Source organism: Aquabacterium sp., from assembly GCF_048860245.1.
Classification (GTDB): domain Bacteria; phylum Pseudomonadota; class Gammaproteobacteria; order Burkholderiales; family Burkholderiaceae_C; genus Aquabacterium.
Genome location: NZ_JBLIZW010000037.1, coordinates 1 through 56,231, shown reverse-complemented (window position 1 = coordinate 56,231; position 56,231 = coordinate 1). Strand labels below are relative to the sequence as shown.

Annotated in this window: 47 protein-coding genes; 24 read left to right on the top strand and 23 right to left on the bottom strand. The window is 62.2% G+C overall.

Going from position 1 to position 56,231, the window contains the following annotated elements:
- The 4 genes from ACMV18_RS04400 to ACMV18_RS04385 all read left to right on the top strand — a co-directional run.
- Positions 1-1,670: putative bifunctional diguanylate cyclase/phosphodiesterase (locus tag ACMV18_RS04400; RefSeq protein ID WP_420816837.1), on the top strand; the 1,670-nt coding region annotated here is incomplete at its 5' end.
- Positions 1,667-2,548, top strand: coding sequence for a phosphate/phosphite/phosphonate ABC transporter substrate-binding protein (locus ACMV18_RS04395; protein ID WP_420816836.1), 882 nt, complete (start codon positions 1,667-1,669; stop codon positions 2,546-2,548). The genes ACMV18_RS04400 and ACMV18_RS04395, both read left to right, overlap by 4 nt.
- A 207-nt stretch (positions 2,549-2,755) precedes the next feature.
- Positions 2,756-3,220, top strand: coding sequence for a hypothetical protein (locus ACMV18_RS04390; RefSeq protein WP_420816835.1), 465 nt, complete (start codon positions 2,756-2,758; stop codon positions 3,218-3,220).
- Between the two features lie 94 nt (positions 3,221-3,314).
- Positions 3,315-5,006 carry an isovaleryl-CoA dehydrogenase gene (locus ACMV18_RS04385; protein ID WP_420816834.1) on the top strand — a complete coding sequence of 564 codons (1,692 nt, stop codon included), beginning with the start codon at positions 3,315-3,317 and terminating at the stop codon, positions 5,004-5,006.
- A 22-nt stretch (positions 5,007-5,028) separates the two neighbouring features.
- On the opposite strand, the gene ACMV18_RS04380 is transcribed toward ACMV18_RS04385, so the two are convergent.
- Both ACMV18_RS04380 and ACMV18_RS04375 read right to left on the bottom strand, forming a co-directional pair.
- Positions 5,029-6,003 (bottom strand): sodium-dependent bicarbonate transport family permease, encoded by a 975-nt coding sequence (locus ACMV18_RS04380; protein ID WP_374255449.1) that lies wholly within the window; start codon positions 6,001-6,003, stop codon positions 5,029-5,031.
- A 166-nt stretch (positions 6,004-6,169) separates the two neighbouring features.
- A complete protein-coding gene (locus ACMV18_RS04375; RefSeq protein ID WP_420816833.1) occupies positions 6,170-7,057 on the bottom strand; it encodes an SDR family oxidoreductase in 888 nt (295 codons plus the stop codon).
- Positions 7,058-7,247: 190 nt separating this feature from the next.
- On the opposite strand from ACMV18_RS04375, the gene ACMV18_RS04370 reads away from it, so the two are divergent.
- Positions 7,248-8,402, top strand: coding sequence for an acyl-CoA dehydrogenase family protein (locus ACMV18_RS04370; RefSeq protein ID WP_420816832.1), 1,155 nt, complete (start codon positions 7,248-7,250; stop codon positions 8,400-8,402).
- 15 nt (positions 8,403-8,417) lie between these two features.
- Here the strand turns inward: ACMV18_RS04370 and ACMV18_RS04365 are convergent, their stop codons facing one another.
- Positions 8,418-9,311: a DMT family transporter gene (locus ACMV18_RS04365; protein WP_420816831.1), complete on the bottom strand. Its 894-nt coding sequence runs from the start codon at positions 9,309-9,311 to the stop codon at positions 8,418-8,420.
- 47 nt (positions 9,312-9,358) lie between these two features.
- A complete protein-coding gene (locus ACMV18_RS04360; RefSeq protein WP_420816830.1) occupies positions 9,359-11,653 on the bottom strand; it encodes an NADP-dependent malic enzyme in 2,295 nt (764 codons plus the stop codon).
- Between the two features lie 199 nt (positions 11,654-11,852).
- Here ACMV18_RS04360 and ACMV18_RS04355 point away from each other — a divergent pair, with 199 nt between their 5' ends.
- Both ACMV18_RS04355 and epsE read left to right on the top strand, forming a co-directional pair.
- Positions 11,853-14,231, top strand: coding sequence for a putative bifunctional diguanylate cyclase/phosphodiesterase (locus ACMV18_RS04355; RefSeq protein WP_420816829.1), 2,379 nt, complete (start codon positions 11,853-11,855; stop codon positions 14,229-14,231).
- A gap of 167 nt (positions 14,232-14,398) precedes the next feature.
- Positions 14,399-15,214 (top strand): polysaccharide export protein EpsE, encoded by an 816-nt coding sequence (gene epsE / locus ACMV18_RS04350; RefSeq protein WP_420816828.1) that lies wholly within the window; start codon positions 14,399-14,401, stop codon positions 15,212-15,214.
- 30 nt (positions 15,215-15,244) lie between these two features.
- Here epsE and ACMV18_RS04345 read toward each other — a convergent pair whose 3' ends face one another.
- On the bottom strand, positions 15,245-16,510 hold the full coding sequence (locus ACMV18_RS04345) for an RsmB/NOP family class I SAM-dependent RNA methyltransferase (RefSeq protein ID WP_374255441.1): 1,266 nt from the start codon (positions 16,508-16,510) through the stop codon (positions 15,245-15,247).
- On the bottom strand, positions 16,464-17,429 hold the full coding sequence (locus ACMV18_RS04340) for a sterol desaturase family protein (protein ID WP_374255440.1): 966 nt from the start codon (positions 17,427-17,429) through the stop codon (positions 16,464-16,466). Before ACMV18_RS04340 ends, ACMV18_RS04345 begins: the two co-directional genes overlap by 47 nt.
- A gap of 159 nt (positions 17,430-17,588) precedes the next feature.
- Here ACMV18_RS04340 and ACMV18_RS04335 point away from each other — a divergent pair, with 159 nt between their 5' ends.
- From ACMV18_RS04335 to gshA, 3 genes are all read left to right on the top strand, one after another.
- Positions 17,589-18,593: an AraC family transcriptional regulator gene (locus ACMV18_RS04335; protein WP_420816827.1), complete on the top strand. Its 1,005-nt coding sequence runs from the start codon at positions 17,589-17,591 to the stop codon at positions 18,591-18,593.
- Positions 18,584-19,606, top strand: coding sequence for a DUF2804 domain-containing protein (locus ACMV18_RS04330; RefSeq protein WP_420816826.1), 1,023 nt, complete (start codon positions 18,584-18,586; stop codon positions 19,604-19,606). The genes ACMV18_RS04335 and ACMV18_RS04330 overlap by 10 nt, the downstream gene beginning before the upstream one ends.
- Positions 19,607-19,766: 160 nt before the next feature.
- Positions 19,767-21,305 (top strand): glutamate--cysteine ligase, encoded by a 1,539-nt coding sequence (gene gshA / locus ACMV18_RS04325; protein WP_420816838.1) that lies wholly within the window; start codon positions 19,767-19,769, stop codon positions 21,303-21,305.
- On the opposite strand, the gene ACMV18_RS04320 is transcribed toward gshA, so the two are convergent.
- Entirely contained in the window at positions 21,263-24,925 is a 3,663-nt protein-coding gene (locus ACMV18_RS04320) for a response regulator (RefSeq protein ID WP_420816825.1), read from the bottom strand. The two genes, gshA and ACMV18_RS04320, sit on opposite strands and share 43 nt — an antisense overlap.
- 11 nt (positions 24,926-24,936) lie before the next feature.
- Entirely contained in the window at positions 24,937-26,055 is a 1,119-nt protein-coding gene (locus ACMV18_RS04315; protein WP_420816824.1) for a response regulator, read from the bottom strand.
- A 260-nt stretch (positions 26,056-26,315) separates the two neighbouring features.
- Here ACMV18_RS04315 and ACMV18_RS04310 point away from each other — a divergent pair, with 260 nt between their 5' ends.
- Positions 26,316-26,936: a PEP-CTERM sorting domain-containing protein gene (locus tag ACMV18_RS04310; protein WP_420816823.1), complete on the top strand. Its 621-nt coding sequence runs from the start codon at positions 26,316-26,318 to the stop codon at positions 26,934-26,936.
- Between the two features lie 75 nt (positions 26,937-27,011).
- Positions 27,012-28,217 carry an RCC1 domain-containing protein gene (locus ACMV18_RS04305; protein WP_420816822.1) on the top strand — a complete coding sequence of 402 codons (1,206 nt, stop codon included), beginning with the start codon at positions 27,012-27,014 and terminating at the stop codon, positions 28,215-28,217.
- A 22-nt stretch (positions 28,218-28,239) separates the two neighbouring features.
- Here the strand turns inward: ACMV18_RS04305 and ACMV18_RS04300 are convergent, their stop codons facing one another.
- Positions 28,240-29,580, bottom strand: coding sequence for a leucine-rich repeat-containing protein kinase family protein (locus ACMV18_RS04300; RefSeq protein ID WP_420816821.1), 1,341 nt, complete (start codon positions 29,578-29,580; stop codon positions 28,240-28,242).
- Positions 29,581-29,615: 35 nt separating this feature from the next.
- On the bottom strand, positions 29,616-30,248 hold the full coding sequence (gene purN, locus ACMV18_RS04295) for a phosphoribosylglycinamide formyltransferase (RefSeq protein ID WP_374255427.1): 633 nt from the start codon (positions 30,246-30,248) through the stop codon (positions 29,616-29,618).
- A 69-nt stretch (positions 30,249-30,317) separates the two neighbouring features.
- Here purN and ACMV18_RS04290 point away from each other — a divergent pair, with 69 nt between their 5' ends.
- Both ACMV18_RS04290 and ACMV18_RS04285 read left to right on the top strand, forming a co-directional pair.
- Positions 30,318-31,655, top strand: coding sequence for a tryptophan--tRNA ligase (locus tag ACMV18_RS04290; RefSeq protein WP_420816820.1), 1,338 nt, complete (start codon positions 30,318-30,320; stop codon positions 31,653-31,655).
- Positions 31,656-31,665: 10 nt separating this feature from the next.
- Entirely contained in the window at positions 31,666-32,088 is a 423-nt protein-coding gene (locus tag ACMV18_RS04285; RefSeq protein WP_420816819.1) for a DUF1289 domain-containing protein, read from the top strand.
- Here ACMV18_RS04285 and ppk2 read toward each other — a convergent pair.
- Positions 32,078-32,905 (bottom strand): polyphosphate kinase 2, encoded by an 828-nt coding sequence (gene ppk2 / locus ACMV18_RS04280; protein ID WP_420816818.1) that lies wholly within the window; start codon positions 32,903-32,905, stop codon positions 32,078-32,080. The two genes, ACMV18_RS04285 and ppk2, sit on opposite strands and share 11 nt — an antisense overlap.
- 80 nt (positions 32,906-32,985) lie before the next feature.
- Here ppk2 and ACMV18_RS04275 point away from each other — a divergent pair, with 80 nt between their 5' ends.
- From ACMV18_RS04275 to ACMV18_RS04255, 5 genes are all read left to right on the top strand, one after another.
- Positions 32,986-34,797: a glutamine--tRNA ligase/YqeY domain fusion protein gene (locus ACMV18_RS04275; protein ID WP_420816817.1), complete on the top strand. Its 1,812-nt coding sequence runs from the start codon at positions 32,986-32,988 to the stop codon at positions 34,795-34,797.
- A gap of 163 nt (positions 34,798-34,960) precedes the next feature.
- A complete protein-coding gene (locus ACMV18_RS04270) occupies positions 34,961-35,737 on the top strand; it encodes an alpha/beta fold hydrolase (protein ID WP_420816816.1) in 777 nt (258 codons plus the stop codon).
- Between the two features lie 12 nt (positions 35,738-35,749).
- Complete coding sequence (locus tag ACMV18_RS04265) at positions 35,750-36,166, top strand: YbaN family protein (RefSeq protein ID WP_420816815.1); 417 nt, start codon at positions 35,750-35,752, stop codon at positions 36,164-36,166.
- Positions 36,167-36,235: 69 nt separating this feature from the next.
- Positions 36,236-36,853 (top strand): flavin reductase family protein, encoded by a 618-nt coding sequence (locus ACMV18_RS04260; RefSeq protein ID WP_420816814.1) that lies wholly within the window; start codon positions 36,236-36,238, stop codon positions 36,851-36,853.
- Between the two features lie 89 nt (positions 36,854-36,942).
- Positions 36,943-38,307, top strand: a complete 1,365-nt coding sequence (locus tag ACMV18_RS04255; RefSeq protein ID WP_420816813.1) for a sensor histidine kinase — start codon at positions 36,943-36,945, stop codon at positions 38,305-38,307.
- Between the two features lie 13 nt (positions 38,308-38,320).
- Here the strand turns inward: ACMV18_RS04255 and ACMV18_RS04250 are convergent, their stop codons facing one another.
- The 6 genes from ACMV18_RS04250 to ACMV18_RS04225 form a co-directional block, all read right to left on the bottom strand.
- Positions 38,321-38,611, bottom strand: coding sequence for a putative quinol monooxygenase (locus ACMV18_RS04250; protein WP_420816812.1), 291 nt, complete (start codon positions 38,609-38,611; stop codon positions 38,321-38,323).
- A gap of 48 nt (positions 38,612-38,659) precedes the next feature.
- Entirely contained in the window at positions 38,660-39,037 is a 378-nt protein-coding gene (locus ACMV18_RS04245) for a DUF6160 family protein (protein ID WP_420816811.1), read from the bottom strand.
- Positions 39,038-39,165: 128 nt separating this feature from the next.
- A complete protein-coding gene (locus tag ACMV18_RS04240) occupies positions 39,166-40,536 on the bottom strand; it encodes an NYN domain-containing protein (protein WP_420816810.1) in 1,371 nt (456 codons plus the stop codon).
- Between the two features lie 35 nt (positions 40,537-40,571).
- Positions 40,572-42,536 carry a UvrD-helicase domain-containing protein gene (locus ACMV18_RS04235; RefSeq protein WP_420816809.1) on the bottom strand — a complete coding sequence of 655 codons (1,965 nt, stop codon included), beginning with the start codon at positions 42,534-42,536 and terminating at the stop codon, positions 40,572-40,574.
- 11 nt (positions 42,537-42,547) lie between these two features.
- Positions 42,548-43,480 (bottom strand): ribosome biogenesis GTPase YlqF, encoded by a 933-nt coding sequence (gene ylqF, locus ACMV18_RS04230; RefSeq protein ID WP_420816808.1) that lies wholly within the window; start codon positions 43,478-43,480, stop codon positions 42,548-42,550.
- Positions 43,481-43,513: 33 nt separating this feature from the next.
- Positions 43,514-44,506, bottom strand: coding sequence for a tRNA-dihydrouridine synthase (locus tag ACMV18_RS04225; protein ID WP_420816807.1), 993 nt, complete (start codon positions 44,504-44,506; stop codon positions 43,514-43,516).
- Positions 44,507-44,657: 151 nt separating this feature from the next.
- Here ACMV18_RS04225 and ACMV18_RS04220 point away from each other — a divergent pair, with 151 nt between their 5' ends.
- Together ACMV18_RS04220 and ACMV18_RS04215 are read left to right on the top strand one after the other, a co-directional pair.
- Complete coding sequence (locus tag ACMV18_RS04220) at positions 44,658-45,539, top strand: HDOD domain-containing protein (protein ID WP_420816806.1); 882 nt, start codon at positions 44,658-44,660, stop codon at positions 45,537-45,539.
- Between the two features lie 110 nt (positions 45,540-45,649).
- Positions 45,650-46,588, top strand: a complete 939-nt coding sequence (locus ACMV18_RS04215; protein WP_420816805.1) for a DUF808 domain-containing protein — start codon at positions 45,650-45,652, stop codon at positions 46,586-46,588.
- Between the two features lies 1 nt (position 46,589).
- On the opposite strand, the gene ACMV18_RS04210 is transcribed toward ACMV18_RS04215, so the two are convergent.
- Positions 46,590-47,360: a ParA family protein gene (locus tag ACMV18_RS04210; protein ID WP_374255401.1), complete on the bottom strand. Its 771-nt coding sequence runs from the start codon at positions 47,358-47,360 to the stop codon at positions 46,590-46,592.
- 150 nt (positions 47,361-47,510) lie between these two features.
- On the opposite strand from ACMV18_RS04210, the gene ACMV18_RS04205 reads away from it, so the two are divergent.
- Positions 47,511-47,747 carry a hypothetical protein gene (locus ACMV18_RS04205; protein WP_420816804.1) on the top strand — a complete coding sequence of 79 codons (237 nt, stop codon included), beginning with the start codon at positions 47,511-47,513 and terminating at the stop codon, positions 47,745-47,747.
- A gap of 48 nt (positions 47,748-47,795) precedes the next feature.
- Here ACMV18_RS04205 and minE read toward each other — a convergent pair whose 3' ends face one another.
- The 3 genes from minE to minC are packed head-to-tail and all read right to left on the bottom strand — an operon-like array spanning position 47,796 to position 49,669.
- Positions 47,796-48,056: a cell division topological specificity factor MinE gene (gene minE / locus ACMV18_RS04200; RefSeq protein ID WP_374255398.1), complete on the bottom strand. Its 261-nt coding sequence runs from the start codon at positions 48,054-48,056 to the stop codon at positions 47,796-47,798.
- 3 nt (positions 48,057-48,059) lie between these two features.
- The gene (gene minD / locus ACMV18_RS04195; protein ID WP_374255396.1) at positions 48,060-48,875 is read right to left on the bottom strand and encodes a septum site-determining protein MinD; all 816 of its coding nucleotides are present in this window, start codon (positions 48,873-48,875) and stop codon (positions 48,060-48,062) included.
- Positions 48,876-48,904: 29 nt separating this feature from the next.
- Positions 48,905-49,669 carry a septum site-determining protein MinC gene (gene minC, locus ACMV18_RS04190; RefSeq protein ID WP_420816803.1) on the bottom strand — a complete coding sequence of 255 codons (765 nt, stop codon included), beginning with the start codon at positions 49,667-49,669 and terminating at the stop codon, positions 48,905-48,907.
- A 106-nt stretch (positions 49,670-49,775) separates the two neighbouring features.
- Between minC and ACMV18_RS04185 the strand changes: the two genes are divergently transcribed.
- On the top strand, positions 49,776-51,017 hold the full coding sequence (locus tag ACMV18_RS04185; RefSeq protein ID WP_374255394.1) for an MgtC/SapB family protein: 1,242 nt from the start codon (positions 49,776-49,778) through the stop codon (positions 51,015-51,017).
- Here the strand turns inward: ACMV18_RS04185 and ACMV18_RS04180 are convergent, their stop codons facing one another.
- Positions 51,018-52,559 carry a methyl-accepting chemotaxis protein gene (locus ACMV18_RS04180; RefSeq protein WP_420816802.1) on the bottom strand — a complete coding sequence of 514 codons (1,542 nt, stop codon included), beginning with the start codon at positions 52,557-52,559 and terminating at the stop codon, positions 51,018-51,020.
- A gap of 231 nt (positions 52,560-52,790) precedes the next feature.
- On the opposite strand from ACMV18_RS04180, the gene ACMV18_RS04175 reads away from it, so the two are divergent.
- Positions 52,791-54,050: a hypothetical protein gene (locus ACMV18_RS04175; protein ID WP_420816801.1), complete on the top strand. Its 1,260-nt coding sequence runs from the start codon at positions 52,791-52,793 to the stop codon at positions 54,048-54,050.
- 16 nt (positions 54,051-54,066) lie between these two features.
- Here ACMV18_RS04175 and ACMV18_RS04170 read toward each other — a convergent pair.
- Positions 54,067-56,231, bottom strand: a 2,165-nt coding sequence (locus ACMV18_RS04170) for a YgiQ family radical SAM protein (protein WP_420816800.1), incomplete at its 5' end; no start/stop codon positions are given.

The window sequence follows — 56,231 nt, the reverse complement described above, 5'->3', positions numbered from 1 at the left end:
TGGTGCAGGATGGTGTGTTCCGCGATGTATCGAGTTTTGATCGCACGGGGCAAGTGCAAGGCTCGGTCAATGGTGACTTCATGTCCACAGGCCGGGACACGCTGTCGAGCTTCTATCACGCGCCCGATGCCCCGTTTTACGTGGTGACGAGCCGCGAAACACAAGACATTTTGGCGGACTACCACGCGACGCGTCGCCGTTTCCTGATCACCATGACCGTCTTGAGCGCGTTCATTGTGTTGGCAACGTGGTGGGTGGCTTATGGCATCCGTCGGCAAGGGCGCTACGCGCTGGCGCTGGTGTCATCCAACCAGCAGAACCAGGCGCTGATCACGCAATTGGAAGAAGAGAAGCGTCGTGCATTTGTGCTGGCCTCTCATGATCATCTGACGGGCTTGGCCAATCGACGCATGTTCAATGAGCTGCTCAATACACACTTGCAGCAGGCGCGGCGCAATCGCAAGCACTACGCGTTGATGTATCTTGACCTGGATCGCTTCAAGGCCATCAACGATACGCTGGGCCACCATGTGGGGGACTTGCTGTTGCAGGCGGTGTCGCAGCGGTTGCGGGCAGCGTTGCGCGAGTCGGATGTGATCGCGCGGCTGGGTGGCGATGAGTTTGCCGTGTTGGTGACGGCGCTGGACCATGCGGAGGATGCCATCAAGGTGGCGGAGAAGTTGCTGGAGGTCCTCAGCGCACCTTACTTGAATCTGGATGGGCATGATCTGCAGGTCACGCCCAGCATGGGGGTCGCGCTGTATCCGCGGGATGGTCAGGATGTCGAGGCGCTGTGCCGGGCTGCAGACCTGGCCATGTATCAGTCGAAGCGAGCGGGCCGAGGTCGCTACACCTTCTTTGATGCCGCATTGACGCCGGTGGACACGCGGCACAGCAGTCTGGAGCGCAGGTTGCCCAAGGCGATCGAGCGTGGTGAGCTGGTGCTGCACTTCCAGCCCAAGGTGCGTCTGTCAGATTTCCAGATTGTTGGGTTTGAGGCGCTGGTGCGCTGGAAACACCCTGAGTTCGGGCTGATTTATCCCGGTGACTTCATTCCTTATGCCGAACGCACCGGCCTGATCGTTGAGTTGGGCGATTGGGTGGCCGAGGCGTGTTGTCAGCAATTGGCGAAGTGGCGGGATGCGGGGGTGCGTTTGGTACCGGTGGCTTTCAATGTGTCGGCCATGCAGTTGCACGACGAGGCCTTGGCGGCCCGAATCGGGCAGTGGTTGAAGGCCTACGATTTGCCCGCCTCCTTGCTGCAAGTTGAAATCACCGAAACCAGCTTGGTGGAGTCCATGGATGTGGCCTCTCGGGTCCTCAACGAGTTGGAGGCGTTGGGCGTTCAGATCGCGCTGGATGATTTCGGCAGTGGCTTCTCCAGCCTGGGCTACATCCGGACGCTGCCGATTCATTGTTTGAAGATCGATCGCGGCTTCATCAATGACATTCGAAACAGCCATGACGACGCCATCATCGTGAATTCGATCATCACGCTGGCACACAACCTGAAGATGAAGGTGGTGGCCGAGGGCGTGGAGATGCAGGATCAGTTGGTCTACTTGAAGACAGCGGGCTGCGATGAAGTGCAGGGCTATTTCTTCAGCCGACCGGTTGAAGCGGCCGCCGCAGAAGCCTTGCTGCTGCGGCCCAGCATGATGCCGTCATGATGCGTGGCTGGGCTTGTTGTCTCGTCTGGTTCTGGTGTTCGTGGGCGCTGGCCGCACCGGTGCAGGCTCAAGCCTGCGAGAATCCGCGCGCCTTGCATGTGGCACTGATTCCGCAGCGCGACATGGCCACCTTGCTCATGCAATATCGTCCACTGATGCAAGCCTTGTCTGTGGCACTGGGGCGTCCGGTGGACGCTGTGCCGGCATCGTCTTACGGTGCCGTGATCGAAGGATTGCTCAGCGGAGCGGTGGACTTGGCCGAGTTGGGGCCGGCGTCTTATGCGATCGCCATGTCACGTGGGGCTGATATTGAGCCGATTGCGACCTTCCGCCTCCGTACAGGCTTTCTGACGCGGCAGCCGAATGGCTATCGATCGGTCTTGATCTCGTTGCATGGTGATCGCCCCAAAACCCTGGCCAGTTTGCGCGGTGCGACGTTGAGTTTGACCGACCCGGCCAGCACGTCTGGCGCTGTTCTGCCCCGGCAGGCCATGCGGCAGCAGTTGGGCATGTCGATAGAGTCCTATTTCAGCAGAGTGACGTATGCGGGGTCACACGCCAGAGCGCTGGAAGCGTTGCGCGCCGGGGCGGTGGATGCGGCTTTTGTCGCCAGTACCGTGGTGGATGACGAGATCCGTCGCGGGCGGTGGCGAGCAGATGACATCGACGTCTTGTGGCAGTCCTCACCGATTCCCTACGACCCCTTTGTGATTCGCCGCACCTTGTGCCCGGATGTGCAGCGCAAGATCCTGCAGGTCTTCTCGGGCAATACGGCGTCTTTGCAAAAGATGTTCAGTGAGTTGGGGATGGAGGGCTTTGCATCGGTGTCTGCGTCGGACTATCAGGCGATCCGTGTGTTGTACCCCGACCGCCCTTGATGGGTCGCTGAAATGTGCAGCTTTGACGGTTCACCGTACGGATTTCACGGCCTGATCGAGACATGAAAAAGCCGGGCTTGAGCCGGTTTTTGGGAGGCGCATATCTAACGAGGGTAAACGCGAGATATTCCACAGAACTGCCGTGTAGTTGACTCACTTTTCCGGCGATCAAACCGATCTCTAAGCATGTACGCAAGGAGATCGACCATGTTCACCACTCGCCTGATTCGCCCCCTGTTGGTTGCCCTGATCGCATGTGCAAGCACCCTGGCTCAGGCCGAGATGCGGCCGATTGCTGAAGCTGAATTGCGTGCCATTCATGGCGGTGATGCTTCGGTCTCTAACCCGTCAGCAGGGGCGCCCGACACCTCGTCGCTCTCTCGCATGATCACGGATCTGCTGGGCGCAGACGAAAAGGACACCAAGGATCTGGATGCCGCAGCCTTCATGGCCGTGCTGGCTGAAGCAGGCATCAAGGGCTTGCCCGAGGCTGTGTACCAAGGCCAGGCCGTCAAGCAAATGACATTGAACGGCCCGGCCATCAGCCGTCAGTTCAATGCCTCCCAGTTGGTTCAGGCGCTGGGTGTGCGCTATGACGCCCCCTCTCTGGGCATGATCAATGTCAACAACTTGAGCGCAGCAGGGACCCGCCTGTGGGTTTGGAACCACTGAGCTTCGGTTGCGCAGATGGGTTGTTACCTTTATTGATTGAAAGTTAAATTGGATGTAATGTGGTGAAGTCAATCCATTGAGATGTCTTCGCCACATGACCACACACGCTCCAGCCGCATCCGCCGTTCAGCCAGACACTTGGCTGGCTCAGACTCACGAAGTCGTCAACGTCTCTCGTGAACTGGTGGACTACAACATGTACCTGCAGGATGTGGCCTTGCAGGAAGCCGTTCTGCGAGAAGGCGCAGGCTGGGCCCAAGCGTCCCTGACGCAATTTGGCGCTTTGACGGGTTCCGCCGATTATCTGGAATTGGGTGCCGTGGCCAACCGGGTGCCCCCAGAGTTGGACACCCACGACCGGTTTGGCAACCGCGTCGACTACGTGCGCTTCCATCCCGCGTATCACACGCTGATGCGCACGGCCATCGAGCATGGCTTGCATGCTTCGCCGTGGACCCAGCCCCAAACGGGCGCCCACGTGGCACGCGCGGCAGGCTTTTATCTGCAGTCTCAGGTGGAAGCGGGGCATGGCTGCCCCATCACCATGACCTTTGCGGCGGTGCCGTCACTGATGACCACGCCGGCATTGGCGCAGTATTGGGTGCCCAAGATCACGGCACCTCACTACGACCCACGCAATGTGCCGGATGCTGCCAAAGCCGGTGTGACCATCGGCATGGCGATGACCGAGAAGCAGGGCGGTTCGGATGTGCGGGCCAACACCACCAAGGCGTATCCGTTGGGGGTAGGCGGTCCGGGCGAGGCTTACGAACTCGTGGGGCACAAGTTCTTTGTGTCCGCCCCCATGTGCGATGCCTTCCTGGTGCTGGCACAGGCCCCAGGCGGCTTGTCGTGTTTCTTGTTGCCGCGCTGGCGTCCTGACGGAAGCAAGAACCCGATGCAGGTACAGCGCCTCAAGCGCAAGATGGGCAATGTCTCCAACGCGTCCAGCGAGACCGAGCTGCGCGGCGCTTTGGCATGGATGGTGGGCGAGGAGGGGCGTGGCGTGCGCACCATCATCGAGATGGTGGCCATGACGCGCTTTGACTGCATGATCGGCTCCTCATCCGGTCAGCGTGCGGCGGTGGCGCAGGCGTTGCACCACTGTGCCATCCGCTCAGCCTTCGGCAAGGTGCTGAACCAGCAGCCCTTGATGCAAAACGTGCTGGCGGATCTGGTGATCGAGAGCGAGGCCTCACTGGCCTTGACGATGCGCATGGCCCGGGCAATGGACCAGCGCGGCACCGACGAACAAGAAGACCTTTTGGCTCGCCTGGTCACGGCCGTGGGCAAATACTGGATCTGCAAGCGCACGCCCCACCATGCCTACGAGTCCATGGAGTGCATTGGTGGCAGCGGCGTGATGGAAGACAGTCCCTTCCCGCGCTTGTTCCGCGAGTCGCCGGTCAATGCGATCTGGGAAGGCAGCGGCAACGTGCAGTGTCTGGATGTGCTGCGCGCCATGCAGAAAACGCCCGCCGTGGTCGAGGCCTACTTCCGCGAAGTGGCCAAAGCGCGCGGGGGCAACGCCACACTGGATCGATACGTGGTCGCACTGCAAAAAGAGTTCAGCGATCTGGCTGACCTCGAATACCGCGCCCGTGACGTGGTGGACCGCATGGCGCTGGCCATCGAGGCCGCCTTGCTGGTGCAACATGCGCCTCATGCTGTGGCGGACGCGTTCTGTGCGTCGCGCCTCGCTTCGGTGGGGCATCACCAATATGGCACGCTGCCGCGTGGTGTGGACTGCGCCAGCATCATTGCCCGCGCCACCCCTCAAGCCTGAGGCGTGGCGCCGTGCTGGGGGATCAGCCCAGCACGCGGTGGGCCACGTTCACATACAAGGGGATGCCGAGCAGGATGTTGAACGGGAAGGTCAAACCCAGCGACATGCCGATGTACAGCGAGGGATTGGCCTCAGGGATGGCATGTCGCACCACGGCGGGCACCGCAATGTAGGATGCGCTGGCCGCCAGCACCATTAGCAGTGCAGCATCGCCTTCCGACACCCCGAGCACCCAGCACAGTGCCAGGGCCAAGCAGGCATGGGCCAGTGGGCCCACCAGGCCATATGCCAGCAGCCAGGGCGATTTGCCTCGCAACTCACCCATGTTGCGAGCGGCCTGCAGGCCCATGTCCAGCAGGAAGAATGACAGCATGCCTTTGAACAAATCCCCGGCAAAGGGCTGCATGGCGTGGTGACCAGACTCACCGGTGACGATGCCGATCACCATGGCGCCGAGCAGCAGCAGTTGTGCGCCGTCGGTCATGGATTCGTGCAGGATGTGGCTCAGCGGTGTATTGCGTGTGGCTGCTTGCCCTGCGGCTTTTTGCTCTTTTTGCCGAACCAGATTGGCCAGCAACACCGCCATGATGATGGCGGGTGATTCCATCAAAGCCATGGCCGCAGCCATGTGTCCGCCGTAAGGCAGGTGGCGGCTGTCCAGGTATTGCACCGAGGTGATGAAGGTCACCGCACTGACCGAGCCATAGGTTGCCGCGATGGCTGCGGCATCGTAACCATTGAGTCGGCGACTCAGCAGCTTGTAGCCCAGCCAGGGCACCAGCACGGCCAGTGCCACGGCGCATCCCAGGCTCACGCTGACCGCAGAGGTCAGACCGGATTGGTGCAGCGCAAAGCCACCTTTGAGGCCCAAGGCCATCAGCAGGTAGAGGGACAGGAAGCGCGCGATCTGCGGTGGGATCTCCAGATTGGAGCGCAGAGCGCCGGCCAGCAGGCCGAACACGAAGAACAGGATGGCGGGGTCGAGGATGCTTTGCATGAATGGGTGCGATGGTCACACCACGGCGCAAAGGGAAACCCTCGGTGGCGACCGGGACCTAACTTTAGCCAATTTGCCGATCGCGCAGTGTTCGCTCCGGAAATGAGCTGACTCCTGCCATGGACTTCATCCGGGCTTCACAGTGCCCATCAGTGGGTGCAGGCAATCAACTGCCTTGAAGCACCTTGGGGGTCTGGGCCCGGTGAAAGCCGTTGTAGCTGGGGGCAGGTTCGTGTGGGGCCTTGGGCCAGACCGGGTTGTTCACACCTGCACCGCCGTCAATGGCGACCGTCACGCCGGTCACGAAAGCTGAACCGGGGCTGAGCAGGAAGCAGATGACCGAGCTGATCTCCGCTTCCAGGCCCAGGCGCTTCATGGGCAGGTTGTCCTTGAGGCTCAGAATCATCGGGGCCATGGCCGGACCGTACGAATCCATGCCGCTGGATGCTACCCAGCCTGGCGCCACGGCATTCACCCGCACGTGTGCGCGGGCCCATTCAAACGCCGCCGTTTTGGTCAGGTTCACCATGCCCGCGCGTGCCGCGCCCGAGTGCGCCATGCCCGCCATGCCATTCCACATGTCGGCAGCCATGTTCACGATGGCGCCGCCGCCATGTTTGCTCATCGACTGATTGAACACCTCGCGTGCCATCAAGAAGCCGCCCGTCAGGTTGTTGGCCACCACCGCTTCAAAACCCCGCTTGGAAATCATCTCCATGGGCGAAGGGAACTGCCCGCCCGCGTTGTTGACGAGTCCATGGATGCGGCCATGATCAGCCACGATGCGCGACACCGCGGCCTTGACCTGCTCGTCGTCGCGGATGTCAAACGCAGCGGTATCCACCAAACCGCCGTCCTCGCGGATCTCGGCAGCGACCTTGTCGAGCTTCTCTTGCGTGCGACCTGTGATGACCACGGTCGCGCCCAAAGCTGCCAACTCATGCGCCGTACAGCGGCCGATGCCACTGCCACCACCGGTCACGACATGGACCTGTCCTTTGAAGAGGCCTGGGCGGAAGATGCTGTCGTAGTGCGAGGGGGCGGCAGTGCTCATGGTGCTGTCGATGGGCTAGCGGGTTGACGCGACATGTTTGCAGTCGTCGCAATGAAGGCGACTCTAACGTCTGGTGACGTATGCGTCAACGCGCGATCATTAAGGTTAACTACTGATGTGCGCGTGGTGTGGGCGCACTACGCTGAAGCCAGTCACTTTGAATCATGGCCTGCTCGCCATCTTGCGCACGATGACCAACACGATTTACACCCCGTATTTCAACGAAACCCATCAGATGGCCCGCGAGACGGCGCGTCGTTTCGTCGAGCAGGAGATCAAGCCCCACATTGCTGAGTGGGAAGAGTCGGGCACCTTCCCGCGCGAGCTGTACCAGAAAGCGGGCGCCTTGGGTCTGCTGGGCATTGGCCATCCTCAACGGCTGGGCGGCGCGGGCGAGGAAGACGTCTTTCTGAAAGTGGCCGTCAGCGAGGAGTTGATGCGCAGTACCTCGGGCGGCTTGGTGGCCAGTCTGGGATCGCTGGACATTGGGCTGCCCCCGGTCTGGTGGGGCGGCACGCCAGCCTTGCAAGAGAAAGTTGCGCCCGCGGTCATTGCCGGGGACAAGATCATCTCGCTGGCCATCACCGAACCCAGCGGGGGCTCGGATGTCGCCAGTTTGCGCACGCGTGCCGTGCGCGATGGAGATCACTATGTGGTCAACGGTGCCAAGACTTTCATCACCTCGGGCACCCGCGCCGACTACTACACCGTGGCGGTGCGCACCGGGGCAGAAGGCTATGCTGGTGTGTCCATGCTGCTGATCGAGCGAGGCACGCCGGGCTTTAGCATCGGGCGCAACCTCAAAAAGATGGGCTGGTGGGCCTCTGACACGGCCGAGTTGTTCTTCGAGGATTGCCGCGTGCCGGCCAGCCACCTGATCGGTCCTGAAAACGCCGGCTTCATGCTCATCATGGCCAACTTTCAGGCCGAGCGCTTGTCGTTGGCCATCATGGCTTACATGACGGCGCAAATGGCGCTGGAAGCTTGCCTGGACTACGTCAAAGACCGCGTCACCTTTGGCAAACCCTTGGCCAAGCACCAGGTCATTCGCCACAAACTGGCCGAGATGGCCACCCGGGTGGAGGTGGCGCGCGAGTACACCTACCGCGTGGCGGCCCGCATGCAGGCGGGCATTCCGTCCATCAGTGAGGTCAGCATGGCCAAAAACTTTGCCACCGATGTCGCCGACCACGTCACGCACGAGGCCGTGCAAATCTTCGGCGGCATGGGCTACATGCGTGAGTCGGTGGTTGAACGTCTGTACCGTGACAACCGCATCCTGTCGATCGGTGGCGGAACGCACGAAATCATGAACGAGATCATCAGCAAGCAGATGGGCTTGTGACGCCCCTCGGGGTGTTCAGCGGGGCACGGCCGGCCGGGACGCCAGCCATGCGCCAGTCGTGGCCAAGGCCAAGCCGGCCACCAGCCAGCCGGTGAGAGGCTCGCCCAGCAGCACGACCGCACCGATGCCCACCAGTGCTGGCACCACGGCAACAATCGCCCCCGTGCGTTGCGGCCCCAGCAGGGTTACCGCACGCAGGAACAGGATCATGGCGGCAATGGTGGGCCCCAGTCCTTGAAACAGGCCTTGGAACACCAGCATCGAGGTGGAGGCCGCGCCCAGATTCTTGGGCAGGCACAGCGCATAGATGGGCAGGTAAATCGCCGCCGACCCCAGTGCCACCACGCGCGTCAGCAACCAAGGCTCAAACACCCACTTGCGCACCAGCACGCTGTAGAGCGCCCACGCCGTGGACGCACTCAGCAACAGCGCATCGCCCAGCACGGTGGATGGGCCCTCGTGCAAACCGCTGAACTGAGGAAAGGCGACACAGGCCACGCCCAGTGCGATGGCAATCAGGCCACCCAAGCGTTCTTTGTCAGGCTTGGCACCCAGAATCAGCCAGGCGAGGGCCGTAACCAGAAACGGCTGGCAGCCGGACAGCAAGATGCCCCCATGCGCAGCGGGCGCACGCGTCAGCCCGGCATAGACCAGCGTGAGAAACAGCAGACCGCCCGTCAGCATCAGGGTCCACAAACGGCGGTCCAGCCACACGCTGCGAGGAATGCTGAGCGAAAACGGCAGCAGAAACAGGCTGGCTGTGCCCAAGCGCAGCGCGACGATGTCCCACCCAGTCAGCGCACTTTGGCCACCCAGGCGAGAGACCAGGACGAAACCCGCCCACAGCACAACCGTGCCAAGGGCGGCCAGATAGCCTTGAAGGGCAGAAGAGCGGGGAGTGGACTGCATGGATGCCACGAGTCTAGCCCGTGGCGCGCCATGCTGCCGGCATCAGGTTATTTCTTGCCGTGAGCCACTGCCACCGCCGTCATGTTCACGATGCGACGCACCGTGGCCGACGGATTGAGGATGTGTGCGGGTGCCGCCGCGCCCAGCAGGATCGGGCCCACGGTGATGCCGTTGCCACCCGTCATCTTCAGCACGTTGAACAGGATGTTGGCGGCATCCAGGTTCGGGCAGATCAGGATGTTGGCGGTGCCGTCCAGCGTGGTTTCGGGCAGCAGCTTCGTGCGGACCGACTCGCTCAGCGCCGCATCCCCCTGCATTTCGCCATCAGCCGGGACGTGGGGCATGCGCGCCACGAACAGGTCACGCGCCTTGCGCATCTTCTTGGCCGAGGGGCGGTTGCTGGAACCGAACATCGAGTGCGACAGGAAGGCCACGCGAGGGGGCAGACCAAATCGCTGGACTTCTTCCACCGCCAGCACGGCGATGTCAGCCAACTGCTCGGCCGTCGGGTCTTCGTTGACGAAGGTGTCGGCAATGAACAGGTTGTGGTTGTCCAGGATCAGCGCGTTCAAGGCAGCCAGGCCGTGGGCGTCCGGATGCACGCCGATCACATCACGGATGTGGTCCAGGTGCAGGTCATAGCGACCGATCACGCCGCAAATCATGCCGTCGGCGTCGCCCATCTTCACCAGCATCGTGGCGATGAGGGAGTTGGAGCGGCGCACGGCCACCTTGGCCAGCTCGGGCGAGATGCCGTCGCGGGCCTTGATCTTGCGATATGCCTCGTAGTACTGCTTGAAGCGGTCGTCTTGGGCCGGATTGACGACTTCGCAGTTCACGCCGGGTTGCAGGCGCAGACCTGCACGTTCGATGCGGGTGGCGATCACGTCCGGGCGACCGATCAGGATGGGCTTGGCAATGCCTTCGTCCACGGCCACCTGAGCGGCGCGCAGCACGCGCTCGTCTTCACCTTCGGCGTAGGCAATGCGCTTGGCGTCGGCCTTGGCGCGCATGAACAGCGGACGCATGAACAGACCCGTGTTGGTCACGAACTGCATCAGCGAATCACGGTAGGCGTCCAGATTGGCGATGGGGCGCGTGGCCACGCCCGATGCAGCGGCCGCTTCGGCCACAGCCGGCGCAATGCGCAAAATCAGGCGGGAATCAAACGGCGTGGGGATCAGGTAATCCGGGCCAAAGCGCAGTTCGCGGCCAGGGTAGGCTGCGGCCACTTCGTCCGAGATTTCGGCCTTGGCCAGATCGGCGATCTGGCGCACGCAGGCCAGCTTCATGGCTTCGGTGATCTTGGTGGCGCCGCAATCGAGTGCGCCACGGAAGATGTAGGGGAAGCACAGAACGTTGTTGACCTGGTTCGGATAGTCCGAACGGCCGGTGGCGATGATGCAGTCCGGGCGGGCCGCTTTGGCGATTTCCGGGCGGATCTCGGGCTCGGGGTTGGCCAGTGCCAGGATCAGCGGCTTGTCGGCCATGGTCTTGACCATGTCGGCGGTCAGCACGCCTGCGGCCGAGCAGCCCAGGAACACGTCGGCACCATTGACCGCATCAGCCAGTGTGCGTGCGGACGTGGTTTGCTGGTAGCGCTGCTTGGACGCATCCAGCTTGTCGGTGCGCTCGTGGTGAATCACGCCCTTCGAGTCACACACATAGATGTTCTCGCGCTTGACGCCCAGGTCCACCATCAGGTCCAGACAGGCGATGGCCGCGGCACCCGCGCCCGACACGGCCAGCTTGACCTCGTCAATCTTCTTGCCCACCAGTTCCAGACCGTTCAGCAGTGCGGCGCTCGAGATGATGGCCGTGCCGTGCTGATCGTCGTGGAAGACGGGGATGTTCATGCGGGCCGACAGTTGCTTCTCGATGTAGAAGCACTCGGGGGCCTTGATGTCTTCAAGGTTCACACCGCCGAGCGTGGGCTCCAGCGCAGCAATGATCTCCACCAGCTTGTCTGGATCGCGTTCGGCCAGTTCGATGTCGAACACGTCCACGCCGGCAAACTTCTTGAACAGGCAACCCTTGCCTTCCATCACGGGCTTGGACGCCAGTGGGCCGATGTCGCCCAAACCCAGCACGGCTGTGCCGTTGGTGACCACGGCGACCAAGTTGCCGCGCGAGGTGTATTCGGCCGCCATGGCCGGATCTTGCTCGATGGCCAGACAGGGATAGGCTACGCCCGGCGAGTAGGCCAGAGACAGATCGCGCTGATTGGACAGCGGCTTGGTCGGGGTGACCGAGATCTTGCCGCGCGATGGCAGACGGTGATATTCGTTAGCGGCCTCGCGCAGCGCCTTTTCGGCGTCGGACATGTGCTTGTCGGAACTCATAGTGTGTTTTTCACTCGACGGGGGTGCGATGGTAAGCGATCTGCGTCCCACATCTCGGGGGATGACGTGTCAAGTTGCCGCAACTTGGTGCCAGAAACGCCAAATAGAGGGGGGCTGGCGTGGTGAAATGAGAGGTAGACGAGAAAGTCGTCGCAGAATGTGTAACGTTTCCTTGTCTGACTTAACCTGAACAGTCGGGATGCCTCTCCCACAAGATTCCGTCAAGGGCGGGTGGCCGTCGCGCTTCGCGCAATGGGGCCATGACGTCATCCCGAGCGAAGCGGTGGATGGTCCGCTGGCCGGGTTCTTCCGTGCCCGTCAGATTCAAGCCTTGGTCAGTTTGCTGCCCTTGCTCATGCTGGGCAATGCCGTCAACACGATCGGGGTGTGTTGGGTTTTCTGGGGCAAGCAACCCCCTGTGATCCTGGCAGCGTGGTGTTTTGCTGTCGTGTTGTCTCTGCCTGTTGCGGCCGTGTGGTGGCGCAGATTGGTATCGGGCGCCCCGCGCCCCATCGCCACGCGACGCGCTACGCAACTCATCGTGGCGCAGGTCACCTTGTTTGCCTGTTTGTGGGCGTTTCTGCCCGCCGCGGTCTTTCCTCAGAGTGATCACGCAGGGGCTCTGCTGATTTCGACCGTGGTGGTCGGCACCATTTGCGGGGGCGCCTTCATGCTCAGCCCCATGGTCCCGGCGGCCTGGGCGTATGTGTTCACCCTGTGCGTTGCCAGTGTCATCGGGCTCAGCCGATCCGACTATGCCGACAGTCGGACCTTGTTGATCCTGATGCTGGTGTATGCGCCCATCATGTTCGGCGTCAGCTATGCCAACGGCCGTGTTTTCATGAGCCGGCTGCGTGTGGAGGCGGAAACGGATCGTCAGCGCCAGTTGATTGACTTGTTGCTGCGAGATTTTGAGGAGCATGCCTCTGATTGGTTGTGGGAAATCTCGTCCACCGGTCACTTGCGCCATGTGTCCAATCGCCTGGCCGAGTCGTTTGGCCTGCCTGCGAAGCAGTTGCTGCAGCACACCTTCATCGATTTGCTCAATTTGATGGTGCCGCCTGATGACGCCGAGGGCGCTGCTGCTTTGGCCAAGCTGACGTCCTGCATGCGCTTGGGGCAGCCCTTCCGGGATCTGGAGTTACCGGTGGAGGTGGCTCACGAGATTCACTGGTGGTCCCTCTCGGCCAAGCCCCTGTTTGACGAAAAGGGGCGTGCCGCCGGTTGGCGGGGAGTGGGGTCGGACATCACCCACACACGTCAGGCGCGTGATGAACTGGCCAGACTGGCCAACTTTGATGCGCTGACTGGACTCGCGAACCGGCATCGCTTCAGCACAGAGCTGGAGCGGTTGCGGCAAGAGGTCACCAGCACCGCAGAGCCGCGCCCCTGCGCACTGCTGTTTCTGGATCTGGATAACTTCAAGCACATCAACGATTCGCTGGGGCATGGCGTGGGCGATCAGTTGTTGCGTCGTGTGGGGGGGCGCCTGAAGACCTGCCTGGCAGAAGGGGACTTGTTGGCACGTCTTGGCGGTGATGAGTTCGCCCTGCTGACTTGGCGCTATGTCACGCCCAAGAAGGCTGCCGCGATGGCGGAGCGTCTTTTGGCGGTGGTCAGCGAGCCTTGTCAGCTTGACGATGTTCTGGTCGAGGTGCACGCCAGTGTCGGGGTGGCTTTGGCGCCGCGTGATGGGCGAGATCCGCAGTCGCTGCTTCAGTGTGCGGATCTGGCCTTGTATGCCGCCAAGGCGGCAGGCCGCAATACAGCTCGGTTCTTTGACATCAGTCTGGCGGACAATGCCAAAGCACGTGCGCGACTGCAATCCGAGTTGGGGCAGGCCCTGGCTGCGGAGCAGTTCAAGCTGTTCTTCCAGCCTCAAATGAACCTGGAAACCGGTGAGGTGACCGGCTTCGAAGCGCTTGTGCGGTGGCAGCATGGTCAACGTGGCTTGATCGGTCCCAGTGAGTTCATCGCTGTCGCCGAAGAGACGGGGCAGATCGTGCCACTAGGCAGTTGGGTCTTGCGAGAAGCTTGTCGTGCTGCAGCGGTTTGGCCTGCTCCCCTGAGGGTCGCAGTCAATCTGTCTGCGATTCAGTTCCGGAGTTCGGTCGTTCTGGATTTGGTGGACGAGGCTTTGGCGGCATCGGGATTGCAACCCGAACGCTTGGAGTTGGAAATCACGGAGTCGGCCTTGATCGAGGACCATTTGGGGGCTCAAGCTACCCTGATGGCCTTGCGCAGTCGTGGTGTTCGTGTCGCCATGGACGACTTTGGAACGGGGTATTCGTCATTGGCGTATTTGCGTCGGTTTTCAATGGATAAATTGAAGATCGACGGTATGTTCGTGCGCTCGCTGGACAGTGATCAGGACGCACAGGCTGTGGTGACGGCAATCGTCAGTCTGGCTCAAGCCCTGCGTTTGCGTACGACCGCGGAAGGCGTTGAGACCGTTGAGCAACTGGTCATGTTGAAGGCCCTGGGCTGCGACGATGTCCAAGGGTTCCTGATTTCTCGCCCTATGCCGGCCGAGGAGGTCCATGCTTACTTGGGCCGTACGCATCTGTCCGCTGCCTAGGCGGTCTGATCGTCCCGTTCGCTAAGGGAAACCGCGGCCACCGAGTCGTGGTGGGTGTGCTGGCAGCTCACTCATCAGGCTGGTTTACGCTGATACATTGAGCCCCGCAGAGAAGGCGCCCGCATTGCGGCCCGGTGCAGTATTTTTCTTACAGAGGATGTTGAACCATGAATTGGATGCGTGATGCGGTCCGCTGGTTGATGGCGACCGCGCTGATGGTGATGGCCATGGGTAGCCAGGCACAGGCCGTGAGTGGCGAGTACGTGCTGGGGGCAGGTGACCAGATTCGGATCTCGGTGTATCAGAATCCCGATCTGTTGCTGGAAACGCGCATCACCGAAGGGGGCAGCATCTCGTATCCCTTGCTGGGCAATGTGAAGATCGGCGGTTTGTCAGTGACCGATGCCGAAAAGAAAATTGCCAACGGTTTGCGTGACGGCAATTTCTTGAAGCAGCCTCAGGTGTCCATCCTGGTGCTGGCCGTCAAGGCCAATCAGGTGTCGGTGCTGGGGCAGGTGAATCGCCCAGGCCGCTATCCGCTCGAAGCCGGGAACTCCAAGCTGAGCGAAATCCTGGCGCAAGCGGGTGGCATCGTGCAGAGCAGTGGCTCGGACATCGTGGTGGTGTCGGGACTGCGTGACGGCAAACCCTTCCGCAAGGAAATCGACTTCCCCAAGGTGTTCGCTTCCAGCGGTACGGTGGCCGACCTGCCACTTCAAAATGGCGACAGCATCTGGGTAGACCGTGCGCCGCAGATCTACATCTACGGTGAAGTGCAACGTCCCGGTGCACAGATCCTGTTGCGTGACACCACCTTGCTGCAAGCCTTGGCGACGGCCGGTGGCCTGACCCTGCGCGGGACCGAGCGCGGCATCCGTGTGCACCGCCGGGACGAGGCTGGCGAGGTCAAGATCGTGCAGCCGGGCATGAATGACAAGCTGCAGCCCGGCGATGTGGTGTATGTGAAGGAAAGCCTGTTCTGATCAGGCTCTCCTTGAAGAAGGCCTGATGCCTCAGGCCTTCTTTTCCCACGCGACGGCGTAGAAACCGTCGGTCGCGTGACGGTGCGGCCACAAGCGCAGGTGGCCAGCCGGGGTGACCAGCGATTCGGCCTGGCTCACGCCCATCTTGTCCAGTTGCTCCGCCGCGTTCAGCAGCACAAAGTCTTTGTGCTCTTCGGTGAAGGCGTTGGCCACCACCTCGTTTTCGGCAGGCATGACGCTGCAGGTCGCATAGACCAGGCGTCCACCCGGCTTGAGCAGGCGGGCCGCGCTGTTGAGAATGGCCTTCTGCTTGACTTGCAACTCTTCAATCGCCTTGGGGCTTTGACGCCACTTCAGATCGGGGTTGCGGCGCAGAGTGCCCAGGCCCGAACAGGGCGCGTCCACCAGTACACGGTCAATCTTGCCGCGCAGGCGCTTGATGCGGTCGTCGTTTTCGTGGGCGATTTGGGTCGCGTACACGTTGGACAAGCCACTGCGTGCCAGGCGGGGCTTGAGGTTCTCCAGGCGATGCCCCGACACGTCAAACGCGTACAGGCGGCCGGTGTTGCGCATCATGGCGCCCAAGGCCAGGGTCTTGCCACCGGCACCGGCGCAGAAGTCCACGACCATTTCACCGCGCTTGGCACCCGTCAGCAGGGACAGCAGTTGGCTGCCTTCGTCTTGCACTTCCACTTCACCGCCGGTGTAAAGCGGCAGCTTTTGCAAAGCTGGCTTGCCCTGGATGCGGATGCCCAGCGGAGAGTAGGGCGTCGGTTCGGCCTGGATGTTGGCGGCTGCCAGGGCTTCGATCACGGCCTCACGCTTGTTCTTCAGCGCGTTGACGCGCAGGTCCAGCGGGGCGCCTGCCGAGAAGGTGTCCACCAAAGCCCAAAAGTCGTCAGCCCCCAGTTGATCACGCAGGCTGTTGGACAGCCAGTCGGGCAGGTTGTGGCGCAACTTGTCGGGCAGGGCGCTGCGATCGATGGCGCTGGCACGTTCAAGCCAGGCGGCCTCGTCGGCCGTCATGCCCTTTTTCAGGACGTGCGGTTCGCCTTGCCAGGCCAGCAGAACCAGGCGCCGTTCCATCGGGCCGTGGCCGGATTGGGCCAGGTTGGCCCACAGCAGGCGCTGACGCAGCACGGCGTAGGAGGTCTCAGCCAGTGCGTGGCGTTCGCGTTGCCCCAGCTCGCGGTGGGTGCGGAAAAAATAGGAAACGATGCTGTCGGCCGGGGCGTCAAGCTTGAGCACCTCACGGACGAGCTGTGTGGTGAGGTCGAGTAGGGCGTTCGGATGCATAACCGGGATTATCCTGTGTTCGGTCCCACTCTGGGGGCGCCCAGAGATGCTTGAGGCGCAAGGCGAGGGGGCCGGGGCGCAGGATGTCACGGATCATGTCCACCCATTCATGGAGTGTCAGCCACAACAGGTTGTAGCTTTTGACCTGTCGCACGATGCCGTAGTCCGGGCGTTCCACCTCTTCAACGAAGGTGCCAAACAGCCGGTCGAAGACGATCAGGGTGCCACCGTAATTGCGGTCGATGTACTGCGGGTTGCGGCCATGATGCGCGCGGTGGTGCGAAGGTGTGTTGAACAGGTATTCAATGGGCCGGGGCAGCTTGGTCACCCACTGGGTGTGGATGAAGAACTGATAGCCCAGGTTGAGCGACAGCACCACCATCACCCAGACCGGGTCGTAACCGATGAGCACCATGGGCAGGTAAAACAGCCAGTTGCCCGCAAAGCTGTAGAGCCAGCTTTGGCGCATGGCTGTGGTGAAGTTCATGTGCTCTGAGCCGTGGTGCACCACATGGGCACACCAGAACCAGCGGACGCGGTGGCTCGCTCGGTGAAACCAGTAGTAGCAGAACTCCACGCCCAGCCACAGGGCCAACAGGCTCCAGGGCGTGATGGCGATGGTGGTCAGGCGCCAGGTGTAGAGCGCTTGCATGGCGGGCAGCACCAGGCCTGCCACGATGAACACATCCAGCACCAGGTAGACGCCGCCCAGACCAATGCTGGCCCAGGCGTCAGCCCAGGCATAGATGGGGTGTGTGGCTTGGCGATCCTGACGGCGGTAGTGCCACCATTCCAGCCCGACTGCCAACAAAAACAAAGGGGACAGCATCACGATGACCCAGTCATGCCATTCGGTGTGGGGCAGCCAGTCAGGTAAAGCCTGAATCAGGGGCGTGATCAGCGTGTCGGGTGTCAGCATGGCGTGAAGGGCAGATGGGCGCTGGCCGATGCTCCCTCACTCGTCGTCGAATTTCTTGACAAATCACGCCAGCATCGTGCCGACGACCTAGCGGCTACCCCGAATGGTGAGGGGCCGGGTGTCGCGGCATGATCCCGACTCCATTGCGAATGCGCTGACATGGCCGAATCCCGCGTTGCTGCGTCCTACGTTCTGCTCTTGTATGAGTACCTGGAACGCCAGGGGCTGGATCCTGCGCGCGTCTTGGATGCTCGCCCCGAACCAGAGCAGCACTTTGTGCCCATGCCGCAATGGCAGGATTGGTTGCGCCGCGTGGATGTCCTGGAAAAGAAGCGGCCTGGACTGGGCTTGCGCATTGCTGAGTGCGTCAGCGCACGTCACTTTGGGGTGGTGGGGTATGCCGCGTTGGCATGCGGGCATTTGCTGGAGGCGCTGCAGCGTCTGGAGCGTTATCACGCCTCGGTGTACGACGCCAACCTGGCCACGGTCTCCATGGACCCGAATGGCGTCTCGGTGGAATGGGGTGTAGACCGCGGGCGACCCGGCGCGCTGGTGGATGAGACGGCCATTGCGTCACTGGTGCAATTGGCACGCGACATGACCGGACGCTACTGGCCGCTGAAGGCGGTCAGCTTCGTGAACAGCCGTCCCCAGGATGTTCAGCCCTACGAAGATTTCTTTGGTTGTGAGGTGCGCTTTGATGCGGACCTTACCAGCCTGGTCTTTGGCTATGAGTACTTGGCCTTGCCGCTGCGCAAGTCTGATCCGGCGCTGTTGGCCTTGCTCGACAAGCAGGCAGAGGCTTTGCTGGATGAAGTCTCTCGGGTGCCGGCGGCGGTCGATGCGTGGCGCCGAACCTTGGTCCCCCTGATCCGCGAGGGCAGAACTTCGTTGGCGGCCTTGGCCGAGGTCCACCACACCAGTGTGCGCAGCCTGCAGCGGCGGCTGGCAGAACAAGGCACCACCTTTCAGCGTTTGCTGGATGACACCCGCCGCCACCTGGCAGAAGGCCATCTGAAAGACGCCCATCTGGATGTGGCGGAAATCGCCTTGCTGATGGGGTATTCAGAGCAAAGTGCCTTCACCCGTGCATTTCGGTCGTGGACCGGTGCGACCCCAGCGCAGTGGCGACGTTTGCATCAGAAAGTGCCTTCATGTCGGTAGCCTCGTCCGAGCCTTGGTCTGTCAGTCTGTTGTCACCCCCGTCATCCGTGGTGATGGACGGTGAGCCGGCCATGGGCCGTTATGCCGGATGCATCGACACCATTGACTGGCGCGCATTGCGTGGGCCTTGGCAGCGGTCGGCGCTGTGGACGCGTCTGCATCACAAGCGCTGGCAGTACGTGGGCGTGGGGCATGCGCATTGGTTCATCGGGGTGGCGATCGTCGATGTGGGCTGGTGCATGTCGTCGTTCGTGTACGTGTTTGATCGCCGCAGCCAGAAGGTCGTGCTGGATTGGACGCAGGATGGTTTGCCCGGCTGGTCTGGCGGCATCACGGATCAGCCTGTGATGGGCGGGGAGGCTCGTTTCAAAGGCCTGGGAGCGGCCCTGTCCATCGTGACCGAGGGGGATGTGATCGCGGTGCGTGTGAAGACGCGTCGGCTTCAGTTGCGATGTGATCTGTCATGGCGTCAGGCGCCGCCGTTTTTGCTGGCGGTTGGGCCGGTGGACCAGGGGCTGGTGCACGCCACACAAAAGTCACCCGGTTTGCCGGTGGTGGGCGAATTTGAACTGGATGGCGAGCGACATGCGCTGCATAGCGCGCTGGGTAGCCTGGACAGTTCGAATGGCTTGTTGGCCAGAGACACGGCCTGGCGATGGGCGTGTGCGCACGACCGACGCGTGGGCTTTAACCTGCAAGAAGGCTATTTCGGCAATCAGGAAAATGTCTTGTGGCTGGACGGGGCCTTGATTCCGCTGGGGGCCGCCAAGTTTGATTTTGATCCGCAGCGCCCGTTGTCGCCATGGCGTGTGCACACCGATGACGGCTTATTGGATCTGCATTTCAGACCGGAGGGGGCACGACAAGCCGATCGCAACCTCGTGGTGGCCGCGAGTTATTACATACAGCCCGTAGGGACATTTCATGGCATCGTGCGGGCGCGTCCCGGTGGGCCTGCTGTGTCGGTGGATGGCCTGTTGGGCGTGACGGAAGATCACCGTTCACGCTGGTGAGTCAGGCGGGCGGCATCGTCCTTTCAGTCTTCTTTGATCCAGGTCCAAAGGTCATCTTTGGGCTGTCATGCAAGCGTCGGCGGGTTGGCGCACAATCGGCGCCCGTGCAGCACCTTGTTTGTGCATGCACCTGAGTCGATAGGAGAGGGTTTTGCCCGTTGTGACCTTGCATCAACGTTTGCGCGAGCTGGATGCTGCACGCCTGCGCGGCATGCAGCGCGGCATCGAAAAGGAAGGCTTGCGAGTCCAGCCCGACGGCAGTCTGGCGCGTACACCGCATCCCGCTGTGCTGGGTTCTGCCCTCACGCATCCTCATATCACCACCGATTTCAGCGAGTCTCAGTTGGAGCTCGTGACCGGGGTGCATGCGCGTGTCGAAGACTGTCTGCACGAGCTGGAGACCATCCACCGTGTGGTGCTGCAATCTCTGGGCGACGAATGCATGTGGGCGGCGAGCATGCCCGGGCAGTTGCCACCCGATGCGGACATTCCCATCGGGTATTACGGCAGCTCGAATGTGGGGCAGGCCAAGCGGGTCTATCGATTGGGTTTGTCGCACCGTTATGGCTCGCGCATGCAGACCATTTCGGGCATTCATTACAACTGGTCCTTCCCCGGCGCAACAAGCGAAGACTATTTCGCGTTGATCCGGAATTTCCGGCGCCACTCCTTTTTGCTGTTGCGCTTGTTCGGCGCATCGCCGGCCGTGACATCGGCGTTTGCGGCCGGGCAACCTCATGGTCTGGACGCCATGAGTGCGCATACGCTGTACCTGCCGTATGCAACGTCTTTGCGCATGGGGCGATTGGGCTACCAAAGCGATGCGCAGTCTGCGCTGTGTGTGAGCTACAACGATCTGGAAGGGTACGCCGATTCCCTGCATGAGGCGCTGACCGTTCCGTATCCGCCTTACGAAGCCATTGGCATTCACGACCCTGCAGGCGGCTATCGTCAGTTGGCCACCAGCTTGCTGCAGATTGAAAACGAGTTCTACAGCACCATTCGTCCCAAGCGCGTGATTCGTTCGGGCGAGCGTCCCTTGCATGCTCTGCGTGAGCGCGGTGTGGAGTACGTGGAAGTGCGCTGCATGGACGTCAATCCATTCTTGGACGTGGGCATTGATGCGCACACGGCAAGGGTGCTGGATGTGTTCCTGTTGCAGGCCATGCTGTCCAGTAGCCCGCCAGATAGCCCGGATGAGGTGCGCGCGCTGCAATCGAACCTGCTGCTCGCCGCCTCGCGCGGGCGCGAGCCCGGTTTGCAATTGATCCGAGAGGGTCAGCCGATCAGTCTGGCGGACTGGGGACTGGCACTGCTGGACGAGGGCGTGGCGGTGGCCGAGGCCATGGATGCGGCGTGTGGTGGGCACGCTTACGCAACGTCGTGGGCACGTGCGCGTGAGGATTTCCTGGCGGTCGAACAGTTGCCTTCTGCCCGGGTGCTGGCCGCCATTCAGGATCAGTATGCGGGGCGCTTTGATGCGTTTGCGCTGGACCGCTCTGGTCTGGTCAAACAATCACTGTGCGGTGTGTCATTGACCGATGATCAACAGGCCGTCTGGCGGCAGATGGCCGATGTGTCGGTTGCGGAGCAGGCGCGCATCGAGTCCGAGGATGTGCTGCCTTTCGAGTTGTTCCGTCAGGCCTACATTGATCCTCAAGGGCTGACGGTGGCCGCATCCAGTTCGACCACGGCCTGATCAAAGTCGTAATCGCTGACGGCTTTGTGCGTCGCACGCAGTCGGTCTGCCCACGGATGTCCTGCGATGGACTGCATGAGACCGTTGAGCACGTCGACCGCCTCGCTGTCGCTGTTGACCAGCAATTCTCGCAATTGCTGCAGTGACGCTTTCAGGTGAGCTTCGTCCACCTGATCGGTTGCGGCTTGGGGGGAAGGTGTGTCGTGCGCACTGCAAAACGCGGTCAGCCCATCCAGCACTTGGGCGAGCACGGTGCTGGTCACTTGCAGCAGTGAGGCGATTTGCTCGCCTGGCGCACGGCTCGCGCAAGCTTGCTCCAGTGCATGGGCCGTGGTGGCCAGATCGTTGGCGCTGATGGTGCCAGCACTGCCACGCAGTGTGTGAGCCAGGCGCGTGGCCGTTGCAAAGTCATGTGCCGACAGCGCCTGCGCAAACTGCTCGTTGAAGTGAGCGTAGTTGTTCAGGAAATTGCGCAGCAGCCGCATGTACAGCTGTGGATCATTCAGTGAGCGCAACAGACCAGCTTGCGTGTCGATGCCAGCCAAGGCCGGGAAATCCTTGGGGGCAGGGGCCGCGCTGACGCGTCTGCTCGCGGCATCTGCGGCGTTGCTGGGGTGTGCCGGCTTGATCCACTGGCTCAAGGTGGTGAACATCTTTTCGACATGGATGGGCTTGGCGATGTGGTCGTTCATGCCAGCCTGAAGTGCCAGTGCTTTGTCGTCAGCCATGGCGTTGGCCGTCATGGCAATGATCGGCAGGTGTGACAGCTGACTGTTGGCGCGAATGTGTCGCGTGGCGGTATAGCCATCCATGACGGGCATCTGGCAATCCATCAGCACGCCGTCAAAGGCGTGGTCGGCATGGAGAATGTCCAAGGCCGCCTGACCATCGGCCGCAATCACGGTGTCAATGCCGGCTCGTGCCAGCAACTCGACGGTCAATTGCTGATTCATCTCGTTGTCTTCCACCACCAGCATGCGTGCCCCTCGCATGGCGATGACGGACTCTTCAAGCTCTTCGCTGCGCTGTGTGGCGCGCGTCTCGGCCGGCGAGGCGTGGCCCAAGCCTTCACTGATGGCTTCGAGCAGGGTGGATGCCGTGGTGGGCTTGCTGAGAACGGACTTGAGTTGCACGCCTTGCAGCCGCGCATCATCCAGGGCCTCCTGGCGCCCGAAAGCGGTCACCATGATCACGGCGGGTGTTTGATCTTCCATGGCCGCTTGCAACTGATGCACGGTGTCAATGCCGTTCATGCCGGGCATGCGCCAGTCAATCAGCAGCAAGTCATAGGGATGCCCCGACTCGCTGGCCTGGCGGATGACTTTCAATGCATCGGAGCCGGAGGTGGCCTCATCGACCGACAGCCCAAAGGCCCTGGTCATCGAGGCCAGGATTTCGCGCGCGGACGTGTTGTCGTCCACGGCCAGGACCCGCTTGCCGCACAGGTCCTCTGCCTGAATCATGCGGCGTGGCTCGACATGCGTCTGCACACCGAAGCGTGCCTCGAAGTGAAAGCGCGATCCTTTTCCAAACTCGGACTCCACCCAGATCTTGCCCCCCATCATGTCAACCAGACGCTTGGAAATGGCCAGCCCCAATCCGGTCCCGCCATACTTGCGCGTGGTGGATGAATCGGCTTGCGAGAACGAGCGGAACAGGTGTTCCCGCTGTTCTTCCGTCAGGCCAATGCCCGTGTCCTCGACCACAAAGTGAATCACCGCTTCTTGCTCGTCGCGCTGGGTTGATTCGACCGAGACCAGCACCTCACCTTGGTCGGTGAATTTGACGGCATTGCTGCAGAGGTTGGTCAGGACCTGGCCCAGTCGCAGGGGATCACCCATGAGCATGGTGGGGACGCTCGGGTCGATCTTGAACAGCAGTTCCAGTCCCTTGTCTTCTGCACGAATCCCGATGATGTTGGACAGCTCTTCCAGCACATCTTCCAGTCGGAAACCGACTTGTTCCAGTTCCAGCTTGCCGGCCTCGATCTTGGAGAAGTCCAGAATGTCGTTGATGATGCCGAGCAAGCCTTCCGCTGATCGATGCACCTTCTGGATGTAATCGCGCTGCTTGGGGCTCAGATCGGTTTTCAGAGCCAGGTAGGACATGCCGATGATCGTGTTCATCGGTGTGCGGATCTCGTGGCTCATGTTGGCCAGGAATTCGCTTTTGGCCTGTGTGGCCACTTCAGCGGCTTTCTTGGCTTGCGTCAGTGGGGTGATGTCCGAGAACGTGCCCACAAGACCACCCGGTGAGCCATCGACATTACGGAAGCCTTTGACGCGGTAGAGCGTGTCGTGCAGTTGGCCATCCGAAAATGGGATGGGCATCAGCTTCTCAACCGATCCTGCCGTGGCAATCATGGCCTGATCTTCTGCCTGATAGGCCTGCCGATCTGCTTCCGGCAGGTAATCCAGGTCGAGCACGGCTTTGCCGATCAAGTCATCACGCTTGACCGAGAAGGTGTCCTCATACGCTTTGTTGAAGCCCAGGAAGCGGGTGTTGGCATCCTTGTAAAAAAGGGGCGTCGGGATGGCGTCGATCAAAGCCTGCTGAAAACCCAGTTGGTGGCGCAACTGCACGGCCTTTTCCCTTCGCAAGGTGCGATTGCGGAACATCAGCGCAAACAGGTAGAAGGTGCCAAGGCTGGCAAAGAACGCAGATGCCATGACCACCATGCGGCTCTGCGGCGGCGTGATGGCATCCAACGGGGTCAGGCTGACCATGGTCCAGTTGCCTGCAGGATCTCGCCAGTCCAGCGATTCACGTCCGACGGCGTATTGTCCGGAGGGGAGCGAGAGAAGGTCGCCATCCAGGCTCGGCAAGGTTTTGAGGGGGGCGCCTGCTGCGAAGAGGGGGCCATACTGTCCCGCCGCTTGCAGGGCTTGCTGACGAACTGGGGAGGCATCGCCACCCACCAAGGCGAACAGCCACTGGGGCTGACTGCTGGCCATGACCACGCTGTGGGGGCTGACCAGTAAACCCATGGATGCGCCCACCGTGTGCAGCGTGCGATCGAGGAAGTCGGGGTCATGGCGTGCGACGAGCATGCCGATGATCGGGCTGGCGGCAGTGCGATCTTGGTAAATCGGGGCAGCCATGTAGATCATGCGCTGTCCGGTACTTTGGCTGATGGCGGCGGTGACGTTCGGAATGCCGCGCATGGCCGTCTGGAAATAGCGCCGGAAACTCAGGTCACTGCCGAGTACGCGTTGGCTGCCTGTGTGGTCCCAGACGCCGGTGATGATGCCGCGTGCATTCGTGACGAAGACATGGTTGGCGCCGATGTTGTGTGCGATGGCGTCCAGCGCCGACGTGTTCAACGTCTGGCCTTCCTTGGCCGCTGGCGGTGCAGGCAGCAAGGCAAGCGCCTTGGTTTCCTGCTCCAGTTGGCCCGCCAGTTTGAGGGCACCCATGGACTGACTGTTGAGCGTCAACTCTTCCAGCAGACCGCGATCTTGCTGAATCTGGTCGTGCAGGCTGTCACGGTAGTCGAGCAGGGCCTGTTGGCGATAGAAGTGATCGCAGATGCCAGCCACGCCCGCACTGATCAGCAGGCTGATGAACAGAGTGACTACCTGGCGTCCGATGGGAGAGATGAGTTTGGGCGCTGGAGGCATGCAACAAAGTCCTAACCTGGGGGCGGGGTGCCTTCGTCGGCGAAGCGCTCCGCGATGGCGATGAATTCATCTTGCAATGCCAGAAACGCGTCCAGCACGTCCGGATCGAAGTGGGTGCCGCGGCCAGCCACCATGATCGTGACCGCCGCATCGTGCGTGAAAGCCGGCTTGTAAACCCGCTTGCTGATGAGGGCGTCATACACATCCGCCACAGCCATCAAGCGCGCACAGATGGGGATGTCGTCACCGCCAATGCCCTGCGGGTAGCCCGTGCCATCCCACTTTTCCTGGTGGCTGTAGGCGATTTCCTTGGCGACACGCAGGAAGTCGACCTCCAGGCCGAGGCGGTTCTCGGAGGCCTGAATCGCATCACGACCCAAGGTGGTGTGCGTCTTCATGATCTCAAACTCCTCTTCGGTCAGTTGAGCGGGCTTGAGCAAGATGCGATCGGGGATGCCCACCTTGCCGAGATCGTGCAAAGGGGCCGATTTGAAGAGCAGATCAATCATCTCGTCCGTCAGGTAGTGACTGAAGCGAGGATGTTTTTTGAGTCGCTCCCCCAAGGCTTTGACGTAGTGCTGCGTGCGGCAGATGTGGTTGCCGGTCTCGTTGTCCCGTGTTTCGGCCAGCGAGGCCATCGTCAGGATGGTGACGTTTTGAATGGCCGTCAACTCCTGGGTCCGTTGCGCCACCTCGCGTTCCAGGATGCTGTTTTGATTCTTCAAAAAGTCGGCTGCAGCTTTGGCCTGCAACTGGGTGGCGACGCGTGCCAAGACAACCGGTGGGTTGATGGGCTTGGTGATGAAGTCGGCCGCCCCCAACTCCAGCGCCTTTTTCTCACTCTCGCTGTCTGACAACGCGGTCAGGAAAATGATCGGGATGTCGCGGGTATCGGGGTTTTCTTTCAGCAGTCGGCAAACGACGTAACCGTCGACGCCCGGCATCATCACGTCCAGCAAGATCAGGTCTGGTGCGGGACGCGTCTGGGCGATCCGAATGGCTTTTTCGCCATTGTTGGCCACTTTGACCGTGTAGCGGTCTTTCAGAAGACAGGACAGCAGCGACAAGTTGTCTGAGGTGTCGTCCACGACCAGAACGGTGGCCGATTTGTCCGCGGGGGTGGGGTCCATGCTAGATGTGCCAATCGGGATCGCCAATGGGGTGAACTCAATATGCTACGCAGCCCTGTGAAGGGGCGGTTGTGCGACGCACCGTCACGGGTGTTTTGTGCTTGATGCGGGTCAAGGTCGAACGCTTCCGTCCGCATCCCCCTTGGCTGGGTGGAAAAGGTGTCCGGATGTACCAATGTTGTGACGCTGGGGGTGTTCCTGTTTAGAGTGGCGTGAGGCGTCGTGAAGCCGCCAAAACATTCAAACAGGAGGAACCGAACATGACCATGCCAACTTGGTTGGGGGCAGCGTTGGCCAGCGTGGCTTTTGCGGGGGCAGCGCATGCGAGCGACATTCAGTTGACCTTTGATGCTGATGCACAAGGCATCAGCGCCGTAGGCGGGACCTTGAGCCACGATGCATCGGGGTATCTGGTGCAAAGCGATGTCGATGGCGGCATCATGTCTCTGTATCTGCCCTCGTCCTTGCTGGGCAATTGGTCCCGTTTCTGGGGCGGTACCTTGTCGTTTGATGCCGTCAACCTCAGTGGAGTCGCCTCTGACTGGGGAGACTTCGGGCGTGTGACCCTGACGGGTTCAGCCGGTGAGGTCAGTTTTGACTTGGCGCCTGGTAGCGCACCGGATGCCCGCTGGACCAACTTCTCGGCGGATTTGACGCCAGCCAACTGGGGTGGGAACTTGTCGGCCGTGTTGGCCAATGTGACCAGCGTCAGCGTGTCGCTGGAGTCTCACGATGGCTATGGCCCCGCCAACAGTGAAGTCAACGGCTTTGACAACTTCAAGGTGTCGGCTTCGGCCGTGCCAGAGCCCTCTACCTGGGCGCTGCTGGCGACCGGTTTGGCCGTGCTGGCGTGTATCCATCGACGCCGTTCGCGTCATTGAGTCGGGACGGCTCTGTGGCGACCACCTCAGGTTGCGCGGAGCCTGTTTCAGTCCGTCCTGATCAAGGTGTCTTTGATGTCCGCGCTATTGAACTCTCTCGCCCGTCTTTGTGGGGGGATCGCCAGCATCCTGGTGACGGCGTCCCTGTCTGGCTGCGGTGGCGGGGGATCCTCTGAGCCCGCCAATGCCCCCTCCGTGCGACCGACGGGTTTTGTCGCCGTGGCAGCGGGCGCCACACATTCTGTGGCCATCAAGGCCGACGGCAGCCTGTGGACCTGGGGTTGTTCGACCTACGGCGACGCCTGTGACAAGACTGCAGCGACCAGTCAGGCGCCGACCCGCTTGGACGCCACCAGTGCCCAAGCCTATGCCGCCGTCTCATCGGGCGAGTTTCACAACCTGGCGCTCAAGGCGGATGGCTCCTTGTGGGCGTGGGGCAAGAATGAAAATGGCCAACTGGGCAACGGCACGAATGTGGATGAGACACGGCCCACTCGGGTTGGCCAAGGTGTGTATCAGCAAGTGAGTGCGGGTGGCGCGCACTCTGCTGCGATCGACCGTGACGGTGGTTTGTGGACCTGGGGGCAGAACACCTATGGCCAGTTGGGTGATGGCGGGAGCGACGCCACCTCTGAGCCGAAACAGATCATGGTGGGGACCCAGTTCAAGGCCGTGGCGGCTGGGCCGTATCACACCGCCGCCATCGACACCGCAGGCAATCTGTGGACTTGGGGCGGGAATGGGTCTGGTCAACTGGGTGACGGCAGCAACCTGACCAACCTCGCTCCTCAGAACATCGTCGTTTTGTCCACCAACAGCACGCCACTCAAGTTCAAGCAGGTCTCAGTGGGGCCGACCAATACCGCAGCGATCACCGAGGGTGGGGATCTCTATGTGTGGGGCTGGAATGGATACGGGCAAGTGGGTGACGGCTCTGGTGCCGACCAATGGACCCCCGTGAAGATTGCCGGTGCCGGATATACCCATGTGTCCATGAACGAGTGGCATGGCTTGGCGGTGAAGCAAGACGGCAGTCTGTGGGCTTGGGGAAGCAATTGCTGCGGACAGATTGGCAATGCCCCCCGGGCTGATGCCCCCACGCCGCTTCAAGTCGGCGTGCCTGGCACTTACCGCAATGCCGTGGCAGGTCGCTGGCACAGCGTGGCACTGGGTCAAGACGGTCTTTTGCGAGTGTGGGGTGACAACAGCTACGATCAACTGGGGCAAAGTTGCGAGCAAGCCTATTGCTCGGTGAACGTGCCCGCCGGGCTGGATTTTTAGTTTCCGTCGACCTCGTCGAGCATCAGGCGCTGAACAGTGCCTGACGAACCTCTTCCATCGTGGGTCGTTCGCCAACGTGCGCGTGGGTGCAACGCGCCTGCCAGTGGCGTAAAGCTTGAACGCGGGGATCATCGCTTTCGGTAGCGGCGGCGCCTCGCAGTAACTCTTCGAGCAAGTGGCCAAACGCCAGGGTGTCCATCTTCTCCAGCGCATCGCGGGTGGTCCGTTGCGCCGCACCAGTCGGCAGGAGGGACGCGGCCCCGAAGTCACCCAGCAACGCCTGCCCGTCCGAGCGCCACAGGATGTTGTGCGCATACAGATCGCCGTGCAGGACGCCGCGGGCGTGCAGGTGCGCGGTCGCCGCAGCCATGCCTTGCGCCAGGCGCCAGGCGATGTCGATGGACCAGACCGCATCCGGTGCGTACACATCGCGGGTGCAGCTGTCCAGGCTGGGCGGGCCGGCCAGTACGCGCCAGCTGGCATCCAACTGTGGCATCACCAGGCCTTGCCGATCCTCCGGGTGACCTTGCAGCACCCCATGCACGGGGATCAGGTGCGGATGTGTACCTGCGGTCAGGCAGGCCTGGAGTTCCTGATCCGGCAGCCCGTCGCTGGTCAGCGCGCCCTTATAGAGCTTCACTGCCACGGCTTCCGGTTCGGTGGACGGCGTGCGCTGCCAGGTGCCCGCATGGATGTGACCGGACGCGCCTTCGCCCAGCAACTGGGCCAGTGTCAGGCTCGACCAGGGGATGAGCGGCCAGGACGGCGTCTGCGTCGGCGCGTCCGGGGACGAGGCGCTTGCCTCACATGGGTTGCCCCCATAGGCCAGCCAGGCCAGTTTGGGCAAGGTCAGCAACCAGCTGGGCAGGGTCTGGACATCATTGGCCGAGATCCGCAGCAGACCCAGTTGCTGGCAGGCCGCCATGCTCTCGGGCAGGGTGCGCAAGCGGTTGCCCGCCAAAGCGACCTTTTCTAGGCCGGGGCACTGGCCGATGGAATCGGGCAACGAAGCAATCTCGTTGGCCGTGAGGATCAGCCAGCGCAGCGTGGGCGGCAGGGCCGTGTCGGGCACATGGCGGATGAGGTTGGACTTGAAACCCACCATGCGCAGGCTGGGGTGGGCGCCCAGGTGTTCGGGCACCGCAGTGAAGTCGTTGTCTGAGCAGAACAGCACCTTGAGGCGCCGTAAACGGCTCAGGTCGGGCAGTTGCCTCAGGCGGTTGCCGGTGAGGTTGAGGACCTCCAGCGTGTCCGCCAGCTCAAACACCTCTGGCGGGAGGTCGGTCAGTTCACAAGACAGGTCCAGGCGTGTGCAACCGGTCAGTTCACCGGCGCGCAGACGGCGCAAGGTGTCCTGTGACATGGGCGGTCAGCGTGATGTGTGCGCGTGTCGAGGGCTCATTCGCCCCAGCGAACCTGGCTGGCGCCTTGCGCATGGCGCACGATGCCCTGCTCGATGGACAGGTGCCCTTCAACCAGCCAACGCACGGCTTGCGGGTAAATGACGTGCTCTTGCTTGAGCACGCGTGCGGCCAGGTCGTCTTCGGTGTCGCCGCTCAGCACGGGCACGGCCGCCTGGGTCACGATGGGGCCGTGGTCCAGTTCGGGGGTCACGAAGTGCACGGTGGCACCGGCCAACTTGCAACCGGCTTCGATCGCACGTTGATGCGTGTGCAAACCGGGGAAGGACGGCAGCAAGGAGGGGTGGATGTTGAGCATCTTGCCCTCGAAATGGCGCACAAAGCCTTCGGTCAGGATGCGCATGAAGCCGGCCAGCACCACCACGTCCGGCGCATAGCCGTCGATCACGCGGGCCAGTTCGGCATCGAAAGCCTCGCGGCTGTCGAAGGACTTGTGGTCGACCACCGCCGTGGCAATGCCGTGGCTGGCGGCAAATTGCAGGCCGCTGGCCGAGGCCTTGTTGCTGATCACGGCCGCGATGCGTGCGGGCCAGCCCTCGCGTTGACAGGCGTTGACGATGGCCTCCATGTTGGAGCCGCGACCAGAGATCAGGATGACGATGTTCTTCATGACGAACGAGAGTGTAGCGGGGGCGCGTCCTACAATTCCGCACTTCTTTGCCTTGATTTTTGGCCCGTCATGACTCAACGCGTTCTCACCGGCATCACCACCACCGGCACCCCCCACCTTGGCAACTACGTCGGCGCCATCCGTCCGGCCATTGCCGCCAGCCGCGAGGCCGGGGTCGAGAGCTTTTTCTTCCTGGCGGATTACCACGCGCTGATCAAGTGTGACGATCCGGCACGCATCGCCCGCTCTCGTCTGGAAATTGCCGCCACCTGGCTGGCCGCTGGCCTGGACACCGATCGCGTCACCTTCTACGCCCAGAGTGACATCCCCGAGATCACCGAGCTGAACTGGCTGCTGACCTGCGTGACCGCCAAGGGCCAGATGAACCGCGCCCACGCGTACAAGGCTTCGGTGGATGCCAACGTCGCCAAGGATGAAGATCCGGACGCCAACATCACCATGGGGCTGTACTGTTACCCCATCCTGATGGCGGCCGACATCCTGATGTTCAACGCACACCGCGTGCCTGTCGGGCGCGATCAGATCCAGCACATCGAGATGGCCCGTGACGTGGCCATGCGCTTCAACCACCTCTACGGTGGTGGCAAGGAACTGTTCGTGCTGCCGGAAGCCGAAATTGAAGAGTCGGTAGCGACCTTGCCCGGTCTGGATGGCCGCAAGATGAGCAAGAGCTACGACAACACCGTGCCATTGTTTGAAGGCGGTCCCAAGGCCTTGAAGGAGGCGATTGCGCGCATCGTGACCGACTCGAAGTTGCCCGGTGAGCCCAAAGATCCAGAGGGCGCGCACCTGGTCACCATCTATGACGCCTTTGCCGATGTGGCCCAGCGTGAGGCATTCCGGGCTGATCTGCGTGGTGGCCTGGCGTGGGGTGAAGCCAAGCAACGCCTGGTTGACCTGATCGAAGCCCATGTGGGACCGATGCGCGCGCGCTATGCCGATCTGGTCGCACATCCGGATCAGATTGAAGCGGTGCTGCAAGCGGGGGCCGACAAAGCTCGCGCCCGTGCGACCCCCTTCCTCAAGGAGCTGCGTCATGCCGTGGGCCTGCGCCGCATGGTAGCGTCGGGTGCGGTGCAAGCCAAGGCCGAGGTCAGCGAAAAGGCGGCCTTGCCCGTGTTCAAGCAATACCGTGAGGCCGATGGTCAGTTCTATTTCAAGCTGACAACGGCTGCAGGGGACTTGCTGCTGCAAAGCGAAGCCTTCGCTGAAGGGCGCGCGGCGGGCGCCTGGGTCAAGCGCTTCAAGACCGAAGGGGCTGCGGCCTTGGGGGAGGCGCCTGTGGCCGTGGCCGAGGGCATGGCCAGTGCCGAGGTTGAAGCGGCGCTCAACGCCGTGCAAGCCCACGAGGCTCAAGAAGCTGCGGCCAAGGCGGCCAAAGCCTGATTGCAGCGCCATGGCCGGCATTCATCGCACAGACATCGAGGCGGCTCACCGTTGGTGGTGTGAACGCACCAGCCAGGTGGGGGATGTGCCGGTGGCGCAGGCCGTGTCAGCCTTGGCGGAATTGCTGGCGCTGCTGGATCAGCACGGCGAGCAGGAGTGTGACGAAGCCTCGATGCCCGAGCGGTTTCGCTCGCCTTGGTTGGCTTGGTATGCACGCCAGCCTGACACACCATGCATCGCCATCTGTTCAACCAGTCAGGGTGATGCCGTGTGCAAAGGCTGCGGGCGCACCTTTGCCGAAGTGCAATGCTGGCCTGAAATGACGCCCGCAGAAAAGCGTGCCACCTGGCGCCGCATCACCCAAGAGCACACGGCCTGGCGTTTCAATCGCTACGCCGAGCGTGCGGCCGAACGCCGGACCACTACCCCTTGAAGGGGGCAATGGGCTTCAACGGGCCCTTGAAGGCTTCGCTGGCCAGCTTGCCCGGCAGCGGTGAGAAATCCACCCACTGTTCGGGCACGTCGTAATCGGGCAGGTGATCCAGCAGGTGACGGATCAGGGTCAGGCGCCCCACGCGCTGGTCGTTGAAGTCCACCAAGGTCCAGGGGGCATGTTTGGTGTGGGTGGCCTCCAGCATGGCGTCGCGGGCTTTGCCGTAGTCCTGGTAGCGCTCGCGGGCCTCCAGATCAATGGGCGACAGCTTCCATCGCTTGAACGGGTCATCGCGCCGTTCGGCAAAGCGGCGCTCTTGCTCGGTCTGATCGACCGTGAGCCAGTACTTGAAAAGCAGCACCCCGTCGTCCACCAGCATCTTCTCGAAGATGGGTGCCTGCTTCAGAAAACGCTCGTATTCGTCCTTCGAGCAAAAGCCCATCACCTTTTCAACGCCGGCCCGGTTGTACCAACTGCGGTCGAACAGGGCGACATGCCCGCCACTGGGCAAGTGGCTGATGTAGCGCTGGAAGTACCACTGGGTGTTTTCGGCTTCGGACGGTTTGCCGAGGGCCACGATCTGGATCTGGCGTGGGTTCAGACTGTCGGCGATGGCGTTGATCACGCCGGTTTTGCCTGCCGTGTCACGTCCCTCGAACAAGATCACCAGGCGTTTGCCGGTGTGCTGCAGCCAGCGCGCGACGCGGTTGAGCTCCAGCTGCAGGGGCTCCAGTCGCTCTTCGTAGTCTTTGCGACTCATGCGGGCACCGTTTTTGTGCACGCCGTCCTTGTTCTCGCTGTGATGACCGTTGGCCATGGTGTCTCGAAGGTGTTGAAGCGGCCTCCACGATATACCTGAGCCCGCCCGTATGCCAGAGGCCTCGATAGAATTGAGGCATGAACGCCCCGATTGACGACAACACCCCATCGAAACCCAGCAACTTCCTGCGCGGCATCATCGACCGCGATCTGGAACAGGGTACCTATGCCAGCCGCCGCTGGGGCGGCACCCCGGGCGACGCCGCCCACCACGAAGCCGGTCAGCCTGACCCAGCCAAGATCCGCACCCGTTTCCCGCCCGAGCCCAATGGCTACCTGCACGTGGGCCATGCCAAGAGCATTTGCCTGAACTTCGGGCTGGCGCGTGACTACGGTGGCGTGTGCCACATGCGTTTCGACGACACCAACCCTGAAAAGGAAGAGCAGGAATACGTCGATGCCATCCTGGACGCGGTCAAGTGGCTGGGCTTTGGTTGGCAATCCGACTTCAACGGTCAGCCGCAAGAGCACCTGTACTACGCCAGCAATTACTTCGATTTCATGTACCGCGCCGCCGAGTACCTGATCGAAGCCGGCCTGGCGTATGTGGACGAGCAGACGCCGGAAGAGATGCGCGCCAACCGTGGCGACTTCTCGACGCCAGGCAAGGACAGTCCGTTCCGCTCGCGCACCCCCACCGAAAACCTGACCCGGTTCCGCGAGATGCGTGACGGTCAACTGGCCGATGGCGCGGCCGTGTTGCGCGCGAAGATCGACATGGCTTCGCCCAACATCAACATGCGCGATCCGGCCATCTACCGCATCCGTCGTGCGACCCACCACAACACGGGCGACAAATGGTGCATCTACCCGATGTACACCTTTGCGCACCCGATCGAAGACGCGCTGGAGCAGATCACCCACTCCATCTGCACCTTGGAGTTTGAAGATCAGCGCCCCTTCTACGACTGGCTGCTGGCCCGCCTGGCCGAGGGCGGCTTGCTGAAGTCGCCCGCGCCGCATCAGTACGAATTCGCGCGCCTGAACCTCACCTACGTCATCACCAGCAAGCGCAAGCTCAAGCAATTGGTCGATGAAAAGGTGGTGGACGGTTGGGACGACCCCCGCATGCCGACCATCGTGGGTTTGCGCCGTCGTGGCTACACGCCCGAGGCCATCCAGTTGTTCTGCGAGCGCATTGGCGTGACCAAGGCCGACAGCTGGATCGACTACAGCACGCTCGACATTGCCTTGCGTGACGACCTGGAAAACAAGGCGCACCGCGGCATGGTCGTGCTGGATCCGGTCAAGCTGACGCTGAGCAACTGGGATGAGGTCATGGGCACGGGCCATCTGGAGCCTTGCTCGCTGCCTGCACTGCCGCATCCGCCTGAAGGGACCGAGCCGCCTGCACCCCGCCAGTTCAAGCTTGGCAAGGAAGTGTGGATCGAGCGCGAGGACTTCGAAGAAGTGCCGCCCAAGGGCTACAAGCGCTTGTTCCCGGGCAACAAGGTTCGGCTGAAGGGCGGCTATGTCATCGAGTGCACGGGCTGCGTCAAGGACGCCGACGGCCGTGTGACCGAGGTGCTGGCCAACGTCGTGCCCGATACCAAGAGCGGCACGCCCGGTGCCGATTCGGTCAAGGTCAAGGCCGCCATCACCTGGGTGGGTGTGGCCGATGGTGTCGCCGCCGAGGTGCGCCTGTATGACCGCCTGTTCACCGATGCGCAACCCGATGCGGGTGGCAAGGACTTCCTGGCCAGCCTGAATCCGGACAGCAAGAAGGTGGTCACAGCTTATGTGGAGCCTTCGCTGGCGCAAGCTCAGCCTGACCAGAAGTTCCAGTTCGAGCGTTTTGGCTACTTTGTGGCCGACCGCAAGGACCATCAACCGGGCAAGCCTGTGTTCAACAAGGTGACCGGTTTGAAGGATGGCAACTGGGCGAAGTGATTCGCGACCAGCTCGCCAGTTCAGAAAAGGGGCTTCACGCCCCTTTTTTCATGCCTGTGTGACGATGCCAGCGGCTGGGGACGGTTGTCCCATGGCGTCAAGGCAGAGCCGATGGTGGTGTTACGCTTGCTTAACGTTTTGACGCCAGCAGATGGGGTTTTGCATGTCTGAGGTTGCGCTGTTCATCCATTCCACGGCCACCGGGCCTTTCATGTGGCGTCCGTTGTTGGCGGACTTGCCTGAGGGGGTGACACCTCTGACGCCTGTGAACCGTGGCTACGCGCCTGGCGATGCCTTGTCCGTCGGTCAGGCGTTTTCCGTGCAAGACGAAGTGGCGCATTTGAAGGCGCTCATTCCACCGGGGACGACGGGCCTGCATCTGGGTGGGCATTCGTATGGTGGCTTTGTGGCGCTGACACTGGCCAAGGAAGCGGGGCTGCCTGTGCGCTCGATGTGGCTGTACGAACCCGTGCTCTTTGGTGCACTGAGAGCGGAGCCGGAGCGCATGAGTGCTGACGTGGCTGCGCACGTCGAGGCGCTGTATGGCGCCGCGAATTCCATGCTGGATGAACAAACTGGCGGCAGCGAGGCGTGGATCGAGCGCTTCATTGATTACTGGAATCAGCCCGGCATGTGGGCGAGCATGCCCGACAAAGCCAAAGCGATGACGCGCCCGCTGGGCTGGAAAATGTTCCGTGAGGTGTGCAGCGTGTCGACAGAGCCCCAAGCGTTTGAGCACTACCAACTTCCTGTCCCCCTGACCCTGGCGTATGGCGAGCACACGACGCCCGCCGCCAAGGCCATGGTCATGCGCCTGGCTGAGGTCAACCCACATGCCAACGTTGACGAGGTGCCAGGCGTGGGGCACATGGGTGTGGTCGGTGCGCCAGGCGTGGTCTTGCCCAGCTTGAAAGCGCACTGGGCGCGTGTTGGCGCCTGAACAGTCACCGGCATGTCAGAGCAAGAATCTTTATTGAATGACGCCAGCTTGTCGATGTTGACGCGAACGCGTCGCTGGATGCTGGTGGTCGCCGGATGCGTGTCGCTGCTGTTGGGCTTGATCGGTGCGGTCTTGCCGGGATTGCCGACCACGCCATTCGTGCTGCTGGCGGCCGCTTGTTTTGCCAAGGCGTCGCCCCGTTTGCACCGATGGTTGATTCAACACCGCTGGCTGGGGCCGATGGTGCGTGACTGGGAGGCGCATCACAGCTTGCCACTTCGCATCAAGTGGCTGGCCACCAGCATGATGACCCTCATGGTCAGCTTGTCTGCCTGGCAGTTGGCCAGCAAGCCGCTGGCGCAGATGGGCGTGATCGGTGCGGGCCTGCTGGGCTGTCTGGTGGTTTGGCGCATTCCGACCCGTCGGTGAGCTTGATATAGGGCAGGGTACCCCGGTGGGTACTGCGCTAAGCTGGCGGCCAATTTGATGGAGGTTGCCATGCCTGAGATGTATTTCTACGAGCCGGCCAAAGGGCACGGGTTGGCGCATGATCCCTTTCATGCCATCGTCGGCCCTCGACCGATTGCTTGGGTGGGCACGCAGGACGAACGCGGCGTACGCAATCTGGCGCCGTACAGCTTTTTCACTGCGCTCAACTTCAACCCGCCGCTGATTGGTTTCTCCAGCCTGGGCTACAAAGACACCCTGCGCAACATTGATCAGACACGTGAGTTCACCTGGAACCTCGTGTCGCGGGATCTGGCTGAGGCCATGAACCAAAGCAGCGCGATGGTGGGGCCTGAGGTCGATGAATTCGTCTTGGCCGGTGTGACTCCCGCTGCATCACGCACGATCTCGGCGCCTCGCGTGGCAGAAAGCAAAGTCAGCTTCGAGTGCAAACTGGCTCAAATCGTGCGCCTGCATACCTCAGAGGGACAAGCTGTGGATGCGTGGTGGGTGGTCGGCGAAGTCGTCGCCGTGCACATTGATCCGTCCCTCGTCCAGAACGGTTCGTTTGACACGGCTGCGGCAAACATTGTTTTGCGTGGTGGTGGTCCTGCGGACTATTTCAGCATCGGCGCCGAGCAGTTGTTCAAGATGCCGCGTCCGGGTTGATGCTGCACTTGATCAGGGGGGACTAAGGGTCAACGCGACTGCTTAACCCTTGTGAGGATGTGGACACTGGCAGCGACTGTCTTTTGTTCATGATGATCGAACTCACTTTTGTTGAAGGCTTTGCCATTGCTGCCGGCTTTGTTCAGACCTTTGCAGCAGGCGTCTTCCTCCGTTTCAGGCGTGCTCGCCCGCAATGGGGGCTGGGCTGGCTGGCGTTCACGTTCGGTGCTGCAGCGCTGATCAACCTGGCAGCGCCTGTACTGCCATATGGCAGCAGCACTTCCTTACTGTCCATCACGAAGCTTGTGTCGATTGCGCTGGGCATCGGGGTGATGGGCGCTTTGGTGGCGGGCATTCGTTTGTACACCGCGCATCCGCGTCCAGGACCGTGGCTGGTGTTTTCGCTGACGGTACTGGCTTATGTGGTCGTGGTGTTGTGGGCTGCTGCAGCGCCTCGTACGGCTGCGCTCCAAAGCAACTTGTTGACGGGGGCCCTGTTCGCCTACCTGGGCGGGCTGAGTTGGCGTGCCTCACGGCGGGAGCCGGGTGCCGGGCATTTGGCTGTGGCCCTGATGCTGTTTCAGTACATCCCGATGGTGCTGGCGGGCTATTGGTTTGGCCTGGACCAGGTCACCTTGCGCTATTGGTCATCCATTCCGTTCGCGCTGGCCGGGTTGGGCATCATGTCGGCGACCATGGGGCGCTTGCACGTCGAGTTGCAGGACTTGAACGAGACCTTGGAAAACCGCGTGATGGATCGCACCAAGGAGCTCAACGACATCATCGCGTCGCTGGAATCGTTCAACGGCATGGTGTCGCATGACCTCAAGGGCCCCTTGGGGGGCATGGTGGGCCTGTCAAATGTGGCGCTGGCCGCGCTGGATGCCGGCGATACCGAGCGCGCGAGACGGCTTTTCACTGCCATCCGGCATGAGTCTGCGAATTTGGCCGAGTTGGTCTCAGACATGCTGGCCTTGGCGCGTGCGACGCACGCCGAGCCTGTGCGACAGGCTGTCCCCCTTGATGAGTTGGTGCAGGAGTCACTCAACTTCCTGGAGGTGACGCATGGCGAGGGCGCAGGTCGGTGCGTGTGTCATCACGATCTGCCCCAAGTGCACGCGGACCGTGGTTTGCTCCGACAGGTTCTTGTCAACTTGCTGGGCAACGCACTGAAGTTCTCAAGCCACGCGCAGCACCCCTGCGTGAAGGTGGTGTCTCAACAAGTGGGGCAGACTTTGCGCGTCAGTGTGCAAGACAACGGCATTGGCTTCGACCCCGAAAAATCTGCCACGCTCTTTCAGCCATTTCAACGTTTGCATGGCGGAGCAGGCTATGAGGGCACCGGCCTGGGTTTGGCCATTGTTCGACGGATTGTCGAGCGGCATGGCGGGCAGGTTGGGGCCGACAGCCAACCCGGACAAGGCGCAACCTTCTGGTTCACGCTGCCTTGCTAGGTGGGCGCCTGGCTCAAGCGGGATCAGCGGTGTAGTACGCGCCAGCCGGTGGCCTGGACAGCATGGGCAGGATCACACTGAATTGCTCGGGTGGGATGATCTGTGCGCCGCTCTTGTGTGCAGCAATGGAGGTCCATTGCTCAATGATCACAAACTCGTTGGGATCATCTTTGCCGCGCAGCAACTGTGCCGACGTACAACCAGGGGCCTGTCGCAGGGCGGGTAGCACCGAGGTCAGGAAGACGTGGAGGTCTTCTGCCAAATGCGGTGTGGCGTAGAACCGATTGATGCGGGTGACGTGCATGAGAGGAATCAAGGCTGAACAACAGCCTTGATCCTAGCAAAACTGGCTTTACAGGCCGGACGACAGGCTGCCGATGGCAATGCCGGCGCTCACGCCATTCTTGATCAGCAAGGAGAGGTCCGCGGTGCTGAGCTGGCCACCATTGACCAGGTTGTTGACCACCGGGGCCGTGGTGGCCGCCACGTTGATCAGGGTGACGACTTGCTTGCCTTGAGAGGGCAAGATGGGCTTGATCAGATTGGCCACCGAGCTGACCTGCTGCAGGCCCGAGATGATGGTGGTGGCATTGATGTTCAGGCCGGCTTGGCCGCTCACTTCCGACAAGGCCACATCGCTGATTTCCACCATGGTTGACGAGGGGGTGGTGTCAGCCATGGCAGCGAACGGAGCGGCAGCCAGCAGGGTGGCGGCGATGAGTTTTTTCATTGTTGCATTCCTGAAAGTGTGAATAGGATGCGTCTGAGGCAGACGCATCCTTATGCTTTCATGCAATCAATTTAATGCGATTCGTGAAATCGCTTGCCTGATGCACAGGCGGGAGCAATTGACGACGCTCACTCGGTGGCTGAGGACGGGCCTTTCTTGCTGCTCTTTTTTGCTGCGGGGGCACGCGTGCGGCGAGGCCGGCTGGCTTTGGCCTTGGCATCCGCCGGAGCTTGGGCGTCGTCGGCTGAGGGCGCGGGCGCTGGTGTTGATGGGCTGGCTTCGTTGGCTGGCGCGGCACTGACGTGGTCGGCCTTGGGCTGGCGCTCACCGGATTTGCGGCGGCGTTGGCGGGGCGTGTCCACTTGGGCGGGCTCCGCCACGACGGCAATCGTGGGGGTAGCGGGCGATTCGATGGCCGGGGGCGGAGAGACCGCTGTCACATCGGTTGTGCTCACAACAGGCTCGGCGGCGCTGGCCGCATCGGGGCGACGATCGTGGCGACTGCGGCCCCGTCCCCGCTGACCGCGACGTTCGCGACCTTCTGAGCTGGAGGAGGGCGTTGCGGCAGCCTCTTGTTGTGTCGAATCGGTGCTGTTCACTTCCGTCACGGTGTCGGTTGCCGCGTTGGGCTCGACCACCCCGCTCACGGGCGCGTTGATCTGTGACGGTGCGGGGACGGTCGGGATGCCCGTGCCACGGAACACATAGGCACTCGACTTTTCGTCACGACCAAATTCGAGCAGGCCGCGCGCCTTGGCTTCTTCCAGCAGGTTGCCGAAGGTACGGAAGCCGTAATAGTTTTCGTTGAAGCCCGGGTTGCGACGCTTGATGGCTTCCTTGAGCACCGAGGCCCAGATCTTGCCGCCCTCGTCGCGATCGGTGACCAGGGCTTCGTAGGTTTCGGCCGCCATTTCCACGGCCTTGGTGCGGCGTGCATCCAGTTCGGCCTTGCGGCGGGCTTCTTCTTCCGGCGTGCGGCGTGGCTGAGGCTGGTCGCGGTTGTCACGGCGCTGGCGCTGGCTGTCACGCACCAGATCATCGTAGAAGATGAATTCGTCGCAGTTGGCAATCAGCAGGTCCGAGGTGGACTGCTTGACGCCCACGCCAATCACGTACTTGGCGTTTTCGCGCAGCTTGGAGACCAGGGGAGAAAAGTCGGAGTCACCCGAGATGATGACGAAGGTGTTGACGTGGCTCTTGGTGTAGCAAAGGTCCAAGGCATCGACCACCAGGCGGATGTCGGCCGAGTTCTTGCCCGACTGACGCACGTGCGGAATCTCGATCAATTCGAAGTTGGCTTCGTGCATGGCCGCCTTGAAGCCCTTGTAGCGTTCCCAGTCGCAATAGGCCTTCTTGACGACGATGCTGCCCTTGAGCAGCAGGCGCTCCAGCACCTTCTTGATGTCGAACTTTTCGTAGTTGGCATCGCGCACGCCCAATGCGACGTTTTCGAAGTCGCAGAAGAGGGCCATGCTGATGTGATCTTGTGGCAGTGCCATGGGATTCTTTCTGTAGGGTGGGCCGGAGCGGGCGTTCAGCGTGCAGGCAGCAAGCCGAGGTCCACGAGGTAATGACTGGGGCGCTGGCGGTCACACAGGAAGGTGAGTTGTTGCCGTGCCCGGGTCATGGCCACATAAAGCAGGTTGCGATTGTCGGGGGTATTGCCGCCAATGGCGAATTCCCCCCGGTTCATGCGGGGCAGGATGACGTGATCAAACTCCAGCCCCTTGACCGCTTCGATGCTGGACAGGACGATGCAGTCCTTGTCGCGCATGTGCTGCTGGCGCATCTCCCGCTCGTTCATGGCGCGGAAGAAAGAGGGCACGTGATCGTATGTGGCGGCCGACGCGATCAGACCTTGTACGTTGGCATCGACCTGGGCGATGTCATCGGCGAGCACCATCACGCGTGCAGCCAATTCTCGTGGAGCCAGGGCACGCACAAAGCGGTCCATCAGGATGTCGGTGGCCTCGGTGTGGGCCACGTTCAAGGCGGCTTCGATGTGGCGGCGGGCGCCGCCGCGGGCATTGCGCAGCACCTGGTTGTCCATGAAGTAATGGATCAACGACGGTGATTGCACGACCTGGTCGATGGCGTCTTGCTCGGCTTTGAAGCGGTCTTCTTTCGAGTCGGCTTCCGTCTCGACACAGGATGCCGCAAACATCAGCAAGGCACGCAAGATGCCCGCGCGGGTTTCCGGTCGTTCAATCTGCTCAAAAGTGTTGTGGGCGCAGGCGATCAGGCCACGCACCAGCAGCACTTCCGGGCGCATCAGGTACGTGTCAAAACCTTGCGTGCGGTAGTCCACACCGTGGTCCAGCAGGTGGTTTTCCAGTGCCACCGATTGGTGAGGCTGGCGCAGCAGGATGGCCAGACTCGACAGCGGTGCGGCATCGGACAATCCCACCCGATCACGGATGACCGACACGATGTGGCGGTGTGCTTCTTTGTCGTGTTCGAAGGCCTGGACCTGGACGGCGGTGCGCAGCGGGCTGAGCGATTGGTAGGACTTGCGCGCCAGTTGCCCGACGGCTTGGGCCAGCTTGGTGCCGAAGCGCCAGGATGCGGTCAGGGGCAAGCGTTCGACGGGGCCAATTTCCCGTTCGAAGGTTTCCCCCATGAACTGGGCCTCGGCGCCCGCGAGCGCGTGGATGACCTGATCCCGGTCCCCCACGCCGATGAAGGCAGTTTGCGGGTTCTGGGCCAGCAGGTGGCGCAGCACGGTGAACATGGCCCGGTTGGTGTCGTGCATCTCGTCGAGCAGCACCAGATGCAGACCCATGGCCAAAGGTGGGGGCAGATCGACAAAGGCGTCTTCGTCCAGCAGCAGGCTGGCCAGGTCGTACGTGGCGTCGTGAGGTGCCCGAAACACCGGGTGATCGGGGTGGCCGCCTCGGCGCAGTTGCTCGTAGGCCCAGAACGTGCGCAGGGTCAGGTAGTCGCGGCCCAGTTCGGTGGCCAGAGAAGGGGTCAGCACCTGATCGCCAGCCTCCATGGCCCACTGCAAGGTGCCTTTGAGGTGGGTGAAGCTGGCCAGCAGCCCTTCGACCATGGCCTCGCCGCTGCCTTCCACGGCAAATTCGTCGGGATGGCGTTCGTCGGCATTGCTCATCACCCGCTCGATGGCTTGCAGCACGTAGGGCTTGAGCTGCTCCGGGTGCGTGTAGTGCACCAGGTTGCCACCTTCGATGTGTTGCAGGCGGGCGCGACAGAAGTCGTCAAAGGTGCGCACCTTCAGGCGGCGCCGCACGTTGGCGGCCACGCCGATGCGGGCCAAAGCCTGCTGCATGGCCGTGACCGCCGCCTCGGTATAGGTCAGCACCAGCAAACGGTCAGGGTCGGCGCCACGCGCCAGAGCCTGGGCCAGCCGCAGGGCCAGGGTGGTGGTTTTGGCCGCCCCGGCATTGGCTTCGACGATGACGCGCTTGTGCCGACCCAGTTGGATGGCCAGTTGTTCGGCGGTGGGCGTGAGGCCCGTAGGACGGAAGGTTGCTTGCATGGCGGGGCGGCTCAATCGGCCGAGGCGCCCTTTTTCTTGCGCAGTGCCTTCTTGCGTTGGCGCTCGGCTTCGAGGGCCTCGCCCTCTGCCCACCACACCTCGAATTCCTCCGGGGTCTCCAGCGTGATGCGGCCCAACACGGCGCTGCGATAGTCGTTGAGCACGATCTCGGCGGCCTTCGTCAGGTTGACGCGGCCCCCGCTCATCACGGCTCCGCGTTTGCGCGCGATCAGCTCCAGCAGTTCGTCGTCGTGCTGGGCCGGGATGGCGGCCACATCGTCCAGTTTGTAGCGGGCGGCCAGCAGATCGGGGTAGGGGCCTTTGAGGCTGCGCAGCAGTTCCAGCGCCACTTCTTCTTCGTCGTACGCGTTGCGGCCCACGGCGCCACTGGCCGCCAGGTGGTAGCCGCTGCGTTCCACCGAGATCTTGGGCCACAGCATGCCGGGGGTGTCGAACAGGTAGAAGTCGCTGGCCAGGTTGATGCGTTGCTCAATACGCGTGATGCCGGCTTCATCCCCGGTTTTGGCCGCTTTTTTGCCCACGAGGGTGTTCATCAAGGTGGACTTGCCCACGTTGGGCACGCCGCAAATCAGCACGCGCACGGGCTTGTCCATGCCGCCACGGTTGGGCACCAAGTCCCGGCAAGCCTGAATGAGCCGCTGGGCCGGGGCCTTGTCGCTGGCGTCGAGGGCAATGGCGCGGGTGCCTTCCTGGGCGTTGTACCAGGCCAACCAGGCTTCGGTGCGAGCCGGGTCGGCCAAGTCCTGCTTGTTGAGCACCTTCAGCTTGCGGCGGGTGCCGGTCAGTTGCGCCAGCATGGGGTTGGCGCTGGAGCCGGGCAGACGGGCGTCGAGCAACTCGATCACCACATCGATTTCCTTCATGCGGTCGCTGATGGCTTTTTTGGTCACATTCATGTGACCGGGGAACCATTGGATGGCCATCGGTGAGGGCTTTCTCTCTCTGAACAGAACAGGTCAAGCGGCCATCAAGGTGGCCGCCGTGTGGGCAGGGGGCGTGGCGAGGTGCTCGCGCATCCAGGCTTCCATCACCCGCGAATCATTGATGGTGCGCAGCGCCAGATAGGCGTCTTCCGCTTGAGGATAACGCCGTCTCAGGTAATGCAGCCATTGTTTCATGCGGCCATGCCGGGCGCGTGGCTCGATGCGGGTCAGGATCAATGACCAGAAGTGCCACAGCAGGGGTTGCAGGTCGGTCCATTCGGGCGCCTGTTGGGTGGGGGCGTGGCCCTGGTCGATCAGGATGGCGAGCGCCAGCCCGGGGTCGGACACGATGCCGCGCCCGAGCATCAGATCGGTGCAGCCGGATTCGGCCATGCAGCGACGGGCATCTTCCACAGACCAGACTTCGCCATTGGCCACCACAGGGATGCTCACCACCTCGCGGATGTCGGCAATGCGATCCCAGTAAGCCGGTGGGCGATAGCCGTGGGCCTTGGTGCGGGCATGCACGACCAGTTCACTGGCGCCACCGGATGCAATCGCGTGGGCACAGTCTTCGGCTTGGGCATCGTCGTCAAAGCCCAGGCGCATCTTGGCCGACACCGGGATGTGCGTCGGCACAGCCAGCCGCACGGCGTGCACGATGCGGTGGATCAGCTCGGGCTCTTGCAGCAGGGCGGCGCCCCCGCCGTGGCGGTTCACCACCTTGGCCGGGCAGCCGAAATTGAGGTCAATGCCTGCTGGGTCCAAGGTGGCCAGCTTGGCTGCGTTGTCGGCCAGACAGGCTGGGTCCGACCCCAACAGCTGTGACCGCACGGGCACCCCCGCCGGCGTGCGGCTACCGTGGTGCAACTCGGGCACGATGCGCTTGAATGCCCGCTCCGGGAGCACGGTGTCGGTGATGCGGATGAACTCGGACACGCAGTGTGAGATGCCTCCCACGCGCGTCAGTACATCTCGCAATGCAAAATCCAGCAGCCCTTCCATGGGGGCGAGCAAGATGGCCATGTCAGTTTTGAAAGTTGATCAAGAAGGTGTGCGGTCAGCCACAAGGCGAGTCTTTCACCCGTGATGATTGAGCGCGACAATCGATGCCAGACCGCTTCAGTTGTCCAGACAACTGCCGATAGAGCCCTGACAGTTCCCTCTCTTTTGAACCATGACGACCGCCATTGACACCACGTGCACGGACGCTATTCTGCTGGAACTGGACCGAGCACGTAAAAGTGGGCCTCTGTCCCACATCATCATCCCGCCTTGTCCGGAGCTGCTGACCCGCCTCCAGAAGGTGATGGCCGATCTTGAGCCCGATCTGAATGAGGTGGCGCGCATCGCTGCCAGCGATGTGGCCATGTCGGCCACCTTGCTGCGCAATGCGAACAGCCCTTTGTACGCGGCCGGCCAGCCTGTGCAGACCATTGGGCAGGCCATGAATCGCCTCGGCTTAGAGCAAACGGCCGCCGTGCTGACCGGCTTCCTGGCTGAGCAAGCCATTCCTGTGAGCAGTCAGCTGCTCAAGCGCTTCTGGGAGCGTGCTGCCAAGCGTGCGGCGAGCATGGCCTTCATGGCCCGCAAGTTGCCCGGCATTTCAACCGACGTGGCGCACACCTTCGGGCTGTTTTGTCATGTGGGTTTGGCCGTGATGGTGCAAAGCATCCGTGGCTACACCTCCACCATGGTGGAGGCGAATGCCCGCATTGATCGCTCTTATGTCGCCACTGAAAACGTCAACCACAAGACGGACCATGCGGTCGTGGGCGGCTTGGTGGCCCGTGTGTGGCGACTCTCGCCCACGGTGGTGGCGGCCATTCGCTTGCACCACGATCTGGACGCGCTGGGCGAGAGCAGAATTTCGTCCGATGCCCACAATCTGATCGCGATGGGCTTGCTGGCCGAATTCATCGTGCGTCGGCACGAAGGGGTCGATCAGGATGCCGACTGGGACAAGTACGGTGAAGCCGCGATGAACTGGCTGGAAACACCCATGTCCGAGTTGCTGACATGGGAAGACGAGTTGCGCGAGATCCTCGACAACGTCTGATGGGGCGTCGGCCTTCATCAGGAAGGTCGCCCCCTTCGGTAAGATGCCAACGCGGGCAGCCAAGCTGTCCGCGTTTTTCATGGTTCGACGGATACAGGGATTGATACACCATGGCCGGCTCCAGCCTGTTGATACTGCTTGATGACATCACCTTGATGCTCGATGACGTGGCGGCCATGTCCAAAATCGCCGCACGCAAGACCGCAGGGGTGTTGGGCGACGACTTGGCGCTGAATGCCCAGCAGGTGTGCGGCATTCGTGCTGAACGTGAGCTGCCTGTGGTGTGGGCTGTGGCCAAGGGCTCGGTGGTCAACAAGGTCATTCTGGTGCCGGCGGCCCTGGCCATCAGTGCCGTGCTGCCGGCGGCGGTCACGCCCTTGCTGATGCTGGGGGGCGCCTACCTGTGCTTTGAGGGCGTCGAGAAACTCGCGCACCCTTTGCTGCATAGCCATGCAGAAGATGAGGCCCACCATGCAGAGTTGACCCAAGCCCTGACCAACGAGTCGATCGATCTGGTGGCGTTTGAGCAAGACAAGATCAAGGGCGCTGTGCGCACCGACTTCATCCTGTCGGCCGAGATCGTGGCCATCAGCCTGGGGACGGTCGCTGATGCCCCGTTCAGTCAGCAATTGCTGGTGGTCGGTGGCGTGGCCTTGTTGGTCACAGCGGGTGTTTATGGACTGGTGGCCGCCATTGTCAAGATGGACGATGTGGGGCTGTACCTGCAGCAGCGCGGCGGGAAGGTGTCTCAAGCCATTGGCGGGCTGTTGCTGGCCGCCGCGCCCAAGCTGATGAAGGTGTTGTCGGTGGTCGGGACGGCTGCGATGTTCCTGGTCGGTGGCGGCATCGTGCTGCATGGCCTGCCCGGCGCACATGCGCTGATGCATGCGGTGGAGCATGGGCTGGCGAGTGTGCCGGTGCTGGGCCCGGCGCTGTCGTCCGTGGCACCGCTGTTGGCAGAAGGCCTGGGCGGCGTGGTCGTGGGCGCGGTGACGCTGGCCGTCGTGACCATCGCGCAGCGCTTGTGGGGGCGCTTGCGCGGACGGTGAGTCAGGCGGCCTGCAACGCGTCGTGCAGGGCTACCAACTCCTGCGTGAGCTTGTGCCGTGCATCCAGGTGAATCATCGGGCGTGCCTGCTGGTGTGACTCTTTGATCTTCACCGACGCACTCAGATAAGGCTGCAACACCGGCAAGCCTTCGTCAATCAACTCCTGAACCAGTCGCTGAGGCAGGCTGGCTCGTGGCTGAAACTGGTTCACCACGATGCCGGAGATGGCCAACTCGTCGTTGTGGTCGGCCTGAATCTCCTGCACGTTCTCGAGCAGCGCATACAAGGCCCGGCGCGAGAAGTCGTCACAGTCAAACGGGATCAGGCAACCCTGTGCCGCGATCAGTGCCGAGCGTGTGTAGAAGTTCAGGGCAGGAGGCGTGTCGATGTAAATGCGGTCGTAGGTTTCTGCCAGATCGCTGAGGGCATCGCGCAGCTTGTAGATTTTGTAGCGGGACTCCAGCTTGCCGTGCAGCTCTTCCAGGCTGGGGTGCGAAGGCATCAGATCCAGACCTTCCCAAGGCGTCTGGATGACGTAGTCCTCCGGGCCCTTGGGGCGTGCGCTGAATTTCAGGGTTTGGTCGAAAAACTCGGCAGCGCTGACATCCGCGTCTTCTTGCGGGCCACCCAGCAGATAGTGCGTGGAGTTGCCTTGTGGGTCCAGGTCCACGACCAGGGTCTTCAGCCCTTGTGCGGCACTGATGGCGGCCAAATTGCAGGTGATGGTCGACTTGCCCACGCCACCCTTCTGATTGAACACAACGTAACGCATGACCGGCTTCCTCACAACGGACTGATGGTGTGCATTGTGCACTGCAGCAAGCCTGTTTTGCGCAGGCAGCCCGTGATCGAGGGTCATGCATGGGCGCCGCGATCACCATTGCCCTGACAATGTCGGCATCTTGTTTCCAGGCGCTGACCCGTGAAAACCTACGACATTGAATTGCAGAAGCTGAAGTCCCTCAAACACGACAAGGGACTGATCGAAATTGGTCTGGATGCGCTGGTGTTGCCTCGTCCGGCCAAAGACGACTACAACGCGTCCAGTTGCCTGTCGTTGTCGGTGGGCGATGCCCGAACCTTGCTGTTGTTGCTCAAGCAGCAGCTGACCGAGCTGGACAAGTTGCAGCCTCGCAGCCGTCGCTCGGGTCGTTGTTGAGCACGCGGGCCAGCGCGGTGAGCTGGCCCGGTGTGTGCCCTGTGCCGATCAGCGTTTGGCTTCGGGCAGTTCGATCTTGACTTCCAGCACTTCGAGGTCGTCCTGGCGCTCCAGGTTGACCTTGATGTCGTCCGGATTGATCGAGACGTACTTGGAAATCACCGCCACCAGTTCGCGCTGAAGATCAGGCAGATAGGTGGGGCTGGACGAGCGGCCATTGCGCTCGTGGGCGAGGATGAGTTGCAGGCGTTCCTTGGCCACCGAGGCCGTCTGCTTCTTCTCGCCGAGGAAAAAGTTGAGGAATCCCATGGCTTACTTGCCTCCGAACAGGCGCTTGAAGAAGCCGGGCTTTTCCGCTTCCACGAAACGCAGGGGCTTGTCCTGGCCCAGGAAACGGTCGATCACGTCCTGATAGGCCTCGGCCACATCGGTGCCCTTCATGTGGATGGCAGGGATACCTTGGTTGGAGGCGTTGAGCACGCTCTCCGACTCGGGGATCACACCGATCAGCTTGACCTTGAGGATGTCGTAGACATCATCGAGCGACAGCATCTGGCCGCCTTCCACGCGGTTCGGGTTGTAGCGCGTGATCAGCAGGTGCTCCTTGATGGGCTCGGCGCCATCTTGTGCACGCTTGGTCTTGCTGCTGAGCATGCCCAGAATACGGTCGGAGTCACGCACCGACGACACTTCGGGGTTGGTCACCACGATGGCTTCATCGGCAAAGTGCATGGCCATCAGCGCACCGGTTTCGATGCCGGCGGGCGAGTCGCAAACGATGTACTCGAAGCCCATTTCACCCAGCTCTTTGAGGACGCGCTCGACGCCGTCTTGCGTCAGGGCTTCCTTGTCGCGGGTTTGCGAGGCGGCCAGCACAAACAGGTTTTCACACTGCTTATCCTTGATGAGGGCCTGGTTCAGGTTGGCTTCGCCGTGGATCACGTTGATCAGGTCGTACACCACGCGGCGTTCGCAACCCATGATCAGGTCCAGGTTACGCAGACCGACGTCGAAGTCGATCACGGCCGTCTTGTGGCCACGCAAGGCGAGGCCGGAAGCGAAGCTGGCGCTGGTGGTCGTCTTGCCGACGCCGCCTTTGCCGGAGGTCACCACGATGATCTTGGCCATGTCTGGCGGTCCTTTCAGTTAATGCTGGATCAGAGTTCAATGGGGTCGAACACCAGGCGATCGCCATCCAGACGGATCTGGGCAGGCTTGCCCACCACATTGGGCGGCAGCGGCGTATCGGTGGTGCGGTAGGTGCCGGCGATGGAGACCAGTTCGGGCTCCATGCAGGTAGAGAAGATGCGGGCGTCGGTGTTGCCTTTGGCGCCGGCGATGGCCTTGCCGCGCAGCGGGGCGTAGACGTGGATCGAGCCGTCGGCAATCACTTCGGCGCCGTGGTTGACCACGGCCATGACGATCAGGTCCCCGCCTTTGGCGTAGACCTGCTGGCCGGAGCGCAGGGGCTTGTCGAGGATCATGGTGCTGGCCGCCATCGGCACATGCACGGGGACTTCAACGGGCACTTCGCGAATGACTTCGCGCACCACCTCTTGCACCACGGTTTCGACGCGGGCAGCCGGTGCGTGGCCATCGGGGGCCTCGATCAGACCGGCCTGTTGGGCTGCGTAGGTTTGCGACACGGTGCCACCGCGCACGGCAATTGGCTTGATCTTGTAGCGGGCCAGCAGTTCGATCAGGGCGGGGAAGTTCACCGCCACGTCCAGACTGGCCAGGTGGGTGAGGTCAATCACCACGGGCTCACCGTTGAAGAGGTCGGGCGTGGCACCAAAACGCTCTTCCAGGGCCTGTGCGAGCGAGGTCAGGTTGCCCGTGCGCAGCAGAAAGGCTTCCAGCGGGAGCGTGGCGCTCTTGAAATCGAACAGGGCGGAGGCGTTTCCGTTGGTGGCGGCAGACATGGACAGCGGTCGCGGAGAAAGTCTCAAGTTTAAGGCAGCGCAGGGCAGATTCCGCAGCGTGCAAGACTGGGGCAAGCCATACTTGAGGGGGAGGGTGAGGCTGAACGTGGAAGTGAACGGATTTTTGTCGGCGGATCAGGTGGGCTTGGCCGTGGCGGTCGGGTCTGGGCTGCTCATTGGTCTGGAGCGTGAGCGACGCAAAGGTGAGGGCGATGACCGCAGTGCAGCGGGCTTGCGCACCTTTACCGTGGCCGCCTTGCTGGGCGCCATGGCGCAACTGGTGTCGGACGTGCTGGCCAGCGTGGCCCTCGCAGGGGTGGCCATCCTGGCTGCCTTGGCTTACGCGCGTTCGCGTTCCAAGGATCCGGGCTTGACCACGGAGTTGGCGCTGATCGCGACGGCCTTGATCGGGATGTTGGCCATCGAGCATCCCGCGTTGGCGGCAGGATGCGCAGCCATGGTGGCGGGGGTGTTGGCCGCGCGCGAGCGCCTGCATCACTTTGCCACCCATTGGTTGAGCGAGCAGGAGTTGCATGATGGGCTCTTGCTGGCAGCCTTGTCGCTGGTCTTGTTGCCTTTGTTGCCCAGTCAGCCAGTGAGCTGGTTGGGGCACATGTCGCCCAGGCGGGTGCTGATGCTGGTCATCCTGATCCTGTTGATGCAGGCCGCCAGTCACATTGCCAAGCGTTTGCTGGGCGCGCGGGCGGGCTTGGCGCTGTCCGGCTTGCTGGGTGGCTTTGTCTCCAGCTCGGCGACGATTGCCTCGATGGCCGGGATGTACCACGCGGGGACAGTGCCCTTGCGGCTGGCCTTGTGTTCGGCGGTGTTGTCGATGGTGGCCACCTGGGCGCAGATCGTGCTCATGGGCTCGGTGGTCGCACCTGAAGCGGTTCAGGCCTTATGGCCCCTGGTGTTGATGGGGGCTTCGGTGCCGCTGGTGCTGGGGGTGTTGCTGTGGCGGCAAAACGGGCACGGGCACCCGCCGGATTCGGCGCATGCCGTGTTGCGTTTGCAGGAGGCCGTGATGGTGGCGGCACTGTTGTTTGGCGGCTCGGTGCTGGTTTACTGGGCGCAGCAAGGCGGCGTGAGCGGGCTGTTGCTGGGGACGGGCGTGGCCGCGCTGGCAGATGCCCATGCGCCCATGGCGAGCCTGATGTCGCTGTATGCCGCAGGCAAATTGACGGCCCCTTTGCTCATGACCGGCATCATGGTGGCTTTGAGTGCCAATGCCGTCACCCGCGCCTCTGTCGCATCCTTGTCAGGGGGGTGGCGTTTTGGCGCAGGGGTGACGGTCGTGCTGGTGCTGAACCTGGTGGTGGGGTGGTCAGCGGTCTGGTGGCTGAGCTGATCAGCTTTGCAACTGGAAGACGGCCACCGCGTGCGACAGGTGTTCGGCCTGACGACGCAGACTTTCTGCCGCGGCGGCGGTTTCTTCCACCATGGCCGCGTTGCTTTGCGTGCCTTGCTCCATCTGCGTGACGGCTTCGGTCACTTGGGTCAGCCCCTGCGTTTGTTCGCGGCTGGCGTGGCTGATCTCACCAATGATGTCGCTGACGCGTGTGATCGCGTTGACGATTTCTGTCATGGTGCTGCCCGCCTGATTGGCTTGCTCCGCACCGGTCCCCACACGTTCCACGCTGGCTGTGATCAGTGACTTGATTTCACGAGCGGCTTCGGCACTGCGCTGCGCCAGCGAGCGCACTTCGCCCGCAACCACCGCAAACCCTCGGCCCTGTTCACCGGCACGTGCGGCTTCCACAGCGGCGTTCAAGGCCAGGATATTGGTCTGGAAGGCGATGCCGTCGATCACGCCGATGATGTCGGAGATCTTCTGAGACGAGTGATTGATGTCCTGCATCGTTTGCACGAGGTGGGTCACCAACTGGCCGCCTTGGGTCGCAACGTGGCTGGCGTTGTGGGCCAGTTCGCTGGCTTGCGAGGCGCTTTCGGCGTTGTGATTGACGGTGCTCGACAGTTGCTCCAGCGCCGATGCGGAACGCTCCAGCGCGGCTGCCTGATCCTGTGTGCGGTTGGACAGGTCCGCGCTGCCTTCCGACACCTGTGTGGACGCCGACGAGACGCTGTCGGCATTCTGGCGTACGCGCATGACGGTGGCCCGCAATTGCTCGATCATTTCTGCCAGGCCTGCAACCAGACTGTGTTCGTCGCCGGGTGCCACGCGGACGTGGAAGCCCAAGTCGCCAGATGCGACCTTGTGCAGCAAGCGTCGCACGGTGCCGGGCTCGCCACCGAGCGTGCGCATCAGGTAGCGCGTGATGGCCAGCGCACCACCAAACAGGATGATGGCGCCCAGGACCGAGGTGACGATCATGGTCCAGTTGGCGCGGCTGCGTGCGGCTGTGGCAGCTTCGTCCGTAGCCTTGGCGTGTGCCTCGATGTCTTTGATGACCTTGATTTGCTTGCCTTCGAGCTCTTCAAACAACTTGATGAACTCGGGCAGCTTGGTCGACGCCGTTTGCGGGTCCCGGGCCGCGAGCTGACAGATTTCCTGTCCGACGGACGCGTACCGTTTGACGATGGGGAGTTCTTCTTCCACGGCGCGCAGAATGGTTGGCTCCAATTCGAGGCGCGACAAGGACTCTACGTAGTTGATGAAGTCCTTGCCATGCTCGTCCGCCTCTTTGATGGCGTCCTGAATGGGGGCAACCTGACCCATCTGGGCGTACATAAGTGCCTGAAAGACATCGCCTCGCAAGCCTTCATGCATCATGTCGCCCAAGGTGGCGTACTGCGTGGCTTGTGTGGCCACGACCGTGTTGTCCATGCTCTGGCCCAGGCTCCGCAGGCTGATGCCACCCACGGCACCAACGATGCCCGTAAAAACCGCTCCTGCCATCCCAAAACTCAGCAGGACGTGACGCATCTTCATTTACAGCTACTCCTGGATCCAGCAGACTGAGGGTTAATTCCCTCTTTCCTCCATGGTGTTATCGGTCATCTGAAGGGGAGGCTTGAGGCATATGAAAAAAACATTGTTATTTGCAAACCCTTAACAGAGATTGGCATATCGACAGGCCTCAGCGTTTGATGCATGTTGTTACACTCCGTCTTGCTTAGGGTATGTACTGAATACGACATCTATTAAATGAAGGGGTGGGGAATGGACATGCGTTGGGAAAAGGGCAGTGCCGGGGCGAGTGACGGTTCGACGCAGGTGCCCACCCAAATCCTGGATGACAAGCCGGACCAGCCATCGCAGTCCCGCGAGTTGGGGAAGAAGGTGTCCGACAAGCTCAGAGAGTTGTTTGTCGTCTGTGACCCGTCCGAGGCACTGCGTCAGCACTTCGAGTTGGCTGGCGCGCCTTATCTGTTGTTGCGCGACCTGGGGGGCGGGGCTGCCCGCGCCTTTCTGGAAGCCTTTGCGCGCACCACCAGTCTGCCCGTCGAAGAGTTGAGCGTGCGGCGCCAAGGCTTTGGCACCGTCCTGGCGACCTTGACCTATGTGGATTGCCCGGCGCGCGGTGACAAGGTGCGCATCTACCTGGACGATGCCCAGACCGAATCCTCCGAGCAAATTGCCATCAGCCGTGTGCTGACCGAGTGGGCGGGGCTGCATGTCTTGTTTGGCGAAAGCCTGGGGCCGCAAACACAACTGGCGCTGACCTGCCTGAAGGACGATTTGACACACGCACGGCGCTCCATCCTGGTGCCGATGCTGGTGCTGCCGCAAAAGCGCGAGGAGCCATTGACGCAGGCCATCGAAGAGTTCGGGCAGCAGACACGGGTGAAGATGGAGGTGGGGCCTGCCACCACCGCCACCAGTGGGCTGTGGGCGTTGATGGTGGCCAGTTGGAACCGGCATGCTCAGGCCAATGTGGGCAGTCGCATGCCCTTGCTCGATGCCAGTCGCCTCAAGGGTCAGAGCGATGTGACGGCTGCCGATGTGGTCACGGTGACCCGCCGCCCCAAATCGCCGGATGCTCAGTTGGCTTCGCCCCTGTTGGTGGTGAACCAGGCTGCGGCGCCGGCCATGCCCAAACCACAGGGGGAGTTCGACCTGTATCTGCAAGAGATTGTGGCGCGCACCGCCAGCACGCCTGGCTGCCTGTTCCTGCTGGCTGATCGCAGCGTGGTGGCTTCGACGCCCCATGCCCCGGCGGCCGACATGGCGGCGCAAAGCCACCATCTTCTGGCAGCAGTCGGGCGCGTGGGTGTGGGGCTCGAAATGGGGCGCATGGTGCGCGAGACGCATGTCACCATGGGCGAGATGCAATTGGTCGTGCGCCCCGCGCGGGTCAAGGCTGGCAGTGTGCTGGTGCTGCTGCTGCCCCGCCAGAATGATCCCACCGCGTGGCGCCTGGCGATTGATCGCTATGACGCGCAATGGCTGGCGCAGCGCAAGGCGGCCGCCTCACGCTGAACACATCACGGGGCCGTCAACGGCCCTTCTTGACCGGGCGGGCGGACTTGCTGGCCGGGCGAGCCGCGCCGCTGCCTGCACGTCCTGCGCCGGTTTGCCGTGGTGGCAAGCCTGTGTGTTGCGTGAGGATCTGACCACGTCTTGGTTGAGCGCTTGCGCCGCGCGGCAAATCGCGCGGGTCCCGTTGGGTGTCGCTGGCCTCGGCATGGCGGGAGGCCGAGGCACGTTGCCCGCTGGCACGGCCCACCGTCACCACCGAGGTCTTGGTGCCGGCCTTGGTGGAGTTCTTGCGGCGTGCGCTTTCGTAGCCGCCATCGGTTGAGGGCTGGTACGTCGGGATCAGTTGGTGTTGCCCGTTGCCGATCAGGTCGGCGCGGCCCATGGCCTTGAGCGCATCGCGCAGCAGCGGCCAGTTGTTGGGGTCGTGGTAGCGCAGGAAGGCCTTGTGCAGTCGGCGACGTTTCTCACCCTTGACGATGTCGACCGATTCGCCGCGACCGGGCTGACGGCTGATGCCCTTGAGCGTGTTCAGCCCGGAGTGGTACATGGCCGTGGCCGTGGCCATGGGGCTGGGGTAGAAGGTTTGCACCTGGTCGGCCTTGAAGCCGTTGCGCTTGAGCCAGATGGCCAGGTTCATCATGTCTTCATCGGTGGTGCCGGGGTGGGCTGCGATGAAGTAGGGGATGAGGTATTGCTTCTTGCCCGCCTCTTCGCTGAACTGCTCGAACATCTGCTTGAAGCGGTCGTACGTACCGATGCCCGGCTTCATCATCTTGGTCAGCGGGCCGTTCTCGGTGTGCTCGGGGGCGATCTTGAGGTAGCCACCCACGTGGTGGGTCACCAGCTCTTTCACGTACTCGGGCGCACGCACGGCGAGGTCATAGCGCAGACCCGAGCCAATCAGGATCTTCTTGATGCCGGGCAGCGCGCGGGCGCGGCGGTACATGCGCACCAGCGGACCATGGTCGGTGTGCAGGTTCTGGCAGATGGTCGGGTACACGCATGACGGCTTGCGGCAAGCCGCCTCGATGGCCTTGGAGCTGCAACCCAGCCGGTACATGTTGGCCGTGGGGCCACCCAGGTCGGAGATGACGCCGGTGAAGCCCTTGACCTTGTCGCGGATGTCTTCGATCTCTTTGAGGACCGACGCTTCGGAGCGGCTCTGGATGATGCGGCCCTCGTGCTCGGTGATCGAGCAGAAAGTGCAGCCCCCGAAGCAGCCACGCATGATGTTCACGCTGAAGCGGATCATGTCCCACGCCGGGATGACCGCATCGCCATACTTGGGGTGCGGCGCGCGGGCGTAGGGCAGGTCAAACACCATGTCCATTTCGGACGTGGTCAGCGGAATGGGGGGCGGGTTGATCCACACATCTTGCGCCCCCGGGCCTTCGCCGTGGCGTTGCACCAGTGCGCGGGCATTGCCCGGGTTGGTTTCGAGGTGCAGCACACGGTTGGCGTGGGCATACAGCACCGGGTCGTCTTTCACCTGCTCGTAAGAGGGCAGGCGGATCACGGTGCGGTCCCGCGGGGGCATGACGATCTTGCCGCTGCGCTCGGGCAGGGCCTTTGCCGGTGTTTTGGCAGCCAGCGCCGGGTTGGGCACGATGCGGATGGGCTTGCTGCCATCGGACGGGGTCGGGTCAAAGGCGCCGGCCTCTTCCATGGCGCAGGTGGCGCCGTTGTCGGCAGCCAGTTGGCCCGTGGTCAGGTAGGGGTTGATGTGTTGGTCGATGCGGCCGGGCAGGTCGACTTCGGTGGAATCCAGTTCAAACCAGCCTTGCGCCGTGGGGTCGTGGCGCTTGCGCATGAAGGCCGTGCCTCGCACATCGGTGATCGAGGCGATCGGCTCGCGGGCGGCCAGACGGTGAGCCACCTCCACGATGGCGCGTTCGGCATTGCCGTACACCAGCAAGTCGGCTTTGGCATCCATCAGGATGGCGCGGCGCACCTTGTCCGACCAGTAGTCGTAGTGCGCGATTCGCCGCAGCGAGGCCTCAATGCCACCCATGACGATGGGCACATCCTTGAACGCCTCCCGGCAACGCTGGGCGTAGACCGCCGAGCAACGGTCCGGGCGCGCGCCGCCCTGGCCACCGGGGGTGTAGGCGTCGTCACTGCGGATTTTGCGATCGGCCGTGTAGCGGTTGATCATCGAATCCATGTTGCCGGCCGCCACGC

Excerpts from the sequence above, each read along its gene's own strand:
- ACMV18_RS04270 (WP_420816816.1), top strand. The coding sequence starts at position 34,961 with ATGTCTGAGGTTGCGCTGTTCATCCATTCCACGGCCACCGGGCCTTTC.
- ACMV18_RS04355 (WP_420816829.1), top strand. The coding sequence starts at position 11,853 with ATGCCTCTCCCACAAGATTCCGTCAAGGGCGGGTGGCCGTCGCGCTTC.
- ACMV18_RS04180 (WP_420816802.1), bottom strand. The coding sequence starts at position 52,559 with ATGAAGATGCGTCACGTCCTGCTGAGTTTTGGGATGGCAGGAGCGGTT.
- ACMV18_RS04330 (WP_420816826.1), top strand. The coding sequence starts at position 18,584 with ATGTCGGTAGCCTCGTCCGAGCCTTGGTCTGTCAGTCTGTTGTCACCC.
- ACMV18_RS04255 (WP_420816813.1), top strand. The coding sequence starts at position 36,943 with ATGATGATCGAACTCACTTTTGTTGAAGGCTTTGCCATTGCTGCCGGC.
- ACMV18_RS04275 (WP_420816817.1), top strand. The coding sequence starts at position 32,986 with ATGAACGCCCCGATTGACGACAACACCCCATCGAAACCCAGCAACTTC.
- ACMV18_RS04320 (WP_420816825.1), bottom strand. The coding sequence starts at position 24,925 with ATGCCTCCAGCGCCCAAACTCATCTCTCCCATCGGACGCCAGGTAGTC.
- ACMV18_RS04215 (WP_420816805.1), top strand. The coding sequence starts at position 45,650 with ATGGCCGGCTCCAGCCTGTTGATACTGCTTGATGACATCACCTTGATG.
- ACMV18_RS04245 (WP_420816811.1), bottom strand. The coding sequence starts at position 39,037 with ATGAAAAAACTCATCGCCGCCACCCTGCTGGCTGCCGCTCCGTTCGCT.
- ACMV18_RS04265 (WP_420816815.1), top strand. The coding sequence starts at position 35,750 with ATGTCAGAGCAAGAATCTTTATTGAATGACGCCAGCTTGTCGATGTTG.
- ACMV18_RS04300 (WP_420816821.1), bottom strand. The coding sequence starts at position 29,580 with ATGTCACAGGACACCTTGCGCCGTCTGCGCGCCGGTGAACTGACCGGT.
- purN (WP_374255427.1), bottom strand. The coding sequence starts at position 30,248 with ATGAAGAACATCGTCATCCTGATCTCTGGTCGCGGCTCCAACATGGAG.
- ACMV18_RS04225 (WP_420816807.1), bottom strand. The coding sequence starts at position 44,506 with ATGGCCATCTTGCTCGCCCCCATGGAAGGGCTGCTGGATTTTGCATTG.
- ACMV18_RS04345 (WP_374255441.1), bottom strand. The coding sequence starts at position 16,510 with ATGCATCCGAACGCCCTACTCGACCTCACCACACAGCTCGTCCGTGAG.
- ppk2 (WP_420816818.1), bottom strand. The coding sequence starts at position 32,905 with ATGGCCAACGGTCATCACAGCGAGAACAAGGACGGCGTGCACAAAAAC.
- ACMV18_RS04365 (WP_420816831.1), bottom strand. The coding sequence starts at position 9,311 with ATGCAGTCCACTCCCCGCTCTTCTGCCCTTCAAGGCTATCTGGCCGCC.
- ACMV18_RS04385 (WP_420816834.1), top strand. The coding sequence starts at position 3,315 with ATGACCACACACGCTCCAGCCGCATCCGCCGTTCAGCCAGACACTTGG.
- minC (WP_420816803.1), bottom strand. The coding sequence starts at position 49,669 with ATGTCTGCCGCCACCAACGGAAACGCCTCCGCCCTGTTCGATTTCAAG.
- ACMV18_RS04290 (WP_420816820.1), top strand. The coding sequence starts at position 30,318 with ATGACTCAACGCGTTCTCACCGGCATCACCACCACCGGCACCCCCCAC.
- ACMV18_RS04380 (WP_374255449.1), bottom strand. The coding sequence starts at position 6,003 with ATGCAAAGCATCCTCGACCCCGCCATCCTGTTCTTCGTGTTCGGCCTG.
- ACMV18_RS04370 (WP_420816832.1), top strand. The coding sequence starts at position 7,248 with ATGACCAACACGATTTACACCCCGTATTTCAACGAAACCCATCAGATG.
- ACMV18_RS04260 (WP_420816814.1), top strand. The coding sequence starts at position 36,236 with ATGCCTGAGATGTATTTCTACGAGCCGGCCAAAGGGCACGGGTTGGCG.
- ACMV18_RS04360 (WP_420816830.1), bottom strand. The coding sequence starts at position 11,653 with ATGAGTTCCGACAAGCACATGTCCGACGCCGAAAAGGCGCTGCGCGAG.
- ACMV18_RS04390 (WP_420816835.1), top strand. The coding sequence starts at position 2,756 with ATGTTCACCACTCGCCTGATTCGCCCCCTGTTGGTTGCCCTGATCGCA.
- ACMV18_RS04310 (WP_420816823.1), top strand. The coding sequence starts at position 26,316 with ATGACCATGCCAACTTGGTTGGGGGCAGCGTTGGCCAGCGTGGCTTTT.
- minE (WP_374255398.1), bottom strand. The coding sequence starts at position 48,056 with ATGGGATTCCTCAACTTTTTCCTCGGCGAGAAGAAGCAGACGGCCTCG.
- ACMV18_RS04305 (WP_420816822.1), top strand. The coding sequence starts at position 27,012 with ATGTCCGCGCTATTGAACTCTCTCGCCCGTCTTTGTGGGGGGATCGCC.
- ACMV18_RS04285 (WP_420816819.1), top strand. The coding sequence starts at position 31,666 with ATGGCCGGCATTCATCGCACAGACATCGAGGCGGCTCACCGTTGGTGG.
- ACMV18_RS04235 (WP_420816809.1), bottom strand. The coding sequence starts at position 42,536 with ATGCAAGCAACCTTCCGTCCTACGGGCCTCACGCCCACCGCCGAACAA.
- ACMV18_RS04250 (WP_420816812.1), bottom strand. The coding sequence starts at position 38,611 with ATGCACGTCACCCGCATCAATCGGTTCTACGCCACACCGCATTTGGCA.
- ACMV18_RS04340 (WP_374255440.1), bottom strand. The coding sequence starts at position 17,429 with ATGCTGACACCCGACACGCTGATCACGCCCCTGATTCAGGCTTTACCT.
- ACMV18_RS04315 (WP_420816824.1), bottom strand. The coding sequence starts at position 26,055 with ATGGACCCCACCCCCGCGGACAAATCGGCCACCGTTCTGGTCGTGGAC.
- ACMV18_RS04240 (WP_420816810.1), bottom strand. The coding sequence starts at position 40,536 with ATGGCACTGCCACAAGATCACATCAGCATGGCCCTCTTCTGCGACTTC.
- ACMV18_RS04375 (WP_420816833.1), bottom strand. The coding sequence starts at position 7,057 with ATGAGCACTGCCGCCCCCTCGCACTACGACAGCATCTTCCGCCCAGGC.
- ACMV18_RS04335 (WP_420816827.1), top strand. The coding sequence starts at position 17,589 with ATGGCCGAATCCCGCGTTGCTGCGTCCTACGTTCTGCTCTTGTATGAG.
- minD (WP_374255396.1), bottom strand. The coding sequence starts at position 48,875 with ATGGCCAAGATCATCGTGGTGACCTCCGGCAAAGGCGGCGTCGGCAAG.
- ACMV18_RS04220 (WP_420816806.1), top strand. The coding sequence starts at position 44,658 with ATGACGACCGCCATTGACACCACGTGCACGGACGCTATTCTGCTGGAA.
- ACMV18_RS04395 (WP_420816836.1), top strand. The coding sequence starts at position 1,667 with ATGATGCGTGGCTGGGCTTGTTGTCTCGTCTGGTTCTGGTGTTCGTGG.
- ACMV18_RS04175 (WP_420816801.1), top strand. The coding sequence starts at position 52,791 with ATGGACATGCGTTGGGAAAAGGGCAGTGCCGGGGCGAGTGACGGTTCG.
- epsE (WP_420816828.1), top strand. The coding sequence starts at position 14,399 with ATGAATTGGATGCGTGATGCGGTCCGCTGGTTGATGGCGACCGCGCTG.
- ylqF (WP_420816808.1), bottom strand. The coding sequence starts at position 43,480 with ATGGCCATCCAATGGTTCCCCGGTCACATGAATGTGACCAAAAAAGCC.
- ACMV18_RS04210 (WP_374255401.1), bottom strand. The coding sequence starts at position 47,360 with ATGCGTTACGTTGTGTTCAATCAGAAGGGTGGCGTGGGCAAGTCGACC.